This is a genomic window from Grimontia sedimenti, assembly GCF_011045095.1.
Lineage (GTDB): Bacteria > Pseudomonadota > Gammaproteobacteria > Enterobacterales > Vibrionaceae > Enterovibrio > Enterovibrio sedimenti.
On record NZ_JAALDL010000018.1, the window covers coordinates 1 to 57671 of the forward strand.

Sequence of the window (57671 nt, forward strand, 5' to 3'; positions counted from 1 at the left end):
CTGCGAGGCGTTGAGCTAACTGATACTAATTGCCCGTGAGGCTTAACCATACAACACCCAAGGGGTTTTGACGGACTCGAAGAGAACATTGAATGTGTAGAACGAGAATTAAAAACAGCTTTCCAAGATTTTGGTTTTTACCTTTTTTAAAGGTGAAGACTTAGCAGAATTTGCTTGGCGACCATAGCGTTATGGACCCACCTGACTCCATGCCGAACTCAGTAGTGAAACGTAACAGCGCCGATGGTAGTGTGGGGTCTCCCCATGTGAGAGTAGGACATCGCCAGGCTTCCAATTTAAAGAAAGCCCTGACCTGACGGTCAGGGCTTTTTTGCATCTGTACGTTTTGGCTATCTAAAAGACTAACTTTGTGTGGTTTATGTTCAGTCTTATCCCATATACTTTTTGGTAAGTGAAGTGGGAGGTTGGTCATGAGAGCTTTAGTTATCGCGATGTTTGTTCTTCTAGGTCTTGTAGGCTGCTCAAGCTCGGTGATTTCTCAATATGCTGAAGAGCAAAACTGGTCAGCACTTGCAAGCTATGATGTTGAAGTAGGAAATAAACCTCGCTCTGCGAAGGCATTGAAGGAGCTTGGTGCGACTTCCGAGTCAGTTCAAGAAGACTATCTTTCTGCCTACAAAGCCCACATGGGTGTGTATTGCCAACCTGAAAATGCATATCACGCAGGGATATTAGGTAAGCCAAGAAATTCGGTTTGTATAGATGATTCCCCGACAGGTTGGGACTATGAAGCAAATTGGAAGACAGGGCTTGAAGCGGGCAGTATCTTCTAAATGGCAAACAAAAAGACCAGCTTTAGGCTGGTCTTTTTCAATCTTTGCTTTAACTTGCAAATTAGTTATTCGCGTGTAGCTCAGCGTTTAACTCAACCGCAGATTTGTTAGTCAGGCACTCAATCTTACCGGTCACTGAGTTGCGACGGAACAGAAGGTCTGTTTTGCCTGCCAGGTCACGTGCTTTTACAGTTTCCACTTCTTGGCCGTTTGCATCCAGCATGGAGACTTTTGTACCTGCAGTCACGTACAGACCTGACTCGATGGTACAGCGATCACCCAGTGGGAAACCAAGGCCTGCATTAGCACCCAACAGGCTGTTTTCGCCGATAGAGATAACGATCTGGCCGCCACCGCTCAAGGTGCCCATGATTGAAGCACCACCACCGATGTCACTGCCGTTACCGACCATCACACCTGCGGAAATACGACCTTCGACCATGCTGACACCTTCAGTGCCTGCATTGAAGTTGATGAAGCCTTCGTGCATAACAGTGGTACCTTCACCCACATGCGCACCCAGACGAACACGCGCGGTGTCTGCAATACGAACGCCTGCAGGAACCACGTAATCAACCATCTTAGGAAACTTGTCTACGCAATCTACTGTCAGGGTTTCACCTTTCAGGCGAGCTTCCATTTGACGTTCAGCCAGCTCTGGTAGATCGATTGGTCCTTGGTTAGTCCACGCGATGTTGTGCAGTAGGCCAAAAATGCCATCCAGCACGATGCCATGAGGCTTAGCAAGACGGTGAGAAATGAGTTGGAGCTTAAGGAAGCCCTCTGCCACGCTTGCTGGCTTTTCGTCAGTCGCAAGAATAGTCAGAACGAGTGGTTGGTTAGACTCCGCTGCTTTGGTCGCAAATGATGCTGCTGCCTGTTCGTCAGCTGCTGCGAAAGCAGAAGCGATAGCTGCGCATTGTGCTGCTTCCACTTCAAACGCCTCGTTACCGCCCTGGTAACCGACAACGTCAGCAAGAGCTGAAACCAGAGAATCTGAAGGGTTAAGAACTGGGGTTGGGAAAAATGCTTCGATGATTTTTCCATCTTTGTTTTTGGTCGCGGTGCCAAACGCTAGAGCAAAACTGGCCATGATCCGGGAGTCTCCTTGTCTCTTCCACCAGCATCGGTTGATATCAGATGCTGCATGATAATTGTGATAGCTGGAGACATCTTAAAGTGAAGTGCATCAAGATTGAAGGGCGTGGGGAGAGAATCCTTTAGATTAACGGCTCTTGCAGTGAATATGGGTTAAATAGACCGAAAATTAGGACAATGTTGAAATAAAAAACGCTCCGTATGGGAGCGTTTATTGAGAAGTTAAGCCGCTTCGGCGTCATCTTCCTTTGGCGCTTCAGCTTTTTTCTTTGCTGGCTTTGGGGTGGGTTTGCGTTTAGCCCCCAGAGCATAGAGTACTTCTTCACGATTTTGCGCAAGGAAAAGGGACAATTCTTCGCGTTGCGCTTCATCGCCTGTGACTTCGCTTTTACCCAGCAGCTCAAATAACTCATCTGCCATGTCGAGCATTTTGTCATACGCGTCAGCTTCCGCTTTAGAGGTAAAAGTCATCTTCTCTTCTCCGTTGCGTTCAACCACATATTTGACGATAACGGCCATGGTTAACCTCTCTTAAATTTGTTTACTGTCTGTTTATACAGTAGAGTAAAGTTACCTGTCTAGTTTAACCGTGATTACTGTGATGGCATTGGAAAAATTCTCAGAGATTTATCATCGAGCAGCAACAAGAAAGGGAAGTAACAGCGATCTGGAGCAGCGTCTGGCACACCCTAAGAGCGTAAAAGAACTTAGCGAGATCCCGGATGATCGATGGCTCGCGACATTCAGTCAGAAGATCTTCCAGTCGGGAATGAATTGGCAGGTAGTGAGAAACAAGTGGCCAGGTTTTGAAGAAGTCTTCTGGGGCTTTGATATTGAAAAAATGTGCCTAACTCCGCCTGAGATGTGGGAGGAGAAAGCCACAAACCCAGCGATCATTCGTCATCTGGGTAAAGTCATGACCATTCCCCACAATGCCCAGATGATGAAAAGCGCAGCGAAGCAACACGGCAGCTTTGCAAGGTTTGTCGCAGAGTGGCCGGAAAGTGACATCATTGGCTTATGGGCACACCTGAAAAAGCATGGCAGTCGCTTAGGTGGTAATACCGGGCCTTATTCACTTCGCATGATGGGTAAAGATACTTTTATCTTGTCTGGCGATGTTGAAGGATATCTGCGGGCTCACAAGATCATTGATGGTGGCCGGGATACCCGAAAATCTCTGCATGCGGCGCAGGAAGCGTTTAATCAATGGCAGGCAGAAAGTGGACGTCCACTTTGCCAAATTAGCCAGATTATCGCTTTCAGCGTGGGTGATAACAGCTATTAATCGTTAACTTGCCACTCGCTGGTAAACGTTAGAAAACGTTCAAACAGCAGCGAGTGGTGTTTGCTTTTGTGGTGAGCCAACCAGTACTGACGGCGCAGATCGAGTGGCAACGTCAGCTTATGAAGTCTTTTATTGCTGATGGCATGCCTGGCAGCCAGTGTCGAAAGGTAAGCCAAACCGAGTCCTGCAGCTGCACAATTGATAATGGCTTCAGTGGTTCGAAGCTCAAAAGCTACCGTCCAGTCCTCTAACCTTGGGGCGATTCGTGAGAGGAAATGCTCACGGGTGCCGGAGCCTGTTTCCCTCAACAGCCACGCATGGTTTTCCAAATCAAACAGCGTAATTCCTGTTTTTTGCGCCAAGGATGGTCGATAGCGCAAACAATACACATTTCGTCAGAGAGCCAAGGCTGCATGTGTAAATCATCATTTCCCAATGGTGCTTACTCTCACCTTGTCCTTCAATAAGTCCGATATCGAGCTCAAATGCGAGCAATCTGTCGATGATCGACTGACTGTTAGAGATCACCAACTCCTGGTCAATATGATTACTTCGTGCCCTGAAGTCCCGCAGCAAAAATGGCACCAGTTGGTTTCCTATCGTATCGCTCGCGCCCAACCTAAGGTGGCCGGATAGTTCGCCATCAGAGTTCAAAACCTTGGTGATTTCATCACTTCGGGTAAGGAGTTCGTCAGCCATCGGGAGGAGCCGACGGCCTTGATCGTTGAGTATCAAACGGTTGTTGACCCGTTCGAATAGCTTGTGTCCCAGCTGACTTTCCAGCTCAGAGATCGCCATGCTGACAGCTGGTTTGGAGAGGAAAAGCAGACTGGATGCAGCTGTGATGGTTTTTTCCTGCGCAACGGCGACAAAAACCTTTAGCTGGCGAAGAGACAATGACATCTGGCTATTTACCCATCGATTTATCCTAGTTTAAGTTTAACTTAACTTTAGGTTAAAGATATTCAGATATACTAAATCACGATGCCGTTCTATCATATTTTATGTGTTTTTCTTCTAAAGATGTGACAGAGCAATGCGTAGACGTCTCAACTTACTTCCTACTCCAATGGCTGGCCTCGCACTGGCAATCGCAAGCCTTGGTTGGAGCTGGGAAAATGTCGGCAATTTCGGTGGTAACGCCCAAGTTTTGGGAGCAGTAATCGGTGGTGTGATGCTATTGATGATCGCGCTGAAATTTACTTTTTCTCCCAAAGGTCTTTGGTGCGACTTGCAGCATCCCGTTGTCGGCAGCGTAGTCCCTACGTTTGCCATGGGCGTGATGATTGTTTCTGCTTCTGTTGGCAAAGTCTCTCCTCTGGCAGGTGATTCTCTTTGGATGCTGGCCGTGGTTGCCCACGTCGCCTTCCTCGTTTCTTTTGTTTATCACCGCGCCCGTGATTTCTCACTGACACACATGGTGCCAAGCTGGTTTGTGCCACCTGTGGGCCTGATAGTTGCGGATGTTGCTTTCTCGGGTAACCCTGCGCTGCGTCCCGTGGCGGATGGCATTATGCTATTTGGTTTACTGGCTTATGCTGTGTTGTTGCCACTCATGCTTTACCGCCTGATTTTCTGTGGTGAGGTGCCAGATGCGGCGAAGCCAACCATTGCGATTCTAGCCGCACCCGCAAGCCTGTCTCTTGCTGGCTACCTAACCGTGAGTCAATCACCTTCACCTGTGATCGTGGCGGTGCTTCTGGGGATTGCTTTACTGATGACGCTGGTGATTTACGTGTCATTTGCCAGATTGTTGCGTTTGCCATTTTCACCGGGCTATGCCGCGTTTACCTTCCCTATGGTAATAGGCGCGACAGCATTGTTTAAAACCGCGGCTTGGTTAGAGTCGGTTGGCGTGGCAGCAACTTATGTGAATCAGGTTTATGTGCTGGGTATTATCGAATTGGTGGTCGCGACCATTGTGGTTGGGTATGTAGCCATGCATTACCGCCGCTTCATTTCCCTGCAATGGAAAATGCCTGCCACAGCATAATTTTCGCGAAACTGTTAAAAATAGCCTGCATCTTGTGCAGGCTTTTTCATTTCTAACTGCATGAAATTGCACTCTTGAGGGCATTCCGCCACAATCTCTCCAATACCGTTCTCATGAGTCTTGCCCGTGTTCACTGTCTATCACTCTAACCAGTTGGATCTTTTGAAAAGTCTACTGGTCGCCATTATTCAGCAAAAGCCATTGGATAATCCTTTCCAAAAGGAATTAATCCTGGTGCAAAGCCCGGGCATGGCGCAGTGGCTCAAGCTTGAAATGGCCAAAGAGCAAGGGATTGTTGCGAACGTTGAGTTCCCACTTCCTGCCACTTTTATTTGGCAGATGTTCACTCAGATTTTGGATGATGTGCCGCAACGAAGCTTTTTCAACAAAGAAGCGATGACCTGGAAGTTGATGACTGTTCTGCCAGAGCTCCTCAACCAACCAGACTTTGATGAACTGAAACGTTATCTCGAAGGCGATGATGACAATCAGAAGCTTTACCAGCTGGCGGGTAAGATTGCCGATATCTACGACCAATATCTGGTGTACCGACCAGAGTGGATAAAGGCATGGGAAAACGAGCAGACTGTTGATGAGTTGGCTGAGGAGAAAAGCTGGCAACCCAAGCTTTGGCAGGCGCTTTATGATTATACCCTGCAGCAGGATCAGTCCCCGTTTCACCGCGCCAATCTTTATGAAGAGTTTATTGAGGCGCTAGCGTCCCATAAAGGTAAGCCAGAAGGTCTGAAAGGTATTGAGCGCGTTTTTGTGTTCGGCATTTCTGCCCTGCCGCCGCGTTATCTAGATGCCCTTAAAGCGCTGGGTGAGCATGTCGATGTCCACTATATGTTCACCAACCCTTGTCGTTATTACTGGGGGGATATCCGAGACAAACGTTATCTGGCGAGACGTGCAGCCAGCATGGAGTCGCGCATCAGCCGTGCCAGTGATGCTCAGGAGCCAGCGCAGTTTGCCCTGCCATTGGTCAGTGAAGATGACTCGGCCGAAGTCGGTAATAGCCTGCTGGCGTCTATGGGGAAGCTTGGCCGAGACAACCTGCTGCTGATTTCTGAACTCCAGTGTAATGAGGTTGATCAGGGCTTTGTCGATGTGCAGCGTGACAGCCTACTTCATCATATTCAGGCTGATATTCTAGATTTAATTGAACCGGGCAACATCCAGGAAACCCTTACCAGTGAGAGCAAGGTGGGCATTTCTGCTGAAGATCGCTCTGTCATGGTGGAGGTTTGCCACAGTCCGATGCGTGAAGTGGAAGTGCTGCACGACAGGCTGCTTGAGATGCTAGAACAAGACCCGGATTTATCTCCGCGGGATATTATCGTGATGGTCGCCGATATTAATGCCTACAGCCCGGCGATTCAGGCAGTATTTGGCAATGCACCCGGTGAGCGCTTTATTCCGTTCTCGATTTCTGACCGCACTGCCGATCAGGAAAGCCCAATCCTAACAACGTTCTTGCGATTATTAGGGCTTCCGGACAGCCGTTGTAGCGCAGCGGAGCTTCTGGAAATCCTCGAAGTGCCTTCCGTGATGCGTCAATTTGGTTTTGATAATCGCCAGTTTGAGAAGGTGAAATTCTGGGTAGAAGAATCAGGCATTCGCTGGGGACTCGATGATTCGACGGCAGAACATTTCTCCTTGCCTCATCAACATCAGAACACCTGGTTGTTTGGTCTTAACCGCATGTTGCTGGGTTACGCCATGCCGAGCGACGCCGGGCTTTACAACGATGTGTTGGCGTATGACGAAGTACAAGGATTGGAAGCAGAGCTGGCAGGTAAGTTAGGTGAGTTCTTCCGTGTGATGTCGGCGACGCAAAAAGTGCTGCTGGGCGCGAAAGACGGACATGCCTGGGTGCAGGCACTGACATCACTCTTTGACGATATGTTTGCGCTGGATACAGACGAAGAATTAGCTGGGCAGCTTATCCGCACTCAACTGGATAGCTGGCTGATCCAACTGGGTGACGCTGGCTTCAACCAAACATTGGCGCTCCCGATCGTGCGTGATTACCTGAAAGAAAAGCTTGGCGGAGAGCGTGTCAGTCAGCGCTTCCTTGCTGGTCAGGTGAACTTCTGTACCCTGATGCCCATGCGTTCTATCCCGTTTCAGGTGGTGTGCCTGCTTGGTATGAATGATGGCGATTATCCGCGCACCATCGCGCCGGTTGGCTTTGATTTGATGGCGGGTCGCACCCGCGCAGGTGACCGTTCCCGTCGGGATGATGACAGATACCTGTTCCTCGAAGCACTGCAATCAGCTCAGCAACGCCTATACATTAGCTATGTAGGCCGTTCCGTGCAGGACAATACAGAAAAAGTGCCTTCTGTATTGGTGACTGAATTACTCGATTATTGCCGTCTGGGATACTGCCTTGAAGGCGACCAATCTTTGCCCGAACACGAGTCCGGTGAGCGCCTGCTCAACGCCTTGAATCACCATAATCCACTTGTCCCTTTCAGCCGACACGCCTTTACTGAGAGTCGTCAAAGTTACGCGGCGGAATGGCTACCAGCAGCGCGTGGCGAAGGGCAACTTGCTGCGCCTTTCCTTGATGGTAAAGCGCTGAGTGAAGAGCCTGAACTGCAATCTGGTGTGGTTGAACTTGCGGAGCTTCAGCGATTTTGGCGCTTACCTGTTCAGTACTTTTTCAACCGCCGCTTAAAGGTATTCTTTGAGTCGCCGGAAGGGGCAATGGAAGACGCTGAGCCCTTTGCGCTCGATAATCTTCACCGTTACCAGTTACGCGATGCGCTTCTATCCCATGTTATTGCCAATGATGACAGTGAAGCCTCGCTGGAAGCCTTTTTCAGGCAGCAAAAAGCGAGCGGCAGCTTGCCACTCAATCATTTTGGTGAGTTGACACTTGAGACGGAGCAAGCCGGAATTTTGGCCCAGTATGCGCAATTAAAGCCGCTGCTGACTGACAAACGACAAGCGTTGGAGGTTAATCTTTCTGTCGTCACCTCCCGTGGCACGGTCAAACTTCAAGGCTGGCTGGATGAGCGTTACCGCGCTGGTCGCATTTTGTATCGAAGCGGAAAAGTCAGGGCTAGAGACAAGCTGGCAGCATGGATTGATCATCTTTGCCAGTGCGCAGCAGGCGAGCAACTGGAAACACGCTTCATCGGAGTGGATGACGATGTAGTGTGGAGTCCTATTGCCAAAGAAGACGCTTTATCGAGCCTTGCGGTTTACATCGAATACTATCTTGCGGGTACGGAAGCACCACTGCCTTATCTGCCAAATACTGCGCAGGCAGGCTTAGCGGCTTGTATTGATAAGAAAGGTCACTGGTCGGAAGACGACGCCACGTTGGATAAAGCGCGCAGCAAGATGCGCGCAGCCTTTGAAGGGGGCTATATGGTCTCTGGAGAAGGCGAAAATGCTTATGTGGCTCGGGTCTGGCCACAGGTAGAGGATGAACTGCTCGATCAGGTTTTTGAACTGGGTAAGACTTTGTTGCTACCTGCACTAAATGGCGAGAAAAAAGAAGACTGACTCATAAGCCAGTCTTCTTAGTAAACTCAAGCGTTGATCTTGAACTTCGACAATTGACTGCGTCCAGTGTCGCTCAGAGATTTCACCTTGTCGCTCAGTCCCAGTGTATCTTCTGACGCTTCGCGGTTGGTGTGAGAAATATCGCTGACATTGACTACACTGCGGGCTACTTCCTGAGAAGCGCTGGCTTGCTGTGAGGTGGATGCTGCCACTGCGGTGTTCATTTGCTCCAATTCATTGATCAGCTGAGATAGCGCCGTCAGCTGAGTTTGGGCAAGTCTTGCCTGCTCAAGGCTTTGTGCGGTTTTGTCTGTACCGCTGCTCATGATCTTCGCGGCGACTTGAGCACGCTCCTGCAGCCTCTCGATGATGGCGTTGATTTGAGTTGTCGACTCCTTCGTGGAGTGCGCAAGCTTACGTACCTCATCTGCTACCACCGCAAACCCTCGGCCTGCGCTCCCTGCACGTGCTGCTTCAATCGCGGCATTGAGCGCCAACAGGTTAGTTTGCTCAGAGATGTCGTTAATCACAGTGACCACATCGCTGATTTGGTCGCTTGATGCGGCCAGCTCACGGATGCTTCTTTCAGCATCAATCACATCGTCATTAACCTGCTCAAACTTACCCAGAGAGGCAGAAAGAGATGCTTCAGCTTCTGTCACCAGCTTACGGGAGTGACGCGTACTCTCTTGTGCATTAAGTGTGCTGGATTCAACATCCTTGATAGCAGAGGACATTTCTTCCATCGCACTGGCCACTAAATCCAGCTCCTGGCTTTGGTTGCGAATGCCATCCGTAGAGCGGTTCGCCAAATCAGCCATGGTTTTGCTGTCGCAATCTAACTGAAGCAGCGTGGAATCCACGTTGGAAAGCAGACCTTGCAATTGCTCACAAGCAGTGTTGAGGTTACGTGACATTTCGCCCAGCTCGTCAGTGCTGTTGACGTTGGCGCGAGCGGTTAAATCACCACCAGCGACCACGCTCAGTGCACGCTGAATTTCACGTACTGAATTGACTAGCATGCGGGAGAGCATGGTTGCCAGCAGCACCAGAATAGCGGTGACACACAGGGCAAAAATGCAGCCTGTGAGGTTTCTTTCCATACCAGTGTCTCTAAGTCATCAACGTAGAGGCCAGTACCAATCAGCAACCCCCAAGGTTCATAGCGTTTTACGGCGCTGACTTTTTCCAAAGGCTCTTTACCGCCCGGTTTTGGGAACCAGTAGCTGGTAAAACCGCCCTCTACTGGCTGGGCAACACGACGGAAATCTCTGAGAAGCAGGTTTCCCTTACTGTCTCGGAAGCTATTGAAATCTTTACCGAGCAGACTTTTCGCGCCTGCCAGCATGATGCCTTTTTTATCGATAGCGAAGAAATAACCGTCCGCACCAAAAGTTAACGGCTGGATGGCGGCCATCGCTTTCTCACGACCAGCTTCGGAGGGATCACTCTGATAATGACTGTCGATTATTTGCGTCGCCAGCTCGATGGTTTGCATTAAGCTAGATTTTCTCTCCAATAGGAGGTCTTTATGCAGGCTTCTCGCTTGGAAAGCTGTTAGCAGGACAATGCTAATCACTGAGATGCATACAATAAGTAGCAACTTATATCGCACAGATAGATTTTCAACAAATTTCATACTTAGTATATCCGTGTATTTAGATGTCCGTAACGAAAATGAAACACGAAGGGTTACTTAATTAGAGCAAACTATCAATAGATAGACTCGTAATGATAATTGTTTTTGATTGATCTGCTTCGCAGACTTATTTTTCATTACATAAAATGTCCAGTTTCTGCAACGTGGTTGTAAAGGAAGTCGATAATTTCAGCGTGTGCAGTCCAATGACAAAATGTCACGGTATTAATATCTCTACACAAACTGCGTGTTTTTGACTCAGATAACTTGCTTAAAGAAAGAGTTTCAACGCCTGCATTCCTTCATTCGCCTCTATGGAAATGGAATGAGTATTTATCGTGGAATTGGCCTCGAATTGAACCGAACAATGAACTCTGAAAGCGAGCATTTTCAGGTGGTTTGGGTATAAACTAGGGACATTATTTCCCTTTGAGCCAACAGTGCATGCCAACCCAACTTCTTGACCCCATGTTATTTCCTCTACACGGACAGAGACTGATTGAAGCGTCTGCTGGTACGGGGAAAACCTTCACCATTGCGGGTCTGTATTTACGACTACTGTTGGGGCATGGCAGCGAAGATACAGCGCACGCTTCGCCGCTGAGTGTCGATCAGATTCTGGTGGTGACCTTTACCGAAGCGGCCACTCAGGAGCTTCGTGATCGTATCCGCGCGCGTATCCATGATGCCCGTCTCGCGTTCAGTCGAGGGCACAGCGAAGATCCGGTGATCAAACCGCTACTGGAAGAGGTGCAGGATTATTCACACGCAGAGCGTTTGCTTCTGCAAGCCGAGCGCCAGATGGATGAAGCGGCGATCTACACCATTCATGGTTTCTGTCAGCGTATGCTGACCCAAAATGCTTTCGAGTCTGGCAGCCTGTTTACCAATGAGTTCATTACTGATGAGAGCGCTTTACGCGAACGTGCGGTGTCGGATTACTGGCGACGTCAGTTCTATCCATTGCCCAAATCGCTTGCCGGTGTCGTGCGGGGTTACTGGGAATCTCCACTGTCACTGTTGAAAGACATTAGCACTTATCTCTCAGGACCTCTGGTCACCATCAAGGCGCCGGATATGCCGGAAAACCTCGTTGACTTGCATCAGGAGAACCTGGCCAAAATCGAAGAGTTAAAAAGACTGTGGCGAGAAGCTGTCGCTGATCTTGAAGCTTTGATCTCAGGATCAGGCGTTGATAAACGCAGCTACAGTAAAAAATCGCTGCCAAACTGGCTTTCTGAAGTTACGGACTGGGCGTCCTGTTCAACAACTAGCTATGAATTGCCGAAAAACCTTGAGCGCTTTTCTGCGTCAATGCTGACAGAAAAAACTAAGAAAGGCGAAGTGCCGGCGCATCCGATTTTTGACGCGATTGATAAGCTAGTGGCCAACCCACCAACACTGAAAGATGCGTTGACGGCAAACGCCATTCGTCAGGTGAGAACATTACTGGCTCAGGAAAAACGACGCTTTGGTTGGTTGTCATTCGATGACTTGCTGTCACAGCTTTCATCGGCACTGGAAAGTGACAGTGAAGGCATTCTGGCTGAGCGTATCCGCACATTATATCCGGTCGCCATGATTGACGAATTCCAGGATACCGACCCTCAGCAATACCAAATATTCAGCGATATTTATGCCGAGCAGCCTGAATGTGGCCTCTTTATGATTGGGGACCCTAAGCAGGCGATTTATGCTTTCCGTGGTGCTGATATTTTCACTTACATCCATGCACGCCGTCAGGTAGCCGACCATTACAACCTTGGCACCAACTGGCGCTCAACAGCAGGCGTGGTAAAAGCGGTCAATCATGTCTTTGAAAATGCGGAATCGCCTTTTATCTATAACGAAGATATTCCTTTTACTGCTGTCGCTTACTCGCCGGGCGCTGATGAACGCTATTGGGAAGTCAATGGCAGTCAACAAGCCTCGATGACCCTTTGGCTGGATGAAACGGCAGATCTGGTTTCGAAAGCGGATTATGAAAAGCAAATGGCTCATGCCACGGCGAGTAACATCCGCGAAGTGCTGACGAAAGCGCAGGAAGGTAAAGCGCATTTCTGCAAAGGCGACAAACGCAAGCCTATTCATGCCGGAGACATCGCAGTGCTGGTGAGAACCGGTAGCGAAGCAGCCAAAGTAAAGATTGCACTGGCAAGGCAGGGCATTGCTTCTGTTTATCTCTCGAACCGCGACAGCGTGTTCTCAAGCCATCTGGCAGCGGATGTTCAAAGGCTACTTGCTGCCGTACTGACGCCTGATAGTGAGCGAACACTTCGTGCTGCACTGGCAAGTGGCCTATTTGCGCTGACGGCCAGTGAAATCGATACCTTGAACCATGACGAAAAAGCGTGGGAGAGGGCGGTGATGGAGTTTTCTACCTACCAAACGGTATGGTTTACACGAGGTGTGATGCCCATGCTACGTCAGGTGATGCAACGCCGTGGTATCGCGGAACGCTTACTTTGTGAAGACAATGGTGAGCGGGCACTCACTGATCTGATGCATCTAGGCGAACTTTTGCAGCAGGCAAGTCAGACATTGGATAGCCATCATGCCCTTATCCGTTGGCTGGCTGACCATATCGACAACCCTAACGGCAACAGTGAAGAGCAGCAGGTGCGTTTGGAGTCTGAGCGTGACTTGGTGCAAATCGTCACCATCCACAAATCTAAAGGTCTGGAATACGACCTGGTTTACTTACCGTTCGCCTGCAATTTCCGTCCGTCAGACAGACCATTTTTCCATGATGAAGACCATACGCCAGTGCTGTCGTTGACTGAACCTGACTTTGCTATTGAACAGGCAGATAAAGAGCGTTTGGCCGAAGATCTCCGACTCGTTTATGTTGCTCTGACCCGTGCAGTTTACGGCTGCTTTATCGGTTTGGCACCGCTCAAAGATGGGAGAAAATCTTCCGGTGATACCGGGCTTCATAAATCGGCACTGGGTTACCTGATTCAAAAAGGTGAAGCATCAGATGCTGCGGGGTTGGTTGCTGCGGTTGATTCGTTAGCAGCAAGTTGCGACGGCATTGAGAAAACCGCACCACCTAAAGTGGTGGACGGCAAACTGGAGCCAGAGTTGGCTGATGATGACGTCATTGAAGCGCGAACCTTCGAAGGACGTATCCGCCGTGATTGGCGCCTGACCAGTTATTCCGGTTTGGTGAAGCAAGGCCACAGTAGTGCGCTGCCTGATTTACCTGCCTTTGATATTGATGCCGCTGAAGAGCAGCACGATGAAAGCGAGATGGAGACTGACAGCGCACCAACTATATTCCAGTTTCCGAAAGGTGCCCGTCCGGGTACTTTCCTGCACACCTTGTTTGAGAACGTTGAGTTTGGGCAAGACATGTTCAGCGAAGAAGTGGCCGAAATGATCCGCCATCACCTGCTGCTCGAAAACTACGAAGAAACCTGGATACCTGTATTGCAGAAACTGCTGTCTGATGTCGTCTCGCAGCCGCTTAACGATGAAGGGCTGATGTTGTCTGAGGTGGACGAACCCGCAAGATTGACAGAGATGGAATTCGTAATGCCGGTGGAAAGACTTGATAGTGGCCGTGTGAACCGGTTAATTGCCGAGCATGATCCTCTGTCGGCGCAGGCTGGTGATCTTCACTTTGACACCGCCAGTGGCATGCTGAAAGGTTTTATCGACTTAGTGTTCTGCTGGCAGGGACGTTATTACGTATTGGACTGGAAGTCGAACTATCTTGGAGATTCGCCTGCCGATTACACTGAGGAGGCGCTGGCAGATGCCATGGCGGATCACCGCTACGATTTCCAATACCAGATTTACTCACTCGCTCTGCATCGTTTCCTGCGTCAGCGTATACCTGATTACTCGCCTGAGCGCCATCTTGGCGGTGTTTTCTATCTTTTTGTTCGTGGTATTGAAGCGGGTACTCGCCATGGCATTTTTTACACTTCACCTTCCCTTGAGCTTCTCGATGGTCTTGACGCCATTTTTTCAGGCGAAGGACAGCTTTCTGATGGAGAGAGCCTAAATGGCGACAAGTGAAAAACTCAACGCGCTGTACAAGCGAAAAGCCATCAGAGCTATCGACCGCCAGTTTTCCCAGTTTATCGGTGAGCAACTCGGCGACGTTGAATCTCCCATGGTGGGCTGGGCGGCTTTAGTCAGCTTTGAGCTGGGTAAAGGTAATGTCTGTGTTGATCTTGCAGCATTAGACAGCGCTAGACTCTTTGACTTGATGCCCGCGGAATCCGCGGAACTTGCCATCTTTATGACACCTGAAAATGCGCTCGCGTTGGTGTCCGCATCTCCGGTTGTCGGTGATGGAAGTGTACCGACACCTATGGTGCTGAGTGGTTCCCGCCTCTACCTTCATCGTTATTGGGCTGCAGAACGTCTGGTGACTAACGAAATTACAGCACGTGCCACTGAGCTTCCTTTGCCGATGACGCTGCGTGGCGTGTTGGACGATCTTTTCCTGCCGGATATGGCTTTGCTTCGTGGGTTCTACAACACATGGGAAGAGAGCGAAAAAGCTGAGAAACTGGTCGATTTCTTCGACATCACTGATTTGACTCAGGTTGATGTAGATGCTCTGAAAACGGCGTTAGATTCAGAGGCAACGGATGCTCAGGTGCTGAGTCTGGTGCCGGAAACCTCACGATTGAACTGGCAAAAAGTCGCGGCAGCTGTGGCGCTGAGTTATCGCTTTGCAGTGATCTCCGGCGGCCCTGGAACAGGGAAGACGACAACAGTGGCGAAGCTTCTGGCGGCTATCGTCAGCAGTAGCGACAACCCGAATGGTCCTGAAATCAAGCTGGTGGCACCGACGGGGAAAGCGGCAAACCGCTTGACCGAATCCATTGGAAAGGCCGTTGCGGCATTGCCGGTGAGCAATGAGGTGAGAGACAAAATTCCGACTCAGGCATCAACCATTCACCGACTGCTTGGTGCTATTCCAAACCGTGTTGAGTTTCGACATCATGCTGGCAATCGGCTTCACCTTGATGTGCTTGTGGTCGATGAAGCATCGATGGTTGATTTGCCTATGATGGCCCGATTGCTCGCGGCATTGCCCCAGCATGCCAGAGTGATTCTTCTGGGAGACCGTGACCAGTTAGCTTCTGTAGAGGCGGGTGCGGTGTTGGGTGATATCTGTCTGCATGCCGGAAGTGGTTTTAGTGCTGAACGCGCAAAGACCTTAGCTTCACTGACAGGTTTTCGTTTGCCGCAGGAAGCCTCCGTGCCTGCTGTGTCTGATGGCGTGTGTTTGCTGCGAAAAAGCTACCGCTTCCATGCTAAATCCGGTGTTGGCCAACTGGCTTATGCCATTAATGCCGGCGAAACACGCTGGGTTGAAAGGGTGCTGCAACAAGGCTTTAGTGATATCGCCCTTCATGATCTTGATGGCGATGTGTATGGCGAAGCCATTGCTATGGTGGTCAATGGGTACCGCGGCTATCTTTCGGCATTATCAGAGGGTGCAGACAACCGCACCTTGCTGAAACATTTCTCTGATATCCGTCTGCTGTGTGCGCTTTCAGATGGCCCGTTTGGAGTTAAAGGCTTGAACACAGCGATTGAAAAAGCGCTAACTAAAGTGGAGCTTATCGCACCAGGAGAAGAGATTTTCTACCCGGGGAGGCCAATTATGGTGACACAGAACGACCACGGCCTTGGTTTGTACAACGGCGATATCGGCATTGTGGTGAAGCAGGAAGAAGGACTTCGCGTGGTGTTTGAAATGGCGGACGGTTCAGTAAAAGCCTTTCTGCCAAGCCGTCTTCCTGAGCATCAAACTGCCTACGCAATGACGATTCACAAATCCCAGGGGTCTGAATTCAGTCATACCATTTTGATGTTGCCACCTACCCCGACCCCCGTCATGACAAGAGAGCTGGTGTATACCGGTGTGACACGGGCAAAAGACAGATTGGATGTTTATGCCACCCGCACCAGTTTGGCGCGGGCGGTGAAACGGAAAACGCAGCGGTTTAGCGGCTTGGCAGACGCATTACACGTCCGTTAAGTGCGAGGGTCAGTATCTTGGAGCGGCGCTGCAGGTTGTAAAGTTCTTGCTTGGCATCCGGCAGTGCAGTGACATCGGCTTCTACAAACCCGTGCTCACGGAACCAGTGAATACTGCGGGTGGTCAGCACAAAAATCGTTTTGATACCCGATTGCACCGCCTGCTGCTGGATATATTGAAGCAGGTTGGTGCCGCGGTCGCTATCACGGTATTCAGGATGAACGGCAACACAGGCCATTTCTGCTGTTTGTGACTCGGGGTAAGGGTAAAGTGCCGCACAACCAATGATTCGCTCATCTCTATCAATCACAGTAAAGCGCGGAATCTCCTGCTCCAGTTGCTCCCGTGAGCGTCTTACCAGAATACCTTGTTCTTCTAAAGGGCGGATAAGTTCCAGGATGCCACCGATATCATCAATAGTGGCCTGACGGATACGTTCGGCGCTTTCTGTGACAATCTGCGTTCCGATACCTTCCACGGAGAAGAGTTCCTGAATCAGTGAACCATCGACTTTATAACTGAGAAGGTGGCTTCTTGGCACGCCTGAACGGCATGCCGCGACGGCACCACGTAAGAAGCGAACGGTACCGGAGTTCTCATCACCCGCAGTGGCGCGCTGGCGCAGAATTTCTTCTGCCTGATGTGGGAATAGTTCTGACAGCACATTGCCATTAGGACCAATCACACCTTGCAGCGAACAAAAACCAATCAGCTTGTCAGCATTCAGGCGAATCGCCAACTGTGTGGCGACTTCTTCGGAGGTCAGGTTAAAACATTCCCCGGTGACGGAGCTGGCAACAGGGCCTAAAAGAACGATCGAGTGCTGATCGAGTTGGCGGTGTATACCGTCGATATCGATCCTGCGGATCCGTCCGCTATGGCAGTAGTCCACACCTTCGTCGACACCCAGTGGTTGTGCAATCACAAAGTTCCCGCTGACCACGTTGATCTGCGCGCCAGCCATGGGCGTGTTATTTAGACTCATGGAAAGGCGGGCAGTGATATCGAGTTGTAGCTGACCTGCAGCTTGTTTTACCACTTCGAGTGCAGCTGAATCTGTGACACGAACACCTTTATGGTAAGGCGTCTCAACCCCTTGCTTAGCGAGGTTCTGGCTGATTTGAGGACGGGCGCCGTACACCAATACCAGCCGCAAACCCAGGCTGTTAAGAAGAGCTATATCATTGACAATATTGCCGAAGTTGGGGTCTGCAATCGCCTCACCACCTAGCATGACCACGATGGTTTTGTTCTGGTGTGCGTTCACATAAGGCGCTGATTGCCTAAATCCATTTACGAGTGCTGTACTGCGAAGTTTCAACACCTTACTCCATAATTGTGACTTTATATGCTGTGATAGTGACTAATTATTCTTGGTTTGGCAAGGGTCGTGACACGGCTTCAAACATTGAATGCCTGATTTGGTCGGCAGTGATGTCCTTTTTATAATAGTATTGTTAGTAATTGAGAGTTTGTCTCTTATTTGAGAGTTGATTTGTGGGTATCGTCGGACAATCTTTAACGCTTTTCGTCGTGTTGATTTCGGGGGCCATTGGTTACCTGGTGGCAAATGATATTCCTATCTTCACTGAAGTGGACCAAACAACCATCTACGGTGAATGGGTTGAGCAGGGTGTTCCGTCGTACGCTGCGGACAAGTTCGAGGTGCGGAAAGATGGTATCTACATAAAAGGTGCCCGCACGACCAGTTACTATGAGTTTACTGGCAGCAAACTCATCTATACGGTGGGAAATAATACTTACCTTTACACCGTGGAAGATAAAAATACGTTACAAAGAGAAAAGCCTTACCACTACAGCACACCGTTTACGAAACGTTGATGTTCAATCAATAGTTTGCGGGTAACACTCTCAAAAGTTCCGTCACGGGACACAAGCCAAGTGCCACACGGCGAATCCGATCTGCAATATCTTCATTCCCACCGAGGCATCGGCGAATGCTGTTATTGATCATTTCATCACTGCTACCGTCACTGGCTAACGTGCGAATCCATTGATACTCGATAGAGTCAGTGTCTAGCAGCGTTTTACGTCCTACTTTTAAGTCCATACCGTACTCCTTTACGAACATGTTTAGTTTTTAAGACATTTTCTTTTCATTGGATTTAAACGAATTTCTATGACAGAAATGTGACAAAGTGTTTCAAAGTTCGGTGCATATGCTTTCGATCGCATTATATCTCCCAGTGATTTTGAGGGTTTATGCGGTCTATCTCGCCTTTTGATTGCAGAAAAGGCGGGGTTCTGTCACCCTCTTTTTCATTGTTTTCTGATTCAGGATGACCTGTGAAAAAGGCACTTTCTGTTGTCGGCATTTCCCTACTCCTTGCCGCGTGTGCGCGTCCCACTGACCGAGGTCAGCAATATGTTGATGGACGTTTTAATCAAGTTCTTAATCCGGTCGAGCAAGTTGCCTCGGATAAATCCCGAGACTACTCTCTGTTTCCGGCTCAACTGGAGAAGGTTGAGTCTCGTTCTCCTTCATTGACGAAAGCGAATCAGGCCGTTTATGAAAGCGTGAAAGCTTGGTTGGCAGAAAGCGGAGAGCCAACGACATTGAGCGACTACGGTTTGTCTCTTGAACAGATGGGGGGCGGTGACGGTTATGGCAATGTGCTGTTTACCGGCTACTTCTCTCCAGTGATTGAAATGCGCCACGAGCCGGATGCCTTGTTCCGTTATCCGGTATACGCCATGCCTCAGTGCGATGAAAAGTGTCCGACACGTGAAGAGATTTACAACGGCGCGCTCGATGGTTTGGGTTTGGAACTGGGTTACAGTGCATCGTTGATCGACAACTTCATCATGGAAGTGCAGGGCAGTGGCTTCATTCACTTTGGCGATAACGACCAGCTCGAGTACTTTGCCTACGGTGGTAAAAACGGACACCCGTATGTCAGCATTGGCAAAGTGTTGATCGAGCGTGATGAAGTGCCTCGTGAAAAGATGTCACTGAAAGCCATTAAAGACTGGGTCGCACAGCAAGACGAACCCACTGTGATTGAGCTGCTCAATCAGAATCCATCATTTGTATTCTTCGCCCCTAAAGCGGCGCACCCGGTGACAGGCACTGCGGGTATCCCTTTGTTGTCCGGCGCGTCAGTGGCTGCTGACCGTGAATTTTTGCCAATGGGTACAGTGTTACTGGCAGAAGTGCCTCAGCTCAATGAAGAAGGTAACTGGAACGGTCAGCATGTACTGAAATTGCTAATGGCGCTGGATACAGGTGGCGCAGTGAAGAAAAACCACCTCGATCTTTACCATGGCATGGGGGAAGAAGCGGGTATTAAAGCCGGCCATCACAAACACTTCGGGCGTGTGTGGAAGCTGACTAAACCCATTGAGAATGAAGTGCCTGTTCAGCAATAACCTAATCAATAAAGACAAAAAAGGCGGGTTTGAAACCCGCCCTTTTCATTTGGAAAGAGTGGTTTATTTGATCAAGCCAACTTCTTTGTAGTATTTCGCTGCGCCTGGGTGCAGAGGGGCAGACAGACCGTCAGAAACCATTTCTTCTTTCTTCAGGTTTGCGAATGCTGGGTGCAGACGACGGAAGTCATCAAAGTTCTCAAATACCGCTTTGGTTACGTTGTAGATAACCTCTTCTGGTACTTCAGCTGAAGAAACGAAAGTTGCACCCACACCGAAGGTTTGAACGTCACCGTCGTTACCACGATACATGCCGCCTGGGATAGTCGCAGTACGGTAGTAGTCGTTGTCAGAAACCAGCTTGTTAGAAGCTGCGTTGTTCACTTCAACAATCACGCTATCACAAGCAGTGGTGGCTTCTTGGATTGCACCACTTGGGTGACCCACGGTGTAAACCATTGCGTCGATTTTGTTATCACACAGCGCTTTAGACTGCTCAGCGGCTTTCAGCTCAGAAACCTGCTTGAAGTCGTCCATGGTCCAGCCCATTTCTTCCATCAGTACTTCGATAGTACCGCGTTGGCCTGAACCTGGGTTACCCACGTTGACACGCTTACCTTTCAGATCATCAAACGTTTTGACGCCTGAGTCTGCACGTGCAACAACAGTGAACGGTTCTGGGTGAACAGAGAAGACTGCGCGCAGGTCTTTGTAAGCACCTTGGTCTTGGAATTTGCTTGAGCCATTGTAAGCGTGGAACTGCCAGTCAGACTGGGCAATACCCATGTCCAGCTCGCCTGCGCGGATGGTGTTGATGTTGTAGATAGAACCACCGGTAGACTCAACCGAACAACGGATGCCGTGTTCTTTCTTGGTTTTGTTTACCAGACGGCAGATTGCACCACCCGTTGGATAGTAAACACCAGTGACACCACCAGTACCGATAGTAACGAATTGATTAGCTTGCGCGGGTACGGCAGTTAAAGCAGCTGCAAAGCTCATTGCGGCCAAAGTTGGTTTTAACGCTTTCATGCTTTAGTCCTTGTCGATGATGTGATTGCTAACGCGGTGAGAATCCGCTGTTAATAAAATGTGAGTCCATATTGCGTCGAAATTATCTGATAGTTGGTTTTTCGATCGCAAGAGATACGCCTCACGATTCAAAGCTACGGAAGATATTTTTTCTTAAATCTTCCGCAGAGTTGATATATAAACCCATGTTTTGAGACATTAAGGCGATTTGCTGTACAAGTTCTGCATTGTTATCCGCACACTGTCCCATTAAATTCATTAGGTTATTTTCAAATCCGACGCGTACATCCCCGCCTAACGACATCGCTGCAGTTAGACACTGATGCTCATATTCCCCAAATGCACAAGTTGCCCACGAAATTTCCCCGCTGGTTATACGTTTAATATCAAATTCCAGCAGATCAGTCGGTGCTGACAACATGTCCTTTTTGTACTTACCTAGTACCAATAATAGGTGATGACCGGTATTAGGCAATGTCTTGTCATTAACCATCTGAAAATAAAGCGATAAATCTGCCGCGTCATACAAAATGTATTGCACATAGATGCGGCGCTCGTTGAGTTCATAAAAGAAGCGACTGGCCTCTTTTTCAAACGCAGCGTTGGGGCGAAGTTCTCTCAAAGCGAGGGAGACGGCTTCTGGCTCAGTGCCTCGTACCAAAGCCATTTGTTCTTCGGGTTGATACAGTCCAACTGCCTCGGTCGTCAGTTGGATGACCATGTCAGAATCAAAACGGGCCCGCGTTTCCACTAGCCACTCTTTATTCAGTCCAACATCCAGTGAATGCTTACCCTGTCCATCACGGACATGCATGTGAGCCATCGCAGCACCAGCTTGGTGACACTGCGTTAAGCATACGGCCATTTCGTCAATGGTCATTGGCAGTTGTTGATGGTCTTCCTTGCCACGTCTTGCACCATTCGGCGCAACAATAATGGTTCTTCCTTTTTGCACCCGACGTTCCTATGCGAATACGTTGTCTAATGTGACGGCCAAACGTTTTACCAACTCGTCAATTTCGTTCTCTGTGATGATAAATGGTGGAGCCAACAGAATGTGATGACCGCGTTTACCATCAATGGTGCCGCCCATGGGGTAGCACATCAGGCCATTCGCCATCGAAGTCTTTTTCACCTGTGCGTGGAGTGGGCGCGAAGGGTCAAACGGTGTTTTTGACGCTTTGTCTTGCACAAACTCCAGACCGATGAACATGCCACGTCCGCGGATATCCCCAACAAAAGGGTGATCGCCCAATGTATTGTTTAACTGTTTGACCAGATAACGACCCCGTTCAGTCACTTCACTGAGCACGCCGTCTTCCAGTGCATCAAGCGTGGCACACGCTGCGGCACATGCCAAAGGATGAGCCATAAAAGTGTGCCCATGCTGGAAATATCCCGTGCCATGGAAAATCGCTTCATAGATTTTGTCGTGGATCATCACCGCGCCAATAGGCTGGTAACCGGCAGCGAGTCCTTTTGCCATGGTCACCAGATCAGGAACGATATCTTCCTGTTCATAGGCAAAATAAGTGCCAGTGCGGCCACACCCGCACATCACTTCATCGAGGATGAGCAAGACACCGTACTTGTCACAAATTTCGCGGATGCGTTTGAAGTAACCTTTCTCAGCGACAAGAGCGCCAGCGGTCGCGCCAACAACGGGTTCGGCCACAAACGCAATCACAGTTTCTGGGCCGACAGCCAATAATCTCTCTTCAAGTTCATTGGCCACGCGTTGTCCGTACTCAAAGTCGGTTTCATCACCACCCTTATCCCGATAGGCATAGCATGGTGCAACCAACTCACCATTTGCATCAGAGGCGCGAAGGGCTCTTTGCGCCACATATTGCCCCCAACCCCCAGCGCACCAAGCGTATTACCGTGGTAGCTTTGGCGACGTGCGATGAATCGGGTTCGGGAGGTTTCGCCTTTCTCAAGGAAGTATTGGCGCGCCAATTTAAGTGCGGCTTCTACGGCTTCAGAACCACCGCTTACCAGATAAACATGGTTTAAAGGGCCTGGCGCTTTGTCTGCCAAACGTGCTGCCAATTCTTCCGCTGCTGGCGAGGTGAAAAATCCAGTATGAGCATATGGAATAGTGTGCAATTGATTTTCTATCGCACCCAGTACGCCGCGATGGCTGTGCCCAAGGCAAGATACTGCAGCACCGCCGCATCCATCGAGGTATTGACGTCCTTCACTATCAACAAGAAATACACCGCTGCCGCCTGCGACGACAGGTAAGTCAGAGTGACAGTGTCTTTGTAGTATGTGTGTCATGGTTTTCCTGAGCAAAAGGTATCGTTGTTATCATGCTCAGTATGAACAGGTTGGAAATTGAACAGCAAACGATATAAATTCGGAGGGTATGCCTAAAATTCATAGAGGGCTATATGGCAATGACTATTCCGCCAATGAAAACCTTGCGAACCTTTACGGTGGTGGCGCAAACATTGAGTTTTTCAAAAGCGGCGAAACTGTTAAATCTGACACAAAGTGCCATCAGTAAACAAATTCTCCATTTGGAAGAATTGATGGGGTGTTCACTGTTTGAACGTACTGGCGGAAAGGTCGAGCTGACAGACGCGGGAAGACGCTATTTGCCTTCCGTGGTCGAAGCATTGGAAAACCTCCAGCACGCTACATCGACAGTCATGCAGACGTCAGAAACCAAAAGCCGTATTGAAATATCGGTGCCACCTTCGATGGCAAGTATGTGGTTGATCCCTCGCTTGGCGGCATTTAGGCAAGCTTATCCGAACATTGAACTGGCGGTTCGTGCGAGTGTGACGTCGGATAGCCATAACCGATATCAAAGCGATATCGCGATTCACTGTTTGCCTTTGTCGACCCATGAAGAAGAAGCAGAGCTTTTAGTGAGAGAAAGGCTGATGCTGGTGGCTTCCCCATTCATGGTTTCCGATGCAGAGTCACTGGAAGATCTTTTGCCGCTCAATGCCATCAGCCATATTACCCGTCCCCAAATATGGAACCAGTTCTGGCATGAGTTAAAAGTCGCCCCTAACGGCCCTAACTATGGTGCTGGCTTTGAGCACTTTTACATGGCACTGGAGGCTGTGAAGCACCATGAAGGAATGGCGCTGATACCCCAATTTTTGATTCAAGATGCGTTAGATTGTCAGGAAGTGAGCAACCCACTTTCATTGAGCTTCGACAGTTTGTATGGCTACTTTCTGTTTAGCCATGGCTATAAACGACGATTGGGGCCAGTGAAACAGGTAATAGACTGGTTGAAACAAGAGTTGATGCCAGTGCGCATTAAACACTCATGACTGCAGTTTTGGGAGTCATGGACATTTTGCGTCCAAGCGAGTATAAACCGCAGTCCACGTCGAAAATCGAGCAACAGAGCGAACTATTATGACAACAACTCAACCTGCATCGGAAAGCTATCAGCAACGCTTCGGTGGTACTCGCCGTCTGTATGGCGCCACTGAGCTTGAGATTTTGCGCCAGTCGCACGTGTGCGTGATCGGTATTGGTGGAGTAGGGTCATGGGCGGTTGAAGCGCTGGCTCGAAGCGGTATTGGCGAGTTGACTCTGATTGATATGGATGACGTGTGTGTTACCAACATCAATCGTCAAATTCACGCAATGTCTGGCACCGTGGGTCAAAGTAAAATCGAGGTGATGGCTGACCGTGTTCGGGCAATCAACCCGGATTGTAAAATCAACCTGATTGACGACTTTATCTCTGAAGACAACATTCCAGAGTACATCACCAAAGACTACGACTACGTGCTTGATGCCATCGATAGCATCAAGCCAAAAACGGCATTGTTGGCTTACTGTAAGCGCAATAAGATCAAAATCATCACAGTAGGCGGTGCTGGTGGGCAGATTGATCCGACCCAAATTCAGGTCGCGGATCTCACTAAAACGATTCAAGATCCACTGGCGGCAAAGCTTCGCAATAACCTACGCCGTTTCCATAACTTCACCAAAACTCAAGGGCGCAAGTTTGGTATTGATTGCGTGTTCTCGACCGAGCAGTTGAAGTATCCTCAACCAGATGGCTCAGTGTGTGAGACCAAAGCGACGGCAGAAGGACCAAAGCGAATGGATTGTGCCAGCGGTTTCGGCGCGGCAACCATGGTCACCGCGACGTTTGGTTTTTTCGCCGTTTCACGCATCATCGCCAAACTGACAGCGAAAAAATAGCTGCTTTAAAAAGCACAAAAAAAGGCCGCGAACGTTCGCGGCCTTTTTGGTTTTGGAGCATTAAGCATCAGCTTTAGCGCGTGTTTTTTGCAGCAGGTTTGGCTTCAGTTTCAGGCTGAATCGGAAGCACTTGCTTCACATAGTTACCTGGTGCAACACCGAGTACGGGGAAGTTCTCTGAACCTTGTGCGTAAGGCTCGATCTTTTCCTTCGGATTGTATGCAGATAGCCATTCATCCCAATGCGTCCACCAAGAACCGGCAGTGTGTTCCGCAGATTCAAACCACTCGTCTGCAGACTCACTCAGTTCATCGTTCACCCAGAAACCGTACTTGCCTTTCGATGGATGGTTCACAATGCCAGCGATGTGGCCGGACTCACCCAATACAAAGGTCTTGTTGCCGCCCACATTCAGCGCGCCACGGTAAGTCCCTTGCCAAAGTGCAATATGGTCTTCTTTGGTTGAGATGAAGTAGGTAGGGATTTTAATTTTGTTCAAATCAATCCAAACGCCACCCACTTTCACGCCTTTGTCCTGAACCAGTTTGTTGTTCAGGTACAGCTCGCGAAGCATAAAGTTATGCGTTGCTGCTGCGACGTTGGTGCTGTCACTGTTCCAGTACAGAAGATCGAAATCTACCGGGCTGTTGCCCTTGAGGTAGTTATCGATGTAGTAGTTCCAGTACAGGCTGTTTTCGCGCAGCAAGCTGAAGGTCACGCTCAGTGAGCGGCCATCCATATAACCACGTGCCGTGTTTTGCAGCTCAATCGCACTGATCACGCTGTCATTGATGTAAGCACCTACTTCACCTGGTTGCGCGAAATCGAGCAGAGTGGTGAAGAAAGACGCCGACTTGATGCGCGCTTTCATGCGTTTTGCTGCGTAGTACGCGATAGTACTTGCCAGCACAGTACCACCGATACAGTAACCAGCAGCGTTGATTTGTGATTGGCCTGTGATGTCCTCAATCGCAGACACCGCCTTCACAACACCTTCAGTCACGTAGTCACCGAACTCAACGTCTTTTTGCTCAACGCCTGGGTTGCGCCAAGACATCATGAATACAGTGTGGCCTTGCTCAACTAACCAGCGCACCATCGAGTTCTTCTCGCGAAGATCGAGGATGTAGTACTTGTTGATGAACGGCGGCACGATCAGCAGTGGTGTTGCATTGACAGTTTTCGTCAATGGACGGTACTGGATAAGCTCGAACAGTTCGTTCTGGAACACAACATCACCCTGAGTATTGGCAATGTCTTCGCCAATACGGAATGCGTTGTTGTTGGTCATGCGAACCTTCAGGATATCTGAGCTGGACTCAATATCTTCCTGTAGGCTTTGCAGACCTTTCACCAGATTCTCGCCGTTCTTTTCCATGGTCAGCTTAAGCAGTTCAGGGTTTGTGCCCACGAAGTTGCTTGGTGACATGGCATTAATAGCCTGACGAGAAAAGAAGTTCAGGCGCTCTTTGGCTTTGTCATCTAATCCTTCCACCGCGTTAATGGTTTCGAGATAAGTGCGGCCAAACAGCAGATAAGATTGTTTGATGAAGTTGTAGAACACTTCATCCTGCCAGCCTTTGTCCTGGAAACGTTTGTCGTCTTTTTCCGGCGTAACGATTTCTTCTTTGTTTGCCGCAAGCGCAACGTTTTGCCAGATTTGCATTTGCTGCTCCCACCACTGCATTTGAATTTGCAGCATCGCGGCGGGTTGATTTGCAGCACCCTCAAGAAGTTTGGCTGTGTCTTCGAGACTCTGCTCTTGGATGGCTTTGTTCAGGGGGGTGTTTACGGCTGCCTTGCCTTGCTCAAGATCCTTCCACCATTGCTGGTTACTCTCTTGGAGTTTTACAAGGTAGTCCGAGAAGAAGTTCTGATACATGTGTAAACCCTCTTGATCGGAAACAACACCGCCCTCTGCAGCGAGAGGGCGGGTCTACCTAAAATTAAGCTGGTTGAGCAGCTTTCAGGTTTTCAGTAGTCAGTTGTTCCAGATCGTCTTTGAACTCTTTCGCGATAGATTGCAGCTTCGCGCTGTCGTCCATCATTTGCTGAGACAATTTAGTCAGCGCTGCCAGCTGTTGGCTGCTGTATGCAGTCATAGAAGTCACGTCAGTCACTTCGCTTGCTGCTTTAACTTGTGCCAGACCCATTTCGCTGTAAGTTTTAACAGCGCTCAGTTGGAGTTCAGTCAGAGTTTCAACGTTCTTAGCAACCAGTTTGTTGAACTTAACGTAAGGTGCCAGCGTTTTTTCTGTTTGCTCAGAGAATGCTTTAAACATATCGGTGTACATGGTGTTTCTCCTAAGTGTATTAATTAGATCCAAGGGGGTTTAACGTTCTTAGCTATCAGCACGTTTCACGACAACTGCCGTACCCATGCCGCCGCCGATGCAAAGCGAAGCAACACCATATGTGCCTTCGCGTTTTTCCAACTCGTGGATCAGTGAAACCAGAACGCGGTTACCTGATGCGCCGAGCGGGTGACCCAATGCAATTGCGCCACCATTGACGTTTGCCTTCTCCAGAATGCTGTCAGGGCTGACGCTGTGGTTGTCCGCCAATTGGTGAACAACACCCAGAGCCTGAGCAGCGAAGGCTTCGTTGAGCTCAAACAGATCCACATCGGAAATAGACAGCTCTGCTTTTTTCAGAGCTTCTGTTACAGCACCTACAGGGCCAAGGCCCATGATTTTTGGATCTAACCCAACTTGCGCATAGCTGGTGATTTCAGCCAACGGTTTCAGACCAAGGCGCTGAACCGCTGCTTCTGAAGCGACGATCACAGCGCTGGCACCATCGTTAAGACCAGACGCGTTACCAGCTGTGACTGTACCTTCGCGGTCAAAGGCTGGGCGAAGCTTCGCCAGACCTTCTTGTGTGCAGTCTGCTTTTGGGTATTCGTCAGTATCGAAAGTGACAGTTTGGCGACGTTGTTGCACTTCAACAGGCACGATTTCATCTTTGAATCGACCCGCTTCAACAGCAGCAACGGCTTTTTGTTGGCTCTGCTGCGCGTACGCATCTTGTTGCTCACGGCTTAGGCCGACGAGCTCAGCGACGTTCTCAGCAGTAACGCCCATGTGGTATTGGTTGTAGACGTCAGTCAGACCGTCGTTGATCAGAAGATCTTTGAGGCCGATGTCGCCCATTTTCTGTCCGCCGCGCAGAGAGCCTGACGCTGCGAACGGAATTTGAGACATGTTCTCGACACCTGCTGCAACCACGACCTCTGCGTCGCCGCAGCGGATGTGTGCAACTGCATCCATGACCGCTTTCATGCCGCTGCCACAAACCATGTTGATGGCATAAGCTGGAACGGTTTCTGGCAATTCAGCATAGATGGCGGCCTGGCGACCAATACCCATACCTTGGCCTGCACTGACTACGTTGCCGAGAATCACTTCGTTGATAGCGTCTGGGGAAACATTACCTGCTTCCAGAGCGCCTTTGATTGCAAATGCTGCCAGCTTTCCGGCTGGAACATCTTTCAGAGAACCTGTGAATGCGCCGATCGCGGTACGCTTGGCCGCGACAATATACACTTTTTCCATGTGTCGTCTTTTCCCGTTTAGTTCATGTACAAGCCGCCGTTGACCGACAGCGTTTCCCCAGTGATGTAAGCAGCTGCATCACTCGCAAGATACGCGACTGCATCAGCAATTTCTTCTGGACGAGCCAGACGCTTCATTGGAATCTCACCTTTGATAGACTCCAGCACTTCATCGCGCATGGCTTCTACCATTGGGGTTGCTGTATAGCCAGGGGCTACAACATTGGCGGTCACTCCGGATCTCGCACCTTCAAATGCCAGTGACTTGGTGAAGCCAATCATGCCGGCTTTTGCCGCCGCATAGTTGGTTTGACCAAATTGACCTTTTAGGCCGTTAACAGATGAAATATTGATGACACGGCCGCCGCCTTTTTCGCACATAGCGGCAAAAAGAGGTTGGGTTACGTTAAAAAGACTATTGAGGTTAGTATCGATAACTGCATGCCAGTTATCTGCTGCCATTTTCTTGAAGAGACCATCACGTGTGATACCGGCGTTGTTGACTACAACATCGATAGTGCCTTCTTCTTCAAGAAGCTTGGGGAGACGCTCTGCACAGTCAGCTGTGCTGGTCACGTCCAGTTCGAACAGGCGTACCTGGTCTGAGTTGAATTTCTTCTCTTCAAACCATTCCTCGGCACATTGCAGGTTCCCGGTGAAGTAGGTAGCAATCACGCGATAGCCCTGACTTACCAATTTTTCTGTGATCGCCGAGCCGATACCACCTTTTGAACCGGTGATGAGCGCGAGTTTCTTCATTGTTGACTCCATTCTTAACAACAAGCAATTGAACGTTTGACCCCTGTAACTGCATTTGGTTATCCAAAAATACAGGCACCTGTAATTTATTAGTTTTAGCGCGTAAGGGTTGAGACTAAGGAAACTCATCTAGTCTCGAATTTAGAATAGTTATTATGTGTGATGGTTTTATGACCACCGAAATTAAAGATATACAATCTTATGAGTAAGGCAAAAGGAATTAGGAGAGAATTACAGAAACAAGATCTTGATCTACAATAAAACACCATAAGTTAACAGTGTGTTAAATTATGGTTTTCGTTTGGATCGGTTGAGGTGTTTTTTGTGTTTAATAAACGATTTTCTTTTTTATTCACCATTATTGATGCGCTAAATAGGTATTCGTGCTGCTTAAAAATGCACCAGATGAATTTAAGGAAGAAACCTCCGTTTTTGCAACTATAAACGCAGAATAATTGACCAGCCTCTCAGCTTTAAAGTGATTCCTGTACGGTAAAGTGGTCAGTTAAAGCAGTGAATTTATAACGAAAACGAGGCTGTTAGGCAGGTTTTATAAGGCTTTTAGCTGATTGATGATCGCCCGGACGCCATTACTTCTTGATTGGCTGATATGAGCAAGAAGATCCAAGGCTTCAAGGTAGCTTTCGAAATTAAAAGTGAGGATATCTTCTTTTGATTTCATTTCGACGGCAGCAAGAATGATAGCCAACAATCCTTTAACAATTCTTGCGTCTGAGTCGGCAGAAAAATAGTAGACTCCCTCGCAAATTTTCCATGTAAGCCAAACTTTACTTTCACAGCCAGGCACGGAAATACTTTCTTCTTTTAATGTTTCGTCCATGTTTGGCAGCTTTTTCCCATCTGAATAACCAGACGGTATTTATCTTCCCAACTTTTGCATTGAGACATTTTATTTAAGATATCTTCTGTCGAAATATCGGTACCAAAAGGATGGGTTGGCTGAATGTTTGTCATGGTTCGGCTCAATGGTCAGCGAAAAGAGGTTGTCGGTATTTTAAAGCAAATCACAGGCTTTCTGAATGGCAGCAACACATCGGGCGATGTCCTCTTCTGTGTTGTAAAGGGCGATTGATATACGGACACAGCCATTGATGCCAAGCGCATCCATTAAAGGATGAGCGCAATGATGTCCTGATCGCACCGCAATGCCTTGCTGATCCAACAAGGTGGCAATGTCGGAATGATGCACACCATCGACAGTAAATGCGACGACACTGGCTCCGCGTTGTAACCCGATAATGCGTACATCCTCAATGTGTTGGATGCCTTCAACCAGCAAGCTTTGAAGTGTGCCGATATGAGCTTCTGCACCTTTGTGGTTAATATTGCCAAGCCAGTGAATAGCCTCACCGAGCGCTATGGCGCCTGCAACGTTGGGAGTGCCTGCCTCAAACTTTGCAGGCGACTCGGCATACTGGGTACCGGAAAAACTGACCTTCTCGACCATTTTCCCACCGCCATGCCACGGAGGCATCGCTTCGAGCAGCGAAGGCTTACCGTATAGCGCCCCTATGCCTGCCGGAGCAAACAGCTTATGACCGGAAAAAACATAGAAGTCTGCGTTCATGGCTGTCACATCAACATTCTCATGTACCACTGCCTGCGCGCCATCAACCACGACTACCGCACCTGAGTGATGGGCCTTTTCGATAACCGCTTCTATCGGGTTTCTGGTGCCTGTCACATTGCTGATATGTGCAATGCACACCATGCGGGTTTTGGCGTTTAGCAAGTTATCCAGCGTGGCCAGTTCTAATTGGCAGGTATTGGGATTAACAGGCCATTTCACCACTTTTGCGCCCGTTTGTTCGGCGACTAACTGCCAGGGAACAATATTGGCGTGGTGTTCCATTTCGGTCACGATGATTTCATCACCCGGCTTTAGGTTCTGGCGGGCATAACTTTGCGCGATAAGGTTTAAGGCTTCTGTCGCGCCACGGGTCCAGACAATACCTTCAACAGGGGCATTCAGGAAATCTGCGACAGTTTGACGCGCCGCTTCAAAGCGGTTAGTTGCTGAAGCCGTTAGTGAGTGGGAACCGCGATGCACGTTGGCATTGGCACCTGAGTAGTATTGGCTAATGCTCTCGATCACCGCCCTTGGTTTTTGCGATGTGGCTGCACTGTCCAGATAAACCAGTGGCTGGCTATGGATGTGCTGATCCAGCGATGGGAAATCGCGTCGGATGATATCTACATCAAAAGGGCGGTTGGTCATGGTTTCGGTTTCGCTTCACTGACTCAGTTAATGGAGGCGAATGATCGCTTTTTCGTCATATTAACTCAAGAGAAAGTAATGGATGTGAAATGGTTTCAGGGTGAAACGAAGGGCAAAAAAAAGCACCGGGCAATCTGCTCAGTGCTACGACAAATTTTTTGATTGATAGGATTCAAAAAATACAGCAAGTATGAAAGGTAGATGTCTCTACCGAATTTCGGCGATGCCGAAATATGCAAACACAACATCGCAACCACAAAATCTGTCGTACGTAGGGAACGAGAATCCCGTGGTGCGCGCAAACTATAGGTTTTCTCTGGAGCCAGAACAATCGACATTTTATAATACTGTTCATTAGAAAAACTTATTTATTAAGGACGCACCATGGCCCGACGTCTTCCCCCTCTCAATTCGCTCCGTGTGTTTGAAGCCGCAGCCCGTCATTTGAGCTTTACCCGTGCCGCTGAAGAGCTGTTTGTGACTCAAGCTGCCGTGAGCCATCAGATAAAAGCGCTGGAAGAGTTCCTTGGTTTAAAGCTGTTCCGACGTCGTAATCGCTCTCTCCTTCTAACGGAAGAGGGGCAAAGTTATTTCCTTGATATCAAAGATATATTCACTTCTTTAGCGGATGCCACGGATAGGGTGTTAGAGCGAGGGGCGAAAGGGGCTCTGACCATCAGTTTACCGCCAAGTTTTGCGATTCAGTGGCTGGTCCCCCGCTTGGCTGACTTTAACCAACAACACCCAGAAATTGATGTGCGCATTAAAGCGGTAGACATGGAAGATGGCTCCCTGACGGACGATGTCGATGTAGCCATTTACTACGGAAGAGGAAATTGGCCTGGACTGCGCTGTGATGAGCTCTATCCGGAGTTTCTGCTGCCAGTGTGTAGCCCAGCAGTGCTCAATGGGCCTAAGCCACTCCATAGTCTCGAAGATTTGAAGCATCACACTTTACTTCATGACAGAACAAGAAAGGACTGGAAGACTTACGCCAAGTACTATCAGATTAGTGACATTAATCTAAATTATGGCCCGATTTTTAGTCACTCCACCATGGTGCTTCAAGCTGCCGCACTGGGGCAAGGCATCGCATTGAGTAACAATGTACTGGCTCAGCCAGAGTTGGAATCTGGCAGACTGGTGTGTCCGTTTGAGCATTTCTTGATGAGTAAGAATGCGTTTTATCTTGTCAGCCAACAAAAAGATGCGGATTCAGGCCGTATCGCAGCATTTAGGGAATGGGTATTGGCGAAAGCTGCTGCCGAACAGGAGAGTATTTCTGCATGAGTGAGTTTTCAGAACAGCGTGTGTTGATTGATGGTCCGGCGTCGGCTGAATGTACGTTTATTTTTGCACATGGTGCCGGAGCAGGCATGGAGCATGACTTCATGGAGGAAGTCGCTGGAATGATTGCCGCTCATGGCATCCGGGTCGTGCGTTTTAACTTCCCTTACATGGTCAAACGTGCTGAAGATGGAAAAAAGCGTCCGCCAGACCGCGCGCCCAAACTGCTGGAAGCATTCAAAGAAGTGATTGCAGAATATGGTACAGAGAAAACGGTCATTGGTGGAAAGTCCATGGGGGGGCGAATGGCGAGTCACCTCGCTGATGTTGAGGGGGTGAAAGGCATAACTTGTTTAGGCTTTCCTTTTCACCCGCCAGGTAAGCCTGAAAAAGATAAAGGCGAGCATCTTGCCGATTTGTCACTTTCCACACTGATCTTGCAGGGGGAGCGTGACACTTTCGGTAACCGCGCTGAGCTGGAAGGCTACCCATTGTCAGATAAGGTTACCCTGACGTTTATTCCGGATGGTGACCACAGCTTTAAACCGCGAAAAGCATCAGGCCACACCGAAACCGGTAACCGTCAGATGGCAGCTGATCACATCGCGGCATTTATTAAAGAGGTGTGCCAATGACTGGCCGCCAATACGCTTCACTTGGCTGTATCTTCGCGGGTATTGCCGTGGCACTTGGGGCATTTGCAGCTCACGCCTTAAAAGCGCAGCTTCCCGCCTATGAGCTCTCTATTATCGAAAAGGGTGTGCAGTATCAATTCTGGCACGCGCTGGCATTAATCGCTTTGGGACTTTGGAATCATATCCAGCCACAACGTATGCTTTCGCTTTCTTGCGGGTTTATTGCCGTCGGCATACTTTGTTTTAGCGGCAGCTTGTATGGTTTGGCGCTGACAGACTGGCGATGGCTTTGGCCTGTTACGCCACTTGGTGGTACCAGCTTCTTGGTGGGATGGTTCCTCGCTGCGGTAACACTCTGGCGCAAAGCTTGAGTTCAGCACCTTGCTTCATCATAATGTCGCGTCATTTTTATAGGTAACAGGCCCGAGATGAACCAGATTTTATTGTATTGCCGCCAGGGCTTTGAAAAAGAGTGTGCGGGTGAGATTCAGGACAAAGCGACAGGAGTCGAAGTGTACGGTTTTCCACGTGTGGAAAAAAACACTGGCTACGTGCTGTTTGAGTGTTACCAGCAAGGCGATGCAGAAAAACTGCTTCAGACGTTGCCACTGGCCTCATTGATCTTTGCGCGTCAGATGATTGCGGTAGTGGACACCCTGAGCGATTTGGATCCCGGTGACCGCATCTCGCCGATTCTTGCGCTCGGCGGAGAACTGCCTAAATGTGGTGATATTCGCGTGGAAACGCCGGATACCGCGCAGGCAAAAGAGTTACTGAAATTCTGCCGAAAATTCACTGTGCCATTGCGTCAGGCGCTGCGTAAACGTGGCGTATTGCTGGCAAAAGACAACCCGAAAAAGCCAGTGCTACATGTGTGTTTCACCGCGCCGGGCTGCTGCTTCGTTGGCTACTCTCTGTCGAATAACAACTCACCACACTACATGGGTATCCATCGTTTGAAGTTCCCAGCGGATGCACCGAGCCGCTCAACACTGAAGCTGGAAGAAGCCTTCCACGCATTTATTCCACGTGAAGAGTGGGATGAGCGACTGGCGCCCGGCATGTGGGCGGTCGACCTTGGCGCTTGTCCGGGTGGCTGGACGTATCAACTGGTGAAGCGCTCAATGTTCGTTCACGCGGTGGATAACGGTGCGATGGCGGAAAGCCTGATGGAAACTGGCCAGGTGAAATACCATGCTGCTGACGGCTTTAAGTTCGAGCCACCACGTAAGAACGTGACCTGGTTAGTGTGTGACATGATTGAAAAGCCTTACCGTGTAGCACAACTGATGGGGGAGTGGCTGATTGAAGGCTGGGCGAAAGAGACCATCTTTAACCTGAAATTGCCGATGAATCGCCGCTTCGAGCAAGTGAAAGACGATCTTCAGAACCTGAAAAAGTTCCTGATTGAAAACGGTGTGAAATTTGAGATGCAGGCGAAGCACCTTTATCACGACCGAGAAGAAATCACGGTTCATATTCGTGTACTGAAATAACAAGAAGGCAGCCGATTGGCTGCCTTCTTTGCATTTGGGTTCTGCAAGAATTAGGGGGCGGTGTACCGGATATCCTGAAGGTTAAAACCCAGCGTGATATCTGTTTTCAACGTCGCGACTTGCTTACAGCGAAGTGCCAGTTCTTTTGTCCCGTCTAACTTTTTCTGCCATTTGGGCTCAACATCTTCAGCTGCATAAAGTTGTTCCAAGTTGCCATAACGCTGAAGGAGGGTAGAAGCGGTTTTCGGGCCAATACCTGGCACGCCAGAAACACCGCTAGAGCTAATGCCTGTCAGCCCCCAGTAATCAGTCAATTGTTGAGGCTGCACGGCAAACTCTTTTTCAATAAACGGACTGTCTAGCCAGCGTTGCTGGAAATAATCGCGTATGCGCAGCGTTGGTTGCAGTAACTGGCAATAGCCTTTGTCGGTTGACACTATGGTGACTTGACCGTCGTGGCTGGCCACTTTGACCGCGAGTGTCGCAATCATGTCATCCGCTTCATCGCCGGACGAAAGCAGCGAATCAATCCCCATATCCCAAAGCGCATCCTGAATCTTATCCAGTCCAGCTTGCAGGGCTTCTGGCATGGGTTTGCGGCCTTGTTTGTATTCGGGGACCAGCTCAGCCCGCCAGCCTCTGTCCTGCTCCGTATGGTCGAACACAGCGACAATGTGGGTAGGTTCTGAAGAGCGGATAATCTTGGTCAGAGCACGGTTGCAGACTTGAATCGTCGAAGCGATATCTTCCGGATCTGGCTGCGCAGCGTGCACCCGGCGGATGAGGTTCATGGCATCAATGATGACAAGATGAATTGACATGGATTACCCAAATAAAAATGGCCCGTTGGGGCCATTCTAATTGCTTGAGAGATAAATGAAAGCCTATCGCCCATCAGAGCCCTGAACGATCTCGTAACAGGGAATATATTCTGAACCTGGCAGTTTCATACGCTGCTGTTCGACAAAGCCTCGTAACAGTTTATCCATCTTCTTCATCAGGACGGCATCGCCATTGATTTTGAATGGACCATTACGCTCAATTTCCCTGATACCTTCTTCTTTCACGTTTCCAGCAACAATACCTGAGAAGGCTTGGCGAAGTGCGGATGCCAGAAGTTCCGGACGCTGGTTCATATGCAGGTCGAGGTTTGCCATGTTTTCATGGGTCGGCTCGAACGGCAGTTGGAATTCAGGCGCAATTTTCAGTGACCAGTTAAATGAGTAGGCATCACCCGTTGACTGGCGGTGCTCTTTTACCGCAGGCATACCTTGTTTGATGATACGCGCCGCTTTTGCCGGATCGCCGATCACGATTTGGTAGTACTTGGTGGCCTCTTCACCAATCACATCACGGATGAACTCATCAATGACGCGGAAGTAATTGGCGCTTTCTTTTGGTCCCGTCAGAACCACAGGCATAGGTTGATCAGCATTGTCTGGGTGCATCAAGATGCCAAGAAGATACAGTAGCTCTTCAGCGGTACCCGCACCACCCGGGAAGATAATGATGCCATGCCCAACACGCACAAAGGCTTCCAGACGTTTTTCAATATCGGGAAGGATTACCAACTCATTCACAATCGGGTTTGGCGGCTCAGCGGCAATGATCGATGGTTCTGTCAGACCAAGGAATCGACTGCCAGTGACGCGTTGTTTTGCATGGCCAATGGCCGCCCCTTTCATTGGGCCTTCCATCGCGCCGGGTCCGCAACCGGTGCAGATGTTTAGTTCTCTTAAACCAAGTTCGTGACCGACCTCGCGGGTGTATTGGTATTCGGTCGCATTAATGGAGTGACCGCCCCAACACACCACCAGGTTCGGATCTTTCCCCGGCACCAGGGTTTTGGCATTCCGGAGAATATCGAAAATCAGGTTGGTCACATGGTTTGAATTGGTCAGGTTGAACACTTTGGCATGCTCAAGCTGGACGTTAACGTGAATGATGTCGCGCAACACCGAGAACATATGCTCTTGAATACCACGAATGATGCGGCCGTCAACGAAGGCATGTTCAGGCGGATTAATCAGCTCTAGCTTCACGCCACGCTCGCGGCGCATCACGCGGATGTCAAAAGACTTATATTGTTCCAGCAACTCTTTGGAGCTGTCTGTGTGGCTGCCGGAATTCAGCACCGCTAACGAACAGTTGCGATACAGGCGATAAAGGTCGCTTTTAGCAGTGTCTTTCAGTCTGTCTACTTCAAGCTGGGAAAGAAGATCCATGGCCCCGACGGGGCTGATGTGAGTGATCATAATCACCTCCTGTGTAGAGAAAACACACTGTATTAGAGGGAGGGTGTAGGTGACACCATTTCGTTTTTATCAGAATTTATTTTCAATGGTTTAAAAATCAGTGTGTTAATTAACCATACACACAGAAAAGCGGTTTATCCAGTTCAGGTATTAAAAAACCAAAACGCTGTAGGGTAAGAAAAGGGGGGAGGTGATTGATTGCTTGAGGGTTAAGCCCAGACCAGCTTGTTGCGACCGTTGTGTTTGGCGTTGTACAGGGCGTTATCAGCACGTTCCAGTACATCCACTGTGCTGTCATTGTCTTTGAAAAGACTGCCACCGATAGAAACCGTGATGGTCAGGCGGGTGTCTTTGAATTTGAAGGGCAAACGTGAAACCGTTTCGCGAACATTGTTCAGAAGGGCTTTGCGGGTTTCTTCATCCGCATCCGGTAGCAGGACTACAAACTCTTCACCGCCAAACCGCGCAATAAAGTCTGTATCACGCAGGCATTGGTGAATGGTGCGGGCAACCACTTTCAGCACTTTGTCACCGACCAAATGGCCGTACTGGTCATTCACACTCTTGAAATGGTCGATATCGATCATCGCCAGACAGAAAGGTGTCTGGTAGCGAATCCAGCAACGGTATTCATGTTCCAAGCGGTCATCGAGCGCGGCACGGTTATACACCTTGGTGAGAGGGTCAAGCAGCAGCTTGCGCTCCTGATCGCCAAGGCGGCGACGGTAATCCATGGTTTGTTGATACAGCGCTTCTAGCTTTTGCTCGTTGTGCTGCAGCTGCTCCATCAACTGTTGCTCTCGTTCTTCCAACTCGCGGTTACGAGCGACAAGAGAAGCAAGGTTGACGGCGACCTGTGACAGATTAGGGCGTAGCTCTTCCAGTGATTCTGCGTCTTGAAGATGGGTATGAATCGAATCCACCGACGCTGCCAGTTCTTCATTGAGCGAACTGCGCTGGGTAGCAATGGCCTGGGAGCTGTCGATTGATCGGCCATTGTGGCGCTGCAGAACCGACAAATCCTCATTGAGCTGGGAAAGAAACGCTTGAGACGCTTTGCGCTCATTGCGCGTTCCGTCGAGGATCAGTTGAACAGATTCCAGAGTTAGTTCAAGCAGGGTCTGTGCATCCGGTGATAGCAACAAGCGGCTACGGATATCCAACAAGCGGTCACCAACTTCGCCGTCAAAGTCGAGTTCGGTGATCAGGTGTTGGAGTTCACTGCATAGCTGGTTGATGCGATCGATGTTCAGCAGATCGCGGGCACTGAGGCCGTTGGATGGCAGAGAAAGTAATTTGAGGGCGCGTTCATAAAGCTGAAGCAGTGCCACAATTTTTTCAGTGCTGCCTTTTTGTTCCGCGGCAGGACTGGTCAACAGAGTACGCAGGTCGCGTTTTAATTGCGCAGGCAAGCCGGGCAGACACTTAAGCGTTTCCCCGCTTTGCTGGAACTGGCATTCCAGTGAATCTCTAGCACGTTCCGTTGCCTGATTGTGTCTGTTGACCATGCGCTCTACCAATGCAAGTTGCGGGATCAATCTACTGACATCTTCCTGAGAGTCAAGCTCACGTCGGATTTGTGAGAGGCGCTCGTTGAGAAGAGGGTCATCATGAGCCTGGGAGGCGGCAATTAATCGTGAAATGAGACGTTTCAGGATCGTCGCTTCGCGCCGCGATTTAAGGGCTAAATCACGGAAAACCAGCTGGGATTGCTGCAACTTTTCTTTCAATACAATGACATCGTCATCTGACGAGAAGTTGGACATAAAACGCGACTACATCTCCGAACTTCAATGCAGCACGAAAAAAGTCTGCAAGAGAAGTTACTATTTCACCATTACATGTGGGCAACGGTTAGCTATAACGGTTTATTACTAGGGCTATCAATAGATTGGCGTCAGTTTTTACCAGATTCGTGAACCGTCTGCCAGTTAATTCCGCTGAGTGCCGAAGTTTTGACCTTGATAAGACCTGTGTTGATGCCGTCCAGACAAGCCTGACGAACATTGTTGTCAGCAAAACAGGCGGCAGGTGTCGAATCTATGGCGCTTAAATGCACCCATTGGCTGGTGTGTTCGAGTTTGCTGGCCTGACGTGCTGCACTCGTTGCCATCAGTAGGATGTCTATCAGTTCCTTGTCGTTTATTGAGGTAAAAGCGCGTGGTAGGAAGGGGTAATCCGCCATACCGATACGAAGACGGTCATCGACGTCTTCAAGTCTGCTTTCCTGGACAAAATCATCAATGAGCGACTGGATTTTTCCAGCCAGCTTTTCAGGTTCATTCAGCGTTTCTGCATTTGGCTCAATGTAAATGAACATGGCGTCAGAGAAGTGATAAAGGCGCGTTGGCTTCTCGATATGGGATTGTAGGTAGTCCCCAAGTTTTCGTTCTAACTCTAACCCTTGGTGGTAACCGTGTTGAAGATAAACCACCTTAAGGAACGGTACTTCAAACATCGCGAAGCTGAGTTTGTCGCTCAAGGGCTCATGGATCATCTCGCCGAGATACCATTGTTCGAAGTGAGCACTGCTTTTCGCCAGAGAATTAGAGAGTCTGTCGTTCAGCATACGCAGGTTTCTGAGCCCACTTCTTGGGTGGGTGTAGAGCTCTTTTTGCAGGTCTTCCAGCTGATGCTGGCGAAGATTCGCAGCACGATGTCGCAGCACCAGAACCAGCAACAGCACGGCCAGCCCCCCCAACAGAAACAGGTTGATTTTCTTCTGTTCGACAATGATTTCTTCGTCGGCAGCCTGTTTTCGCTGCATATCTTCAAGCTGCAGTTGGCGTTCAATCACACGCTGACGGTGTTTGAACGATTCCGCTTCGAGTATCTGCTTTTGGCTTTCATTGCGTTTTTCGAGCATGTCGAAGCGGCGTTGGATGTTCAGTGCCTGCTTGAAATCGCCTTTTTGCTCATAAGCCTGGGATAGACGGGCTAGACATTCGATCATTAATCCCCGGTTTTTCAGAGCTTCAGCGTTTGTCATCGCTTGTTTCAGCGCATCGATAGCAACATCAGGCTCTTTGTTTATCACTGCCAACTCACCTTTGAGGATGAGAGCCTGTGCCAGTGGTAGGTTTAATTCGTGTTCACTGGCCACCTTGATGGCACGGGTCGCGTATTCCTCTGCTTGACCAAAGCGCAGTAGCTTGAGGTAGGTTCGTGCAATCGAGACGTTGATATCGGCAATGTTCGTTGCTCTGGAGAGCAAGTTTTCCAGGTCCAGTGCGTTGAAGTAATGGACCAGTGCGAAGTTGTAGCGACCCTGTTGGCTGTATATGTTGGCCAGAAGGGTTTGGGTTTCGGACAGTCCGCGGCTCAGATCGTATTGTTCGTAGAATTCAGCTGCCTGATTAGCGTGTTGCAACGCTTTGTCCATTGCACCTTGTTGCTGGTAGAGTTTGGTCAAGGAAAGACTGGCGCTGGCAATCTGTGAAGCAAAGTCATTTTCGCTGGCAAGCCAGTATGCGCTGAGAAGCTCAGAAAGCGCACGCTCGTAAGATTCAATTCCAAGGTAATAATTGCCAATGGCAATTTGGTAACGCACCTTCTGTTCCAGATCTGGCTGCTCACCCAACGCCTGTTCCACCTGAGAAAACTGCGCGAGGCTTTCTGTTTCTGTCTCGTCGCTGGTGGTGATCATCGCGTTAAGTAGTTTGGCTTCGAAATCGATTCGCTCAACGCCAGTCGTTTTCGGGCCTTTTTGGGCTGCGATAGTGTTCAGCAGCGCTTGTAAGAGGGCGACAGCGTCGTCGGGCTTGTCATCGAGATAATAAAGTATGCTGGCCTGCGTGAGCATGATTTCAAGCTTGGCTTGTTTCATGCCGTGTCCTTCGACCGTGCTTTTTGCGTTATCCAATGCCTGCCATGCCGCTTCCTGATTGCCAAGGGCGCTGTGTGCTTTGGCGGTGATAAGGTAGGCATGCACAGTGTTCAACGGCGTGCGGATAGAGCGGTCGGATTCATTGTTACTGTGGGGACGGTTGGTCGATTCGGCCAAACGACGTTGCAACAGGTAGCGCTCTGTGACGGCCAGCGCTTTCTCTGGTGCGGTGGGGATCAATGCTTCTGCTTCCGCCAAAATCGGTGTGGAATAGAGTTTGGCATCGGCATAGACACTAAAGAACAAAGAGAAAGAGAACAGTGCGGCTAGCAAGAATCGCATGGCTGATTAATGTCGTTTCCGGGTCAACAGACCCTCATCGGATAAAGAAAAACAGGCTCTGAAGTCAGAGCCTGCTCGCGAGGTTATTGGCGCGCCAATCGATTGTTTTCGCTTGGCGTTTTACCCATATTAGTACGGTATGGGTTGATGTCTAGGCCACCACGACGGGTGTAACGTGCATAAACGGTCAAAAGCTCTGGTTGGCAGTACTTCATCAGGTCAGTGAAGATGCGCTCAACACACTGCTCATGGAATTCATTATGGCGACGGAATGACACAATGTAGCGCAGCAATTTTTCACGGTCGATTTGCTTACCTTTATAAGCAATGCGTACAGAGCCCCAATCTGGCTGGCTGGTGATCAGGCAGTTAGACTTGAGCAGATTGCTGTTCAGTGTTTCAGTCACTACTGGCCCTTCAGCCGCGCCTTCGAGCAGTGATGAATCGAACTCATAGTTGTCGATTTCGATGTCTTGCTCGTCAATGTTCTCGCCACCAAAAGCAATCACTGGGGTATTGGTGAACTCTTCCAGAGGGGAAAGCGTTACGTCCACATCAGCACCCGCACACGCTGATAGGTCTTTCGCCAGCGCGTCTACCACTTCCTGCCAGCTTTCAAACTTGGTCTGGTTAAAGCTGTTCAGATAAAGCTTGAAAGACTTGGATTCAATCAGGTTTGGCGTCGTGGCTGGCAGGCGAACTTCACCAATTGCCACCTGCGGTAGCCCTTTTTTGTTCAGCCAAGACAGTTCGTAGAGCGTCCAGATATCGTACCCGGTAAATGGCAGCGAATCGCCCAAATCAAGGTCATCGCGGTTAAGGCTTCGTGGTACGGGTTGCAGCAGCTCAGGGGCATAATGCTCCTGATAGTCCGTTTTCTGACCCAACGTCAGGCCAGCAAGTTCTTTTGCATCTTGATATTTGCTCATACGGTTTTGCCACGGATCGATTAGAATGCGCAAAGTTTACTGAATCTTGAGGAATCTTGCTAATGAATCACTCTGTCTCCCGTGCGCTTTGGTCTTTCAGCGAGCGCTTTGTGGACGCCTGGCACAAGAAACACGGTTCTAAGCCACAAAGTGACGCCTATCTTGGCCTGGAATCGCCATGTGTGGTGCAGGAAACAGACGAGGTGGTGATTTGGCAACCGGTTCAACGTGAAGAACTGGCGGATTTCTCTAACGTTGAAGAAGGCATTGGTATTTCGCTGCATGAGGACATTAAGTCGTTTTATGCGGGACAATATTGCGGTGACATGACAGCAAGGTTTGACGGACACTCTCTGGAGCTCATCCAGGTGTGGAGCGAAGAAGACTTACCGCGTCTTCAAGAGAACATGCTGGGCCATCTTCTGATGCAAAAACGCCTTAAACACAACCCGACCATTTTTATTGCGGCGACGGATGATGAACTGGATGTGATTTCGATTTGTAATGTCAGCGGTGAAGTGATCAAGGAGCATATTGGCACCAAACAGCGAATGGTGCTGGCACCCAACATTGAAGCGTTTCTTGAGCAGTTAGAGCCAGAGGTGTAATCGTCTATGTATGTGGTTGAACTGACGTTTGAGTGCTTCGACGATACAACCATTTCTGCGGTAGACCGCGCAGTAAATGGCCTGATGGATGCCCTTCGCTACAATGGTCAGGTGCTGGGGCGCGAATTTCCGATGGTACTGGGCAATGGGCAATTCCATGTCCGAGCGGTGTGTCCTGAAAAAGACAGCCTGAACCCTAAGAACAATAGCCCACAGGTTAAACAGAAGTTTAACCAACTGGCGGATGCGAGCCTTTTATCACCCAAGGTGAAGGTGTTGGGGCGTGATATCAATTCGGAAGAGAGCGCACCAGAGATTGAGCGCAGCTGGCAGGTGATGTACACCACTTATGTTCATAGCTGTTCACCGTTGCGTTGCGGTGAAACCTTACTGCCCATACCGCTTTACCATATCCCTGCGACCTTTAACGGCGATCATAAAGCGGAAGTGAAGTGGCAAACTGAATGGCAAGCGTGTGATGAAATTCAGATGGCCGGGGCGTTCAAAGCCGACCACGCGGCGCTGGCAGAAATCCAGGATGCAGAGAGTCTGCTGTTCCGAAAAGGCTGGGACATTCGCGGACGTATCGAGTATCTGACCAAAGTGCCCACCTATTACTATCAGTACCGAGTTGGCGGGAAGGATGCGGAATCGGAGTTGGCTCGAAAGTGCCCAAAATGCGGTGGCGACTGGTTACTTGAGTCACCACTGCACGATGTATTCCACTTCAAATGCGACGATTGTCGGTTGGTGTCGAACTTATCCTGGGATTTTCAGTAATCCCGCTTTCACCCATTTAAGGAAGGCGTTGCTCAAGGGCTTCAAGACGTTCTGTCAACGCCTTCACCTGATCTTCTAAATCTTTAATGCGGGCTTCCGCACTGTCATCCTTTTTCACCAGCTCGACTTTTGGCACTGTGCCGCTTTTCTTCCAACGCTGAAGCGCGCTGATGATAAGCGGCATAGGCACCGGGCTGGCAAGGCGACTTTTAATTAACGCAACAGTCGGCTCTTTCCCCTCACTCACCAAAGATTGAATGGCTTGCTCAAGTAGGGGGGTAAAATCAGTACTCATTGTCTCTTCCCTAACATCTTTTCAAAATCCGTGGAGAGGGCAATGAATACCGCAACTTCAGTCCTTACGCAATAAAGTATCGAGAGTGTCAATTTGCTCAACCCAATCGGCATCCTGCAACTTTGCCTCTTCGAGAAACTGTTTTTGACTCGCAGACCAAAAAGCAGCTGAGGTTAGATTCTCACCTGATTCTAAATGGTGGTCAGCAATAAAGGAGCTGATAGCTTCTCTATCAGAGGGGAGCCCCAATTGCTGAAACAGGTTTTCAAGATTGTGGTTAAACACTTCCATCAATGTTTCCTCCATCGGCCCAACGACTTCTTAGTGTTTCGAAAGTATAGAAGCTCGTGTTCAATCCGGTCTCAATCGCTTGTGAGAGATCTCTTACAAATCGGTAGGACTATCCTGTTATCTTACGAGGAAATGTCTTTTTTCTTTTTATTAAAGGCATTAAAAACAATGAGTTACTATTTGTGTTTTGCTGAGGGACTAATTTTGTGACTGCAGTCTGGCTTAGGTGGGTTGCTTAGGAAACTGTTTCGCGTAATCTTTGCGGTGTCGGAAGGATACTGACACACGGAACAGGAACTAACGCCACGGAACTTGGCAGCTCAGGAAGAGCAGGTAATGCAAGGATTGTGTTACCAGCAAGGAAAGCGGATTAGGGACACGGAAGGAACCGTACAGTAGACAGGAAGTTTGCTGGTCAGGAAGACACTTAGGACAACCCTGGATTGGGGGCTTAAGGAATCACTTCAGGACGAAGTAAAGGACACCCTCAGGACGAGGATGAGAGTCGAGACTGGGATAGCTCGATGGGTCAAGGTAAGACCGAAGGACACCTCCAGGACGGAGAGATAAGGATAACGCTGAAGGAATCAGCTACTGATCAAGGATTGATGCAGGGAGCAAATTTCGTAGCCGGATAGCTGCAAGTAAGACCTTAAGGGCGCGACGAAAGTCGCGCCCGTTCTTTTTGTGCGTTTGGAAAACAAAAAAGATTACTCCTCCAACACCGGATATGCCGGCATATAAATCTCTTTGATTCGCATCCCTTTCATCACGGCATAGCCCTGGTAGCAATCCAGACCATTCACAGAAAACTCAAAGTAGTAGCGGGTTTGAATATCCAATGGTCCTTTCGGCCGACCAAAGGAATGACTGCCCCGCGCAATCGAAATCAACTGCACATTGGTTTGCTGGCATCGACGGACGATATAGTTTTTCGCCAGTTCACTCTGCCGGCGTTGTTGCCAGAACAAGCTGGCAACGATAGCGATAAGTAATATCCAAAACAGATCAGCGGTCATTTTAAGCCTTCACGGATTGCTGGAGTTGTTTCACTGCATCAAGCAAAGCTGGCGATGCGGAGCCGTGCAGTAAAGCTAACACCTGTGGACGAAGTGCTGGGATCATCACCAGATCTGCCACCATCTGCTGGAAGAAAGCCTGATCTTTTTGATCAGCAACGGCGATAAGAAAGGCGTCTAATAGTGGTTCATTTGACAGTGCTTGCCAACAGCGCCCTGCAATCGCAATCAACATTTCACGGTGACGGAGCGCTTCAGTTGCCAGCATACGTTCAATGACACCGTGCACAACGTCCGGTTTCGCGCCGGCCAATGCCCGAACATGAGCAGTGAGAAGGAACAGGTCGGTTTCGTCACCAGAGAGCATGGCCTGAATGTCTTCTTCAAGACGCGCAGCCAGTGAGTCCGGAATATCGCAATGCTCGAGACAGCCTAGTAGCGCATATTTGGGTGGCTGCGGCATGTTAGAGAGGGCTTTCCGCAAACGGGTAAGGTTGTTGTGCTTGTCCATTCGCGCACACAGATCGGCAATTCCCTGAAGCCCTACTCCTTGCCACTCTTCCCAGCCAAGCTCACCTGAAGCGTAATGTTGCGCATGGTCATAATACTGGCTGGCAGGCTGGTTCAGCTTTGCGGTTAGGAATGCATGGAAAATGGCTTTCTTATCATCCTGCGGATTGAAGGTGTAAGGGTTTGCAGCAAGCTTTTCCTGTTCTTCTTCCGTCGGGGTTTTATCCAGTGTTGCGCCCATGGCTTGCGCCACATATTGGATGAAATCGCCAAGTGCAGCCTGATTGAGAAGGCCACGTTCATCCAAAGGCATCTTTAAAAACCAGATCCATGGGGCTTGATTCGGTTGCCAGAATGCAATGCCGATTTGCGCATGTTGCTGCGCAGGAAAAGGATAGGGCATGCGGTTTTCTTCAATCGCTACAAAGTCTTTGTTACTGATTGGCGTGACACGTCGGCTGAGATCGAATACCAGAAATTCGCAGTTTGCCTGACTCAATATGGCGTTAAGAGAGAGCGTATTTTCCATGATGACTTCTAATTCGTGTTGCCTTCATTGGCGGAGAGTGAAACAGCGGTGAGTGTACCATTCTCGCGCCTTTTGACGGCGAAGGATTCGTAACAGCGCTTTTCACTGAATGCTGCTGAACGATGAGAGTGTGGATTTCAGATCGCTCGGCATTGATTAGTGATATGCTTGCGCCAGTTTGATATTTCAACCCATTGGACGCAAAAGCGGTTAAAAGAGAGCAATTTCTATGAGCAAACACGAAAAAGTCGGTACCTTGCTGTTGGCACTCAAAGACACGCTAGAAGTGCATGGTCACTGGCAAAGTGAGCCACCCTCGAGCGAAGCACTTTCAAGCGTTGAACCCTTTGCGGTTGATACGCTGAGTTGTGCCGAATGGCTGCAATGGATTTTTATCCCGAAAATGGCGTTCCTGTTGCAACACGGCCAACCTTTGCCAGAGTCATTTTCTATTGCTCCTTATGTGGAAGAAGCCATGCGTGGTCAGGAAGGGCATGCAGACATTACCCGTGTTTCGATGGACATTGATGCTCTGTTTACACCGCAATAACTGCTTTTAAGATGCAAACTGAACTCGAAATAATTTATCGCGATGAGTGGCTGATCGCCGTTAACAAGCCTTCAGGTATGTTGGTGCACCGCTCTTGGCTCGACAAAGGCGAAACCCGCTTTGTCATGCAAACGTTGCGAGACCAGATTGGTCAGCATGTTTTTCCACTTCATCGGTTGGACCGCCCAACCTCCGGTGTTTTGCTTTTTGCACTTTCGTCCGAAATGGCTTCACAAATGATGCCAAAGTTCGCCGGGCGCGACATTCACAAAACCTATCATGCGGTTGTTCGTGGCTGGATTAAAGAAGGTGCAACGCTTGATTATCCACTCAAAGAAGAACTGGATAAGGTGGCTGATAAATTCGCGACGGCTGAGCCAGAAGCCAAAGAGGCGGTCACTGAATACCGACCGGTTGCGCATGCGGAGTTACCAATCCCTATGGGACGCTACCAAAGTTGCCGTTACACGCTGGTGGAAATGAAACCGCATACTGGCCGCAAGCACCAGCTCCGCCGTCACATGCACCATCTGAGTCACCATATCGTGGGTGATGTGAATCATGGCGACGGGCGACACAATCGCCTGTTCCGTCAGGAATTTGAATGCCATCAACTGCTGCTTCATGCGTCGCGCACGGAATTTCAGCATCCGGTAACAGGTGAAAACTTGGTGATTGAAGCCAAGGTTGATGAAGTTTGGCGACGAGTGTTGGAAGGTTTGGGGTGGGGGACTGCTCTCTGAGGAAATGCAGGACCTAGGAACCTAGGTCCTTCTTTCTATAACTTTTCCAGATCGGCTTCGATCTCGGCGATCTTGCTGGCAACCACTTTTTCTAAGTGACGTAGGTCGCGAAGGATTTTCTTCTTGGTATCCTGCTCGCTTTTCTCGTGGCGCACGATCTTATCCAACTCGTCCACGACCAGCGACAAACTGCGGTTGATCTCCGTGACTTCACGGAAGCGGCCGCTGCCACTGTCAACCACCACATTCTTTCTCTGCCGTGGATATTTGAATTTGACGCTCTTGGCAAACAACTCGCCTTTGGCTTTGTGAAAGTAGATTTTCAGCGTGTCTGAATTGGCTTCTTGACGCAGGGTGTAACGTTCGATGTTCTCTGGATGTTCGATACCGATGTTTTTCAGATTCTGATACATGTTTTACCCCTTCTCTCGTCAGAACAGACTACGGTTCAATCACTTATTGTTCACTTTAGCAGCATCCTTTCTCCAGCCCCAACCATTGTTATGATCAATGTCTGAGACTTGTGGTCGAGATCGCCCAATATGCTGACTGAGCGAAATTTTCCAGTTTTATTCACCACTAATTTGCGTCATTTAAGGCATCAAATAGTGCTTCTTTCAGCGTTTTCTGAACTTCGTCAGATAGCGCCTGACGTTCACCATCAGTCACAATGAAAAAGTCTTCGGCACGCTCACCAATGGTAGTGATTTTTGCCGCTTGCAGAGATACGCCTTCGCGGGCGAATACCGCTCCCACCCGTGCCAAGAGACCCGGTGTGTCCAGCGCGACCAGTTCAAGGAGTGTTCGACGTCCTGTGCGAGTTGGCAGGAAAGAGACCTGCGTTTTCACGTTAAAGGCCATCAACTTACGGGACGCACGTTTGACCGGAATGGTGATTGGTCCATCCTGAGTGAGCGCTAATGTGACACCCTCGCGGATTTTTTCGTGCCGGTCGGGTTGAATCGCTTCGTTATGTGAGTCCAACACCATAAAAGTGTCCAGTGCGAAACCATCTTTACTGGTCATGATTTGTGCGTCGTGGACGCTGAGATTTTTCTTATCAAGCGCGGCGACCACACGGGCAAACAGGCTTGGTCTGTCCTGACTGTAAACGAAAATCTCGGTGCCACCACGGGTGGCATTCTTGCTGACCAGTACCAAAGGCTCATCACCTTCGTGGCTCAGAATGTGCTCACTGTGCCAGGCGATTTGCTTGTGGGTGTGACGCAGGAAGTAATCCGCTTTAAAGCGCTGCCAAAGCAGCTCAATTTCCCGCGGTGTGTGACCGTGTTTACGCAGCAGGGCTGATGCCAAATGTTGGTTATGGCGGATACGTTCACGAATATCTGGCGGGTTTTCTAACCCGCGGCGCAGTGCTTTCTGGGTGGAGTAGTAAAGCTCTGCCAGAAGGGTTCGTTTCCAGCTGTTCCAAAGCTCTGGATTGGTGGCGTTGATATCGGCCACGGTGAGGCAAATCAGGTAGTCGAGACGTTCTTCATCACGCACTTTCTGCGCAAATTCAGTAATGACTTCAGGATCATAAATATCGCGGCGCTGAGCGGTGACAGACATCAGGAGGTGATTGCCGACCAGCCAGCTGACAAGGTTCGCCTCAGGGCGAGAAAAACCGTGATCGATACAGAAGCTATAGGCCTCTTCTGCGCCAATTTCTGAGTGATCGCCACCGCGGCCTTTACCGATGTCGTGGAAAATCGCTGCCAGTAAGAGAAGCTCCGGTTTCGCCAAGCGAGGGTAAACATCACAACAGATTGGGTGCTTGTCGCGGTTTTCTTCGTAGCTATAGCCATTAATGTGTTTGAGCAGGCGGATAGTGTGCTCGTCCACGGTATAGGCGTGGAAAAGGTCAAACTGCATCTGGCCGACTATTTGGCTCCATTGCGGCAGGTAGGCTGACAACACGCCGTGCTTATGCATCAAAGGGAAAGCTTTGTGCAGCGCATTTGGATGGCGGGTCAGGGCAATAAATTTCTCTTTTGCCTCTGGTACATCACACAGGAAACGATTCAGGCGTCGGCGTGCAGTGCGGAGCTGTCTGAGCGTTGGTGCCGAAATGGATTCAATCGACTTGTCGTTAGCGATGTGCAGGAACATGTCGATGATGGTGTCGGGACGTGCCTGGAACAGTGCAGGCTTGCGCGCTTCAATCTGGCGTCCATGACGCTGGAAATCATCGCTCAGCACTTCAATGGTTTTGCTGTCAGGCTCGTTTTCAATCGCCTGTGCAAATAGGCGGATCAACATTTTGTTGAGCTCAGAAACTCTTCCCAGTGTGCGGTAGAAGTCTTTCATCATGAGCTCTATGCCACGGTTTCCTTCACCTTGGTAACCGAGAGTTTCAGCAACAGAAGGCTGATGGGCGAAGGTGAGGCGGTTGTCATAACGACGGAGTTCAAGGTGCAGGGCAAAACGGATGCGCCACAGCATCGTCTGGCATTCATCTAACTCGCGGAATTCAGCGTCAGTCAGAAAGCCGTATTTGCTCATTTCTCGCAGGCTGGTGGCACCAAAATGACGGCGGGCAATCCAACTCAGGGTATGGATATCACGAAGACCGCCCGGACTGGATTTGATGTCTGGTTCCAGATTGTAGGCCGTGTCATGGTATCGGGCATGACGCTCTTTTTGCTCTTTAACTTTGGCTTTGAAGAATCTTTCGCTGGGCCAGAACTGCTCAGAGTGAATGCGGTTTTTCAATTCATGGAAGATTCGTTCACTGCCACAAAGCAATCGGGATTCCTGTAAATTGGTGGCGACGGTCAAATCGTCGAGGCCGACATCCATACACTCAGCGAGGGTGCGTACGGAATGGCCGACTTCCAGTTTTAAATCCCACAACAGTGTTACGAACTCACTGAGACGGGTTTGGTAGTTTTTATCTACGCCGTTTTCAGAGAGGATCAAAAGGTCGATATCAGAAAGAGGGTGAAGCTCTCTGCGTCCGTAACCGCCTACGGCAATCAGCGAAAGGTTGGGATGATGATGAAATTCGAAATGTTGCCACAGCCTTTCCAGCAAGGCGTCAATGTAATCTGAACGCTGGTAAACCAAATCCGTAACGGACTTGCGTTCAAGAAAAGCGGCTTTCTGTTGTTCACCAAACAGTGACAGCTGATTTTTAAGCTCAGTAAGATTCAGCTGCTCAGCGGTCAGTTCATTGGGCGAGAGCAAAACGTCGTTCATTGTCATCCTTGATAAAAAAAGTCGGCGCATTGGCCGACTTCTGTTTTATGAATTATGCGTTGTTCAAAATGCGAGGCAGTTTTTCCTCACTGCGCAGAGTCAGGATTTCACAACCGGTATCCGTGACCAGAATCGTGTGTTCCCATTGCGCGGATTTCTTGCCATCAACGGTATATACCGTCCAGCCATCATCGTCATCCAGCAGTGTGCCGAATTTACCCGCATTGATCATAGGCTCAATGGTAAAGCACATACCCGCTTTAATGACGGTGCGGTCACTGTTCTTGTAGTGCACCACTTGCGGCTCTTCATGGAACTCTGCACCAATGCCGTGACCGCAGTAATCTTTCACGATTGAGTAACGCTTTGGACGGTTTTTGATGAACTTTTGGATTTCCGTACCGATGTCACCAATGCGCGCGCCAGGCTTCACTTTTCTCAGGGCTTGGTAAAGGCTTTCCTGTGCAACGTGACACAGTGCTTTGTCTTCCGCAGACACCTCACCCACTAAAAACATTTTTGACGTGTCGCCGTGGTAGCCATCTTTAATCACTGTGATGTCGATGTTGATGACATCACCATCTTTCAATACGTCAGTTTTGCTCGGAATACCGTGACATACAACGTGGTTGATTGAGGTACAAATAGACTTTGGAAAGCCATGGTAGTTGAGCGGTGCTGGGATAGCTTGCTGTGTCTCTGTGATGTATTTGTGGCAAATATCATCCAGCTCTTCAGTCGTCACGCCCGCTTTTACATGCGGTTCGATCATCTCAAGCACTTCTGCCGCAAGGCGACCGGCCTCACGCATTTTTTCGATTTCTTCAGCCGATTTAATAGTGGCGCTCATTGCTTTCTCTCAGTTGGCTCCCTTAACTGAAACAGCAAGGGAGGAATTGACTGCTATTACTACATATTATCAATCGCATCGCCATGTGGGAACCTTACCCGGCGACTCACTGACTTTTTTATGCTGGATTCTAAGGCGCTTTTTATGGTATAAAGCGCGCCGAAATACGCCTTAATGGTTAATCGGGTCTTCCGGTTCTGTTTAGGTGGTTTCGACAAACACTTATTTTTTAACACACACACATATCGGCACATGCTCCGGGGTGCCCTTTGAGGGTCGGATGTATGGGATATGTGGAGGCCTAACCCCAAGAGGAATTAAAATGGCTACTGTTTCAATGCGCGACATGCTGAAAGCTGGTGTTCACTTCGGTCACCAGACTCGTTACTGGAACCCTAAGATGAAGCCGTTCATCTTCGGTGCACGTAACAAGGTTCACATCATCAACCTAGAAAAAACTGTACCAATGTTCAACGACGTACTGGCTGAGCTGACCAAAGTTGGTGAGCGTAAGGGTAAAGTACTGTTCGTTGGTACTAAGCGTGCCGCTAGCGAATCTGTTAAAGCAGCAGCAGAAAGCTGTGATCAGTACTACGTGAACAACCGTTGGTTGGGCGGTATGCTGACTAACTGGAAAACTGTTCGCCAGTCAATCAAACGTCTGAAAGATCTGGAAACTCAGTCAACTGACGGTACTTTCGAGAAGCTGACTAAGAAAGAAGCTCTGATGCGCACCCGTGAAATGGAGAAACTTGAGAAGTCTCTGGGCGGTATCAAAAACATGGGCGGTCTGCCAGACGCGCTGTTCGTCATCGACGCTGATCACGAGCACATTGCTATTAAAGAAGCAAACAACCTGGGTATCCCAGTGTACGCGGTAGTTGATACCAACTCTGACCCAGACGGCGTTGACTTCGTTATCCCAGGTAACGACGACGCGATTCGCGCAGTTCAACTGTACCTGAACGCTGCAGCTCAGTCATACACTGAAGGCCGTAGCCAGGACATCGTAGCTCAAGCAGAAGACGAGCTGGTTGAAGTCGCTGAATAAGACACTTGCTCCTTGTGAGCGTTCTTAGCCATCAGACTGTCACAGACAGCACTGTAAGCTAAGTAGGTTAGCAGGGGCCAACTATGGGCCCCTGATTTTTACCCAAATAGTTTCGAATCGAGGAATGAACAATGGCTGTTACCGCTGCCCTGGTAAAAGAACTGCGCGAACGCACTGGCGCAGGCATGATGGAATGTAAAAAAGCGCTGGTAGAAACTAACGGCGACATCGAGCTGGCGATTGAAAACATGCGTAAGTCAGGCGCTGCTAAAGCTGCTAAGAAAGCAGGTAACGTAGCTGCTGAAGGCGCAATCATCATCAAAGAAGTTGATGGCGTTTCTGCTCTGGTTGAAGTTAACTGCCAGACTGACTTCGTTGCTAAAGACGGCAACTTCACTGCTTTCGCAAACGCAGTTGCTGATGAAGCAGCGGCAACTAAAGCGACTGTAGAAGAGCTGCAAGCGAAATTCGAAGATGACCGCGTAGCGTTGGTTGCTAAAATCGGTGAAAACATCTCTATCCGTCGCGTAGCTTACGTTGAAGGTTCAGCGATGGCTTCTTACCGTCACGGCGAGCGCATCGGTGTTGTTGTTGCTGGTGAAGGCGACGCAGAAACTCTGAAGCACATCGCAATGCACGTTGCTGCATCACGTCCAGAGTACGTAACTCCTGACGACGTACCAGCTGACGTAGTTGCTAAAGAGCGCGAAGTTCAAGTAGAAATCGCGATGAACGAAGGCAAGCCTAAAGAAATCGCAGAGAAAATGGTTGAAGGCCGCATGAAGAAATTCACCGGCGAAGTTTCTCTGACTGGTCAACCTTTCATCATGGAGCCTAAGAAATCTGTAGGTGACATCCTGAAAGAGAAAGGCGCTTCTGTTTCTACTTTCATCCGCCTGGAAGTGGGTGAAGGTATTGAGAAAGCAGCTGGCATGAGCTTCGCAGAAGAAGTTGCAGCCGCTCAGAAAGGTTAATTCCTCTTTGAGACCCAAAAGACCGCAGAACCCTGCGGTCTTTTCACAATCCCATCCGTAGAAGTTAGTGCCTAAAGGTAGTGAGAATGACTACAAACCCAAAACCAGCTTATCAACGAATTTTGCTTAAATTGAGTGGCGAAGCGCTGCAAGGTAAAGAAGGCTTCGGTATCGATCCGGCTGTGCTTGACCGCATGGCACAAGAAATCAAAGAACTGGTTGAACTTGGAGTACAAGTTGGCTTGGTTATCGGTGGTGGTAACCTGTTCCGTGGTGCAGGCCTTGCAGAAGCGGGTATGAACCGGGTTGTGGGCGACCACATGGGTATGTTGGCGACTGTAATGAACGGTCTGGCTATGCGTGATGCACTGCACCGTGCCTATGTGAACGCGCGGGTGATGTCTGCTATCCCTCTGAACGGTGTGTGTGACAGCTACAACTGGGCGGAAGCTATCAGTCAACTGCGCAACGGCCGTGTGGTGATTTTCTCTGCAGGTACAGGCAACCCATTCTTCACCACAGATTCAGCAGCATGTCTGCGCGGCATTGAAATCGAATCTGACGTTGTGATTAAAGCCACCAAGGTTGATGGCGTTTACACTGACGACCCAGCGAAAAACCCGGATGCAGAACTGTACAGCCACCTGGTTTACCAGGACGTGCTGGAAAAAGAATTGAAAGTGATGGACCTTGCAGCCTTCACTCTGGCTCGCGATCACAAGATGCCGATTCGTGTTTTCAACATGAATAAGCCTGGCGCACTGCGCCGAGTTGTGATGGGTGAGCAAGAAGGCACACTAATTGATAACGGTTAATCAATTTTAGTGGCATAATCTCCGTCGTTAGAAAAAAGAATCTTCAAGGATATTCTCGTGATCAATGAAATTAACGCAGATGCGAAAGAGCGCATGCAGAAAAGCGTTGAAGCGCTGAAGAACACTCTATCTAAAATCCGCACTGGTCGTGCGCATCCAGCACTGCTTGATGGCCTGTCTGTCGATTACTACGGCTCTGCAACTCCGCTGAAGCAATTGGCTTCAATCGTTGCAGAAGATGCACGTACTCTGGCTATCACTGTATTCGATAAGTCTGTCACGCAAGCTATCGAAAAAGCGATCATGACTTCAGATCTGGGTCTGAACCCAATGTCTGCGGGTACGGTTATCCGCGTACCATTGCCACCGTTGACCGAAGAGCGTCGTCGCGATCTGGTTAAGATTGTTCGTGGTGAAGCTGAAGGTGGCCGTGTTGCTGTTCGTAACATCCGCCGTGACGCTAACAGCGATCTGAAAGGTTTGCTGAAAGAGAAAGAAATTTCTGAAGACGAAGAGCGTCGTGGTCAGGACGATATCCAAAAACTGACTGACGCGGCTGTTAAAGAAATTGACACAATTCTTGAAGCCAAAGAAAAAGAGTTGATGGAAGTTTAATTCCGGCTACACTCTGATTCCATTGCCGAAGCGCTGTGCTAGCAGTACAGCGCTTTTTATTTGCGAAGGATAATGATGAGCTCCCAATCTTTCCATCAAGAAATCGATCCCAGCCTACTTCCCAAACACATCGCCGTCATCATGGACGGAAATGGCCGTTGGGCCAAAGCGCGTGGCAAAGCGCGTATGTTTGGCCATAAAGCCGGTGTTGACGCCGTTCGTAAAACTGTTTCAGCTGCTAATCGTCTAGGTATTCAGGTTTTAACCCTGTTTGCATTCAGCAGTGAAAACTGGCGTCGTCCAGAGGAAGAAGTCAGCCTGTTGATGGAGCTTTTTGTCACTGTGCTGGGACGTGAAGTGAAACGTCTTCACAAAAATGGTGTAAAGCTCAAGGTAATTGGCGATACCACGCGCTTTAGCCAGTCGTTACAAGATAAAATTGCCGCGGCGGAAGCTTTAACGGCCAACAATACCGGATTGGTATTGAACGTGGCTGCCAACTATGGCGGTCAGTGGGATATTATGCAGGCTGTTAAAAAGCTTGCGGCTCAGGTAGAGCGTGGCGAAATTCCTGCAGAGCAACTCAATGAAGGTGATCTTCAGGTGCACCTGTCTTGTTCTGGTCTACCAGACGTAGATTTGATGATACGCACCAGCGGCGAATGCCGCATTAGCAACTTTATGCTGTGGCAAGCGGCCTATGCGGAGTTGTATTTCACCCAACAATTCTGGCCTGATTTCGACGAGACAAGTCTCACCGATGCTATTGCTTGGTTTATCAACCGTGAACGCCGATTTGGGTGTACCGGTGAGCAGATCAAGGCCATGTTACAAGTAGAAAAATAGAGGGTTTCGTTTGCTGAAACAACGTGTCTTAACGGCACTGGTACTGGCACCGCTTGTTATCGCCGGTATTTTCTTTTTGCCGTTACAACTTTTCGTGATTGCTGTGGCAGGTGTCACTTTACTTGGCCACTGGGAGTGGACCAAGTTTGTGGCTGCCTCGTCCCGTTTTAGCGCATTTGTTTTCCCTGCAATCATTCTTGTCGGTTCACTGTTTGCGTTACCTGTGACTCAAGATGGCCTTCAACTCACCACCACAAGTGGCAGTGTGTTGGCGATTGCTGGTGCATTATGGTGGCTGGCAGCCACTGTCATGGTGCTGCGCTATCCAAGAGGGACTAGCTTGTGGGGTGATAGCAACGCAGTGCAGCAAGGATTTGGCGTACTGACGCTGCTTCCATTCCTTTGGAGCGTTATTCTTCTCCGTGCCTACCACTTCGATGCTTCCCCTTACCTTGGCGCGAAGATGGTGCTTTTGGTTTGTTTGTTGGTTTGGTCTGCGGATACCGGTGCGTATTTTGCGGGTAAGACCTTCGGTAAGCGCAAAATGGCACCTTCAGTGAGCCCAAATAAAACGGTTGAAGGTCTGATTGGCGGGTTGATTGCAGCCGTTGCTGTCACCTTGACCGCTGCCCAGTATTTCTCTATTCCTTTCTCCTCTCTTGCTATGTTAGGTCTTGTTGCTTTGATCACTTCCTTCGCTTCAGTTTTGGGCGATCTGGCGGAAAGCATGTTTAAGCGTGTCGCGGGTGTGAAAGACAGTGGCAGCATTTTGCCTGGACATGGCGGTATACTGGATAGAATAGATAGCCTGACGGCCGCATTCCCAGTTTTCACCGTATTGTATTTCTGGCTTGCGTAACTCTCTCACCGGCGTTTCGCCGGTGAGTTGTATTCAGGCTTTATGGAACAAAAATTAGAGTTTCCTATGCGTAAGATAACGATTCTTGGTGCAACCGGCTCAATTGGTACCAGCACGCTTTCTGTGATTGAAAAGAATCCTCACGCCTACGAGGTTTTCGCGCTCGCGGCGAATGCCAACGTCAACGAAATGCTTCTTTTGTGTCTGAAGTGGCGTCCAAAGTTTGCCGCTATGGCAAATACCGAAGCTGCTGCAAGTTTACGTCTGGCATTGAAAAATCAGGGCTGTGCCACAGAAGTACTCAGCGGGATTGAAGGTCTTTCTGCGATTTCTGAGCACAGTGACGTTGATACCGTCATGGCGGCAGTGGTGGGGGCAGCGGGGCTTATTCCTACTATGGCAGCAGTGAAGGCTGGGAAACGCATTCTGTTAGCAAATAAAGAAGCGCTAGTGATGTCTGGGCAATTCTTTATCGACGCGGTTCACCAATACGGCGCTGAGCTCCTGCCCGTCGATAGTGAACACAATGCGATTTTCCAATGTCTTCCTGCAAGTATTCAATCGCGTCCGGGTGTTTGTGATTTGGCCTCAGAAGGGGTCAGCAAAATCCTTCTTACAGGTTCTGGTGGTCCGTTCCGTTACACTGATTTAACCCTTCTTCAGGAAGTGACACCAGCTCAGGCTATTGCGCATCCGAACTGGTCGATGGGGCCTAAAATTTCCGTCGACTCTGCCACTATGATGAACAAAGGCCTCGAATATATTGAGGCGCGCTGGCTGTTTAATGCCAGTCGTGAACAGTTGGATGTCATCATTCATCCTCAGTCGGTGATCCATTCGATGGTACAGTACCGTGACGGTTC

General features: G+C 49.4%; 50 protein-coding genes, 1 rRNA gene and 3 pseudogenes (1 of these 54 running past the window's edge). 26 read left to right on the forward strand and 28 right to left on the reverse strand.

Features of this window, described 5'->3' with window-relative positions; genetic code table 11:
• Positions 1-173: 173 nt before the first annotated feature.
• Together rrf and G5S52_RS19425 are read left to right on the forward strand one after the other, a co-directional pair.
• Positions 174-289, forward strand: a 5S ribosomal RNA gene (gene rrf, locus G5S52_RS19420).
• Between the two features lie 142 nt (positions 290-431).
• A complete protein-coding gene (locus G5S52_RS19425; protein ID WP_165017601.1) occupies positions 432-794 on the forward strand; it encodes a DUF2799 domain-containing protein in 363 nt (120 codons plus the stop codon).
• A gap of 61 nt (positions 795-855) precedes the next feature.
• Here the strand turns inward: G5S52_RS19425 and dapD are convergent, their stop codons facing one another.
• Both dapD and G5S52_RS19435 read right to left on the reverse strand, forming a co-directional pair.
• Positions 856-1887 carry a 2,3,4,5-tetrahydropyridine-2,6-dicarboxylate N-succinyltransferase gene (gene dapD / locus G5S52_RS19430; RefSeq protein ID WP_165017604.1) on the reverse strand — a complete coding sequence of 344 codons (1032 nt, stop codon included), beginning with the start codon at positions 1885-1887 and terminating at the stop codon, positions 856-858.
• A 227-nt stretch (positions 1888-2114) separates the two neighbouring features.
• Positions 2115-2411, reverse strand: a complete 297-nt coding sequence (locus tag G5S52_RS19435; RefSeq protein WP_046303019.1) for a YebG family protein — start codon at positions 2409-2411, stop codon at positions 2115-2117.
• An 82-nt stretch (positions 2412-2493) separates the two neighbouring features.
• On the opposite strand from G5S52_RS19435, the gene G5S52_RS19440 reads away from it, so the two are divergent.
• Positions 2494-3180, forward strand: coding sequence for a DNA-3-methyladenine glycosylase I (locus tag G5S52_RS19440; RefSeq protein ID WP_165017608.1), 687 nt, complete (start codon positions 2494-2496; stop codon positions 3178-3180).
• On the opposite strand, the pseudogene G5S52_RS19445 reads toward G5S52_RS19440, so the two are convergent.
• Positions 3177-4083: pseudogene (locus tag G5S52_RS19445) on the reverse strand (LysR substrate-binding domain-containing protein). The gene G5S52_RS19440 and the pseudogene G5S52_RS19445 overlap by 4 nt on opposite strands.
• Positions 4084-4216: 133 nt before the next feature.
• Between G5S52_RS19445 and G5S52_RS19450 the strand changes: the two are divergent.
• Positions 4217-5173, forward strand: a complete 957-nt coding sequence (locus G5S52_RS19450) for a TDT family transporter (RefSeq protein ID WP_497707160.1) — start codon at positions 4217-4219, stop codon at positions 5171-5173.
• Between the two features lie 126 nt (positions 5174-5299).
• Positions 5300-8695, forward strand: coding sequence for an exodeoxyribonuclease V subunit gamma (gene recC, locus G5S52_RS19455; protein WP_165017610.1), 3396 nt, complete (start codon positions 5300-5302; stop codon positions 8693-8695).
• 26 nt (positions 8696-8721) lie between these two features.
• Here the strand turns inward: recC and G5S52_RS19460 are convergent, their stop codons facing one another.
• Both G5S52_RS19460 and G5S52_RS24060 read right to left on the reverse strand, forming a co-directional pair.
• Positions 8722-9798, reverse strand: a complete 1077-nt coding sequence (locus G5S52_RS19460) for a methyl-accepting chemotaxis protein (RefSeq protein WP_235956408.1) — start codon at positions 9796-9798, stop codon at positions 8722-8724.
• Positions 9711-10193 carry a cache domain-containing protein gene (locus tag G5S52_RS24060; protein WP_235956410.1) on the reverse strand — a complete coding sequence of 161 codons (483 nt, stop codon included), beginning with the start codon at positions 10191-10193 and terminating at the stop codon, positions 9711-9713. The genes G5S52_RS19460 and G5S52_RS24060 overlap by 88 nt, the downstream gene beginning before the upstream one ends.
• A gap of 585 nt (positions 10194-10778) precedes the next feature.
• Here G5S52_RS24060 and recB point away from each other — a divergent pair.
• Positions 10779-14360 carry an exodeoxyribonuclease V subunit beta gene (recB, locus tag G5S52_RS19465; RefSeq protein ID WP_165017754.1) on the forward strand — a complete coding sequence of 1194 codons (3582 nt, stop codon included), beginning with the start codon at positions 10779-10781 and terminating at the stop codon, positions 14358-14360.
• Complete coding sequence (gene recD, locus G5S52_RS19470) at positions 14347-16344, forward strand: exodeoxyribonuclease V subunit alpha (protein WP_165017613.1); 1998 nt, start codon at positions 14347-14349, stop codon at positions 16342-16344. The genes recB and recD overlap by 14 nt, the downstream gene beginning before the upstream one ends.
• Here the strand turns inward: recD and argA are convergent.
• A complete protein-coding gene (argA, locus tag G5S52_RS19475; protein WP_205743998.1) occupies positions 16310-17665 on the reverse strand; it encodes an amino-acid N-acetyltransferase in 1356 nt (451 codons plus the stop codon). The two genes, recD and argA, sit on opposite strands and share 35 nt — an antisense overlap.
• Before the next feature lie 176 nt (positions 17666-17841).
• On the opposite strand from argA, the gene G5S52_RS19480 reads away from it, so the two are divergent.
• Positions 17842-18186 (forward strand): DUF2850 domain-containing protein, encoded by a 345-nt coding sequence (locus G5S52_RS19480; RefSeq protein WP_165017619.1) that lies wholly within the window; start codon positions 17842-17844, stop codon positions 18184-18186.
• 7 nt (positions 18187-18193) lie between these two features.
• Here G5S52_RS19480 and G5S52_RS19485 read toward each other — a convergent pair whose 3' ends face one another.
• On the reverse strand, positions 18194-18415 hold the full coding sequence (locus G5S52_RS19485; RefSeq protein ID WP_002536314.1) for a hypothetical protein: 222 nt from the start codon (positions 18413-18415) through the stop codon (positions 18194-18196).
• A gap of 236 nt (positions 18416-18651) precedes the next feature.
• On the opposite strand from G5S52_RS19485, the gene mltA reads away from it, so the two are divergent.
• Positions 18652-19734: a murein transglycosylase A gene (gene mltA / locus G5S52_RS19490; RefSeq protein WP_165017622.1), complete on the forward strand. Its 1083-nt coding sequence runs from the start codon at positions 18652-18654 to the stop codon at positions 19732-19734.
• 63 nt (positions 19735-19797) lie between these two features.
• Here the strand turns inward: mltA and G5S52_RS19495 are convergent, their stop codons facing one another.
• The 3 genes and pseudogenes from G5S52_RS19495 to G5S52_RS19505 form a co-directional block, all read right to left on the reverse strand.
• The gene (locus tag G5S52_RS19495) at positions 19798-20766 is read right to left on the reverse strand and encodes a TAXI family TRAP transporter solute-binding subunit (RefSeq protein ID WP_165017625.1); all 969 of its coding nucleotides are present in this window, start codon (positions 20764-20766) and stop codon (positions 19798-19800) included.
• A 121-nt stretch (positions 20767-20887) separates the two neighbouring features.
• The gene (locus G5S52_RS19500; RefSeq protein WP_165017628.1) at positions 20888-21721 is read right to left on the reverse strand and encodes a beta-keto acid cleavage family enzyme; all 834 of its coding nucleotides are present in this window, start codon (positions 21719-21721) and stop codon (positions 20888-20890) included.
• A 9-nt stretch (positions 21722-21730) separates the two neighbouring features.
• Positions 21731-23049: pseudogene (locus tag G5S52_RS19505) on the reverse strand (aspartate aminotransferase family protein).
• A 113-nt stretch (positions 23050-23162) separates the two neighbouring features.
• On the opposite strand from G5S52_RS19505, the gene G5S52_RS19510 reads away from it, so the two are divergent.
• Together G5S52_RS19510 and tcdA are read left to right on the forward strand one after the other, a co-directional pair.
• On the forward strand, positions 23163-24062 hold the full coding sequence (locus G5S52_RS19510; protein WP_165017631.1) for a LysR substrate-binding domain-containing protein: 900 nt from the start codon (positions 23163-23165) through the stop codon (positions 24060-24062).
• Positions 24063-24150: 88 nt separating this feature from the next.
• Positions 24151-24951, forward strand: coding sequence for a tRNA cyclic N6-threonylcarbamoyladenosine(37) synthase TcdA (gene tcdA / locus G5S52_RS19515; protein WP_165017634.1), 801 nt, complete (start codon positions 24151-24153; stop codon positions 24949-24951).
• Between the two features lie 73 nt (positions 24952-25024).
• On the opposite strand, the gene phaC is transcribed toward tcdA, so the two are convergent.
• From phaC to csdA, 6 genes and pseudogenes are all read right to left on the reverse strand, one after another.
• Entirely contained in the window at positions 25025-26833 is a 1809-nt protein-coding gene (gene phaC / locus G5S52_RS19520) for a class I poly(R)-hydroxyalkanoic acid synthase (RefSeq protein WP_165017637.1), read from the reverse strand.
• Between the two features lie 64 nt (positions 26834-26897).
• Positions 26898-27245, reverse strand: a complete 348-nt coding sequence (locus G5S52_RS19525; protein WP_002536332.1) for a phasin family protein — start codon at positions 27243-27245, stop codon at positions 26898-26900.
• Positions 27246-27293: 48 nt separating this feature from the next.
• Positions 27294-28505: an acetyl-CoA C-acetyltransferase gene (locus G5S52_RS19530; protein ID WP_165017640.1), complete on the reverse strand. Its 1212-nt coding sequence runs from the start codon at positions 28503-28505 to the stop codon at positions 27294-27296.
• A 17-nt stretch (positions 28506-28522) separates the two neighbouring features.
• Positions 28523-29263, reverse strand: a complete 741-nt coding sequence (locus G5S52_RS19535; protein WP_002536335.1) for an SDR family oxidoreductase — start codon at positions 29261-29263, stop codon at positions 28523-28525.
• Positions 29264-29813: 550 nt separating this feature from the next.
• Positions 29814-30238 (reverse strand): annotated as a pseudogene (gene csdE / locus G5S52_RS19540) (cysteine desulfurase sulfur acceptor subunit CsdE).
• Between the two features lie 40 nt (positions 30239-30278).
• Positions 30279-31502, reverse strand: coding sequence for a cysteine desulfurase CsdA (csdA, locus tag G5S52_RS19545; RefSeq protein WP_165017643.1), 1224 nt, complete (start codon positions 31500-31502; stop codon positions 30279-30281).
• 384 nt (positions 31503-31886) lie between these two features.
• Here csdA and G5S52_RS19550 point away from each other — a divergent pair, with 384 nt between their 5' ends.
• From G5S52_RS19550 to rlmM, 4 genes are read left to right on the forward strand one after another with little or no spacing between them, the layout of a single operon-like run.
• On the forward strand, positions 31887-32792 hold the full coding sequence (locus tag G5S52_RS19550) for a transcriptional regulator GcvA (protein WP_002536340.1): 906 nt from the start codon (positions 31887-31889) through the stop codon (positions 32790-32792).
• Entirely contained in the window at positions 32789-33424 is a 636-nt protein-coding gene (locus G5S52_RS19555; protein ID WP_165017646.1) for an alpha/beta family hydrolase, read from the forward strand. Before G5S52_RS19550 ends, G5S52_RS19555 begins: the two co-directional genes overlap by 4 nt.
• Positions 33421-33795, forward strand: coding sequence for a DUF423 domain-containing protein (locus G5S52_RS19560; RefSeq protein WP_165017649.1), 375 nt, complete (start codon positions 33421-33423; stop codon positions 33793-33795). Before G5S52_RS19555 ends, G5S52_RS19560 begins: the two co-directional genes overlap by 4 nt.
• Positions 33796-33852: 57 nt before the next feature.
• Positions 33853-34920: a 23S rRNA (cytidine(2498)-2'-O)-methyltransferase RlmM gene (gene rlmM, locus G5S52_RS19565; RefSeq protein ID WP_165017652.1), complete on the forward strand. Its 1068-nt coding sequence runs from the start codon at positions 33853-33855 to the stop codon at positions 34918-34920.
• A gap of 50 nt (positions 34921-34970) precedes the next feature.
• On the opposite strand, the gene xni is transcribed toward rlmM, so the two are convergent.
• The 5 genes from xni to queF form a co-directional block, all read right to left on the reverse strand.
• Positions 34971-35741 (reverse strand): flap endonuclease Xni, encoded by a 771-nt coding sequence (xni, locus tag G5S52_RS19570; RefSeq protein WP_165017655.1) that lies wholly within the window; start codon positions 35739-35741, stop codon positions 34971-34973.
• Positions 35742-35804: 63 nt separating this feature from the next.
• Positions 35805-37175 (reverse strand): nucleotide 5'-monophosphate nucleosidase PpnN, encoded by a 1371-nt coding sequence (gene ppnN, locus G5S52_RS19575; RefSeq protein WP_165017658.1) that lies wholly within the window; start codon positions 37173-37175, stop codon positions 35805-35807.
• Positions 37176-37384: 209 nt separating this feature from the next.
• Positions 37385-38941, reverse strand: a complete 1557-nt coding sequence (locus tag G5S52_RS19580; protein ID WP_165017661.1) for a GGDEF domain-containing protein — start codon at positions 38939-38941, stop codon at positions 37385-37387.
• A gap of 131 nt (positions 38942-39072) precedes the next feature.
• Entirely contained in the window at positions 39073-41343 is a 2271-nt protein-coding gene (locus G5S52_RS19585) for a tetratricopeptide repeat protein (RefSeq protein ID WP_165017664.1), read from the reverse strand.
• Between the two features lie 83 nt (positions 41344-41426).
• Complete coding sequence (queF, locus tag G5S52_RS19590; RefSeq protein WP_165017667.1) at positions 41427-42272, reverse strand: NADPH-dependent 7-cyano-7-deazaguanine reductase QueF; 846 nt, start codon at positions 42270-42272, stop codon at positions 41427-41429.
• 62 nt (positions 42273-42334) lie between these two features.
• Here queF and syd point away from each other — a divergent pair, with 62 nt between their 5' ends.
• The gene (syd, locus tag G5S52_RS19595) at positions 42335-42880 is read left to right on the forward strand and encodes a SecY-interacting protein (protein ID WP_165017670.1); all 546 of its coding nucleotides are present in this window, start codon (positions 42335-42337) and stop codon (positions 42878-42880) included.
• A gap of 6 nt (positions 42881-42886) precedes the next feature.
• A complete protein-coding gene (locus tag G5S52_RS19600; RefSeq protein ID WP_165017673.1) occupies positions 42887-43660 on the forward strand; it encodes a Zn-ribbon-containing protein in 774 nt (257 codons plus the stop codon).
• 16 nt (positions 43661-43676) lie between these two features.
• On the opposite strand, the gene G5S52_RS19605 is transcribed toward G5S52_RS19600, so the two are convergent.
• The 4 genes from G5S52_RS19605 to G5S52_RS19620 all read right to left on the reverse strand — a co-directional run bounded on the left by G5S52_RS19605 (position 43677) and on the right by G5S52_RS19620 (position 46304).
• Positions 43677-43955, reverse strand: a complete 279-nt coding sequence (locus G5S52_RS19605; protein ID WP_165017675.1) for a hypothetical protein — start codon at positions 43953-43955, stop codon at positions 43677-43679.
• A 57-nt stretch (positions 43956-44012) separates the two neighbouring features.
• Positions 44013-44246 carry a DUF2789 family protein gene (locus G5S52_RS19610; RefSeq protein ID WP_165017678.1) on the reverse strand — a complete coding sequence of 78 codons (234 nt, stop codon included), beginning with the start codon at positions 44244-44246 and terminating at the stop codon, positions 44013-44015.
• A gap of 710 nt (positions 44247-44956) precedes the next feature.
• Positions 44957-45265 (reverse strand): DUF3301 domain-containing protein, encoded by a 309-nt coding sequence (locus G5S52_RS19615; protein WP_165017681.1) that lies wholly within the window; start codon positions 45263-45265, stop codon positions 44957-44959.
• A 1-nt stretch (position 45266) separates the two neighbouring features.
• Entirely contained in the window at positions 45267-46304 is a 1038-nt protein-coding gene (locus G5S52_RS19620) for a DUF3549 family protein (protein ID WP_002536365.1), read from the reverse strand.
• A 229-nt stretch (positions 46305-46533) separates the two neighbouring features.
• Between G5S52_RS19620 and G5S52_RS19625 the strand changes: the two genes are divergently transcribed.
• A complete protein-coding gene (locus G5S52_RS19625) occupies positions 46534-46854 on the forward strand; it encodes a YqcC family protein (protein ID WP_165017684.1) in 321 nt (106 codons plus the stop codon).
• An 11-nt stretch (positions 46855-46865) separates the two neighbouring features.
• The gene (gene truC, locus G5S52_RS19630; RefSeq protein WP_165017687.1) at positions 46866-47597 is read left to right on the forward strand and encodes a tRNA pseudouridine(65) synthase TruC; all 732 of its coding nucleotides are present in this window, start codon (positions 46866-46868) and stop codon (positions 47595-47597) included.
• A 35-nt stretch (positions 47598-47632) separates the two neighbouring features.
• Here the strand turns inward: truC and G5S52_RS19635 are convergent, their stop codons facing one another.
• The 3 genes from G5S52_RS19635 to map form a co-directional block, all read right to left on the reverse strand.
• Positions 47633-48010: a DUF3461 family protein gene (locus tag G5S52_RS19635; protein ID WP_002536371.1), complete on the reverse strand. Its 378-nt coding sequence runs from the start codon at positions 48008-48010 to the stop codon at positions 47633-47635.
• A 166-nt stretch (positions 48011-48176) separates the two neighbouring features.
• Positions 48177-50798 carry a bifunctional uridylyltransferase/uridylyl-removing protein GlnD gene (gene glnD, locus G5S52_RS19640; RefSeq protein ID WP_165017690.1) on the reverse strand — a complete coding sequence of 874 codons (2622 nt, stop codon included), beginning with the start codon at positions 50796-50798 and terminating at the stop codon, positions 48177-48179.
• Between the two features lie 52 nt (positions 50799-50850).
• On the reverse strand, positions 50851-51648 hold the full coding sequence (gene map, locus G5S52_RS19645) for a type I methionyl aminopeptidase (protein ID WP_165017693.1): 798 nt from the start codon (positions 51646-51648) through the stop codon (positions 50851-50853).
• A gap of 322 nt (positions 51649-51970) precedes the next feature.
• Between map and rpsB the strand changes: the two genes are divergently transcribed.
• From rpsB to ispC, 7 genes are all read left to right on the forward strand, one after another.
• A complete protein-coding gene (gene rpsB, locus G5S52_RS19650; protein WP_002536376.1) occupies positions 51971-52699 on the forward strand; it encodes a 30S ribosomal protein S2 in 729 nt (242 codons plus the stop codon).
• A gap of 131 nt (positions 52700-52830) precedes the next feature.
• Entirely contained in the window at positions 52831-53673 is an 843-nt protein-coding gene (tsf, locus tag G5S52_RS19655; protein ID WP_002536377.1) for a translation elongation factor Ts, read from the forward strand.
• A gap of 86 nt (positions 53674-53759) precedes the next feature.
• Positions 53760-54488 carry a UMP kinase gene (gene pyrH, locus G5S52_RS19660; RefSeq protein ID WP_062667595.1) on the forward strand — a complete coding sequence of 243 codons (729 nt, stop codon included), beginning with the start codon at positions 53760-53762 and terminating at the stop codon, positions 54486-54488.
• Between the two features lie 57 nt (positions 54489-54545).
• On the forward strand, positions 54546-55103 hold the full coding sequence (frr, locus tag G5S52_RS19665; protein WP_002536380.1) for a ribosome recycling factor: 558 nt from the start codon (positions 54546-54548) through the stop codon (positions 55101-55103).
• A gap of 75 nt (positions 55104-55178) precedes the next feature.
• On the forward strand, positions 55179-55949 hold the full coding sequence (uppS, locus tag G5S52_RS19670) for an undecaprenyl pyrophosphate synthase (RefSeq protein ID WP_165017757.1): 771 nt from the start codon (positions 55179-55181) through the stop codon (positions 55947-55949).
• Between the two features lie 10 nt (positions 55950-55959).
• The gene (locus G5S52_RS19675; protein ID WP_165017696.1) at positions 55960-56808 is read left to right on the forward strand and encodes a phosphatidate cytidylyltransferase; all 849 of its coding nucleotides are present in this window, start codon (positions 55960-55962) and stop codon (positions 56806-56808) included.
• Between the two features lie 66 nt (positions 56809-56874).
• Positions 56875-57671, forward strand: partial view of a 1-deoxy-D-xylulose-5-phosphate reductoisomerase gene (ispC, locus tag G5S52_RS19680; protein ID WP_165017699.1) — the 5' portion only. The gene runs 400 nt beyond the window's last position; only the first 797 of its 1197 coding nucleotides appear in the window; it begins with the start codon at positions 56875-56877; its stop codon lies off the right edge, out of view.

Bases quoted from the DNA above. Each gene is read 5' to 3' on its own strand.
- uppS (WP_165017757.1), top strand. From the start codon at position 55,179: ATGAGCTCCCAATCTTTCCATCAAGAAATCGATCCCAGCCTACTTCCC.
- truC (WP_165017687.1), top strand. From the start codon at position 46,866: ATGCAAACTGAACTCGAAATAATTTATCGCGATGAGTGGCTGATCGCC.
- csdA (WP_165017643.1), bottom strand. From the start codon at position 31,502: ATGACCAACCGCCCTTTTGATGTAGATATCATCCGACGCGATTTCCCA.
- tcdA (WP_165017634.1), top strand. From the start codon at position 24,151: ATGACAACAACTCAACCTGCATCGGAAAGCTATCAGCAACGCTTCGGT.
- G5S52_RS19525 (WP_002536332.1), bottom strand. From the start codon at position 27,245: ATGTACACCGATATGTTTAAAGCATTCTCTGAGCAAACAGAAAAAACG.
- G5S52_RS19550 (WP_002536340.1), top strand. From the start codon at position 31,887: ATGGCCCGACGTCTTCCCCCTCTCAATTCGCTCCGTGTGTTTGAAGCC.
- G5S52_RS19620 (WP_002536365.1), bottom strand. From the start codon at position 46,304: ATGGAAAATACGCTCTCTCTTAACGCCATATTGAGTCAGGCAAACTGC.
- G5S52_RS19560 (WP_165017649.1), top strand. From the start codon at position 33,421: ATGACTGGCCGCCAATACGCTTCACTTGGCTGTATCTTCGCGGGTATT.
- phaC (WP_165017637.1), bottom strand. From the start codon at position 26,833: ATGTATCAGAACTTCTTCTCGGACTACCTTGTAAAACTCCAAGAGAGT.
- G5S52_RS19440 (WP_165017608.1), top strand. From the start codon at position 2,494: ATGGCATTGGAAAAATTCTCAGAGATTTATCATCGAGCAGCAACAAGA.
- rpsB (WP_002536376.1), top strand. From the start codon at position 51,971: ATGGCTACTGTTTCAATGCGCGACATGCTGAAAGCTGGTGTTCACTTC.
- G5S52_RS19635 (WP_002536371.1), bottom strand. From the start codon at position 48,010: ATGTATCAGAATCTGAAAAACATCGGTATCGAACATCCAGAGAACATC.
- syd (WP_165017670.1), top strand. From the start codon at position 42,335: ATGAATCACTCTGTCTCCCGTGCGCTTTGGTCTTTCAGCGAGCGCTTT.
- G5S52_RS19600 (WP_165017673.1), top strand. From the start codon at position 42,887: ATGTATGTGGTTGAACTGACGTTTGAGTGCTTCGACGATACAACCATT.
- G5S52_RS19625 (WP_165017684.1), top strand. From the start codon at position 46,534: ATGAGCAAACACGAAAAAGTCGGTACCTTGCTGTTGGCACTCAAAGAC.
- G5S52_RS19495 (WP_165017625.1), bottom strand. From the start codon at position 20,766: ATGAAAGCGTTAAAACCAACTTTGGCCGCAATGAGCTTTGCAGCTGCT.
- glnD (WP_165017690.1), bottom strand. From the start codon at position 50,798: ATGAACGACGTTTTGCTCTCGCCCAATGAACTGACCGCTGAGCAGCTG.
- G5S52_RS19555 (WP_165017646.1), top strand. From the start codon at position 32,789: ATGAGTGAGTTTTCAGAACAGCGTGTGTTGATTGATGGTCCGGCGTCG.
- G5S52_RS19585 (WP_165017664.1), bottom strand. From the start codon at position 41,343: ATGCGATTCTTGCTAGCCGCACTGTTCTCTTTCTCTTTGTTCTTTAGT.
- G5S52_RS19425 (WP_165017601.1), top strand. From the start codon at position 432: ATGAGAGCTTTAGTTATCGCGATGTTTGTTCTTCTAGGTCTTGTAGGC.
- G5S52_RS19580 (WP_165017661.1), bottom strand. From the start codon at position 38,941: ATGTCCAACTTCTCGTCAGATGACGATGTCATTGTATTGAAAGAAAAG.
- G5S52_RS19535 (WP_002536335.1), bottom strand. From the start codon at position 29,263: ATGAAGAAACTCGCGCTCATCACCGGTTCAAAAGGTGGTATCGGCTCG.
- rlmM (WP_165017652.1), top strand. From the start codon at position 33,853: ATGAACCAGATTTTATTGTATTGCCGCCAGGGCTTTGAAAAAGAGTGT.
- G5S52_RS19485 (WP_002536314.1), bottom strand. From the start codon at position 18,415: ATGGACTTAAAAGTAGGACGTAAAACGCTGCTAGACACTGACTCTATC.
- pyrH (WP_062667595.1), top strand. From the start codon at position 53,760: ATGACTACAAACCCAAAACCAGCTTATCAACGAATTTTGCTTAAATTG.
- G5S52_RS19605 (WP_165017675.1), bottom strand. From the start codon at position 43,955: ATGAGTACTGATTTTACCCCCCTACTTGAGCAAGCCATTCAATCTTTG.
- G5S52_RS24060 (WP_235956410.1), bottom strand. From the start codon at position 10,193: ATGCAAACCATCGAGCTGGCGACGCAAATAATCGACAGTCATTATCAG.
- G5S52_RS19435 (WP_046303019.1), bottom strand. From the start codon at position 2,411: ATGGCCGTTATCGTCAAATATGTGGTTGAACGCAACGGAGAAGAGAAG.
- tsf (WP_002536377.1), top strand. From the start codon at position 52,831: ATGGCTGTTACCGCTGCCCTGGTAAAAGAACTGCGCGAACGCACTGGC.
- G5S52_RS19610 (WP_165017678.1), bottom strand. From the start codon at position 44,246: ATGGAAGTGTTTAACCACAATCTTGAAAACCTGTTTCAGCAATTGGGG.
- ppnN (WP_165017658.1), bottom strand. From the start codon at position 37,175: ATGATCACTCACATCAGCCCCGTCGGGGCCATGGATCTTCTTTCCCAG.
- G5S52_RS19530 (WP_165017640.1), bottom strand. From the start codon at position 28,505: ATGGAAAAAGTGTATATTGTCGCGGCCAAGCGTACCGCGATCGGCGCA.
- dapD (WP_165017604.1), bottom strand. From the start codon at position 1,887: ATGGCCAGTTTTGCTCTAGCGTTTGGCACCGCGACCAAAAACAAAGAT.
- queF (WP_165017667.1), bottom strand. From the start codon at position 42,272: ATGAGCAAATATCAAGATGCAAAAGAACTTGCTGGCCTGACGTTGGGT.
- map (WP_165017693.1), bottom strand. From the start codon at position 51,648: ATGAGCGCCACTATTAAATCGGCTGAAGAAATCGAAAAAATGCGTGAG.
- xni (WP_165017655.1), bottom strand. From the start codon at position 35,741: ATGTCAATTCATCTTGTCATCATTGATGCCATGAACCTCATCCGCCGG.
- G5S52_RS19615 (WP_165017681.1), bottom strand. From the start codon at position 45,265: ATGACCGCTGATCTGTTTTGGATATTACTTATCGCTATCGTTGCCAGC.
- recD (WP_165017613.1), top strand. From the start codon at position 14,347: ATGGCGACAAGTGAAAAACTCAACGCGCTGTACAAGCGAAAAGCCATC.
- G5S52_RS19460 (WP_235956408.1), bottom strand. From the start codon at position 9,798: ATGGAAAGAAACCTCACAGGCTGCATTTTTGCCCTGTGTGTCACCGCT.
- G5S52_RS19450 (WP_497707160.1), top strand. From the start codon at position 4,217: ATGCGTAGACGTCTCAACTTACTTCCTACTCCAATGGCTGGCCTCGCA.
- G5S52_RS19510 (WP_165017631.1), top strand. From the start codon at position 23,163: ATGGCAATGACTATTCCGCCAATGAAAACCTTGCGAACCTTTACGGTG.
- recB (WP_165017754.1), top strand. From the start codon at position 10,779: ATGCCAACCCAACTTCTTGACCCCATGTTATTTCCTCTACACGGACAG.